General features: G+C 38.7%; 45 protein-coding genes, 1 tRNA gene and 14 pseudogenes (2 of these 60 cut by a window edge). 33 read left to right on the top strand and 27 right to left on the bottom strand.

From position 1 onward, the window contains the following. Positions 1-16: transfer RNA gene (locus tag JCM17102_RS02485), tRNA-Thr, on the bottom strand; it reaches 58 nt to the left of the window's first position. 316 nt (positions 17-332) lie between these two features. Here JCM17102_RS02485 and JCM17102_RS21665 point away from each other — a divergent pair. From JCM17102_RS21665 to JCM17102_RS25880, 6 genes and pseudogenes are all read left to right on the top strand, one after another. Continuing rightward, entirely contained in the window at positions 333-848 is a 516-nt protein-coding gene (locus tag JCM17102_RS21665) for a DUF4199 domain-containing protein (protein WP_033886465.1), read from the top strand. A gap of 56 nt (positions 849-904) precedes the next feature. After that, positions 905-1855 carry a glycosyltransferase family 2 protein gene (locus JCM17102_RS02475; RefSeq protein WP_025073842.1) on the top strand — a complete coding sequence of 317 codons (951 nt, stop codon included), beginning with the start codon at positions 905-907 and terminating at the stop codon, positions 1853-1855. A gap of 20 nt (positions 1856-1875) precedes the next feature. Then, a complete protein-coding gene (locus tag JCM17102_RS02470; RefSeq protein ID WP_025073841.1) occupies positions 1876-2424 on the top strand; it encodes a DUF6452 family protein in 549 nt (182 codons plus the stop codon). Then, positions 2363-3166, top strand: a complete 804-nt coding sequence (locus tag JCM17102_RS02465) for a DUF6048 family protein (protein ID WP_033886464.1) — start codon at positions 2363-2365, stop codon at positions 3164-3166. Before JCM17102_RS02470 ends, JCM17102_RS02465 begins: the two co-directional genes overlap by 62 nt. A gap of 6 nt (positions 3167-3172) precedes the next feature. Further along, positions 3173-3754: a manganese efflux pump MntP gene (locus tag JCM17102_RS02460; RefSeq protein WP_025073839.1), complete on the top strand. Its 582-nt coding sequence runs from the start codon at positions 3173-3175 to the stop codon at positions 3752-3754. 24 nt (positions 3755-3778) lie between these two features. Further along, positions 3779-4794: pseudogene (locus JCM17102_RS25880) on the top strand (FAD:protein FMN transferase). A gap of 118 nt (positions 4795-4912) precedes the next feature. Here the strand turns inward: JCM17102_RS25880 and JCM17102_RS02450 are convergent. Then, a complete protein-coding gene (locus JCM17102_RS02450; RefSeq protein ID WP_025073838.1) occupies positions 4913-5281 on the bottom strand; it encodes a DMT family protein in 369 nt (122 codons plus the stop codon). Positions 5282-5296: 15 nt separating this feature from the next. Continuing rightward, positions 5297-6043 (bottom strand): PP-loop family protein, encoded by a 747-nt coding sequence (locus JCM17102_RS02445; RefSeq protein WP_025073837.1) that lies wholly within the window; start codon positions 6041-6043, stop codon positions 5297-5299. 182 nt (positions 6044-6225) lie between these two features. Between JCM17102_RS02445 and JCM17102_RS25875 the strand changes: the two are divergent. From JCM17102_RS25875 to JCM17102_RS25870, 4 genes and pseudogenes are all read left to right on the top strand, one after another. Then, positions 6226-7652, top strand: a pseudogene (locus tag JCM17102_RS25875) (tetratricopeptide repeat protein). Between the two features lie 9 nt (positions 7653-7661). Next, positions 7662-8132: an NfeD family protein gene (locus tag JCM17102_RS02435; RefSeq protein WP_025073836.1), complete on the top strand. Its 471-nt coding sequence runs from the start codon at positions 7662-7664 to the stop codon at positions 8130-8132. Positions 8133-8157: 25 nt separating this feature from the next. Beyond that, a complete protein-coding gene (gene floA, locus JCM17102_RS02430; RefSeq protein WP_025073835.1) occupies positions 8158-9159 on the top strand; it encodes a flotillin-like protein FloA in 1002 nt (333 codons plus the stop codon). A gap of 251 nt (positions 9160-9410) precedes the next feature. Next, positions 9411-10288 (top strand): annotated as a pseudogene (locus JCM17102_RS25870) (nucleoside phosphorylase). Between the two features lie 358 nt (positions 10289-10646). Here JCM17102_RS25870 and JCM17102_RS02420 read toward each other — a convergent pair. Next, on the bottom strand, positions 10647-11306 hold the full coding sequence (locus JCM17102_RS02420; protein WP_136498434.1) for an NAD(P)-dependent oxidoreductase: 660 nt from the start codon (positions 11304-11306) through the stop codon (positions 10647-10649). Positions 11307-11388: 82 nt separating this feature from the next. After that, positions 11389-13297, bottom strand: a pseudogene (locus JCM17102_RS29430) (PAS domain-containing hybrid sensor histidine kinase/response regulator). 135 nt (positions 13298-13432) lie between these two features. Between JCM17102_RS29430 and mnmE the strand changes: the two are divergent. From mnmE to JCM17102_RS02390, 5 genes are all read left to right on the top strand, one after another. After that, positions 13433-14833: a tRNA uridine-5-carboxymethylaminomethyl(34) synthesis GTPase MnmE gene (gene mnmE / locus JCM17102_RS02410; protein WP_025073833.1), complete on the top strand. Its 1401-nt coding sequence runs from the start codon at positions 13433-13435 to the stop codon at positions 14831-14833. A gap of 247 nt (positions 14834-15080) precedes the next feature. Then, positions 15081-15980 carry a helix-turn-helix domain-containing protein gene (locus JCM17102_RS02405; protein WP_025073832.1) on the top strand — a complete coding sequence of 300 codons (900 nt, stop codon included), beginning with the start codon at positions 15081-15083 and terminating at the stop codon, positions 15978-15980. Positions 15981-16064: 84 nt separating this feature from the next. Next, positions 16065-17171, top strand: a complete 1107-nt coding sequence (locus JCM17102_RS02400; protein ID WP_025073831.1) for a site-specific integrase — start codon at positions 16065-16067, stop codon at positions 17169-17171. 9 nt (positions 17172-17180) lie between these two features. Next, a complete protein-coding gene (locus JCM17102_RS02395) occupies positions 17181-17546 on the top strand; it encodes a virulence RhuM family protein (protein ID WP_025073830.1) in 366 nt (121 codons plus the stop codon). A 276-nt stretch (positions 17547-17822) separates the two neighbouring features. Continuing rightward, positions 17823-18704 carry a hypothetical protein gene (locus JCM17102_RS02390; protein WP_025073829.1) on the top strand — a complete coding sequence of 294 codons (882 nt, stop codon included), beginning with the start codon at positions 17823-17825 and terminating at the stop codon, positions 18702-18704. A 2-nt stretch (positions 18705-18706) separates the two neighbouring features. Here JCM17102_RS02390 and JCM17102_RS02385 read toward each other — a convergent pair whose 3' ends face one another. Continuing rightward, a complete protein-coding gene (locus tag JCM17102_RS02385) occupies positions 18707-19441 on the bottom strand; it encodes an HNH endonuclease (protein ID WP_025073828.1) in 735 nt (244 codons plus the stop codon). A 156-nt stretch (positions 19442-19597) separates the two neighbouring features. On the opposite strand from JCM17102_RS02385, the pseudogene JCM17102_RS25865 reads away from it, so the two are divergent. The 6 genes and pseudogenes from JCM17102_RS25865 (at position 19598) to JCM17102_RS02355 (ending at position 24331) form a co-directional block, all read left to right on the top strand. Next, positions 19598-19962 (top strand): annotated as a pseudogene (locus JCM17102_RS25865) (helix-turn-helix domain-containing protein). 11 nt (positions 19963-19973) lie between these two features. Further along, positions 19974-21349: pseudogene (locus JCM17102_RS25860) on the top strand (DUF3987 domain-containing protein). Positions 21350-21436: 87 nt separating this feature from the next. Further along, positions 21437-22514: pseudogene (locus JCM17102_RS25855) on the top strand (DUF6371 domain-containing protein). A 138-nt stretch (positions 22515-22652) separates the two neighbouring features. Next, positions 22653-22961, top strand: a complete 309-nt coding sequence (locus JCM17102_RS02365; RefSeq protein ID WP_025073827.1) for a MobC family plasmid mobilization relaxosome protein — start codon at positions 22653-22655, stop codon at positions 22959-22961. Continuing rightward, positions 22951-23891, top strand: a pseudogene (locus JCM17102_RS25850) (relaxase/mobilization nuclease domain-containing protein). Before JCM17102_RS02365 ends, JCM17102_RS25850 begins: the two are co-directional and overlap by 11 nt. Positions 23892-23926: 35 nt before the next feature. Beyond that, positions 23927-24331, top strand: a complete 405-nt coding sequence (locus JCM17102_RS02355; RefSeq protein WP_025073826.1) for a hypothetical protein — start codon at positions 23927-23929, stop codon at positions 24329-24331. A 91-nt stretch (positions 24332-24422) separates the two neighbouring features. Here JCM17102_RS02355 and JCM17102_RS02350 read toward each other — a convergent pair whose 3' ends face one another. Then, positions 24423-25349, bottom strand: coding sequence for a tyrosine-type recombinase/integrase (locus tag JCM17102_RS02350; protein WP_008622569.1), 927 nt, complete (start codon positions 25347-25349; stop codon positions 24423-24425). Positions 25350-25459: 110 nt separating this feature from the next. Here JCM17102_RS02350 and JCM17102_RS29425 point away from each other — a divergent pair, with 110 nt between their 5' ends. Then, positions 25460-26575, top strand: a complete 1116-nt coding sequence (locus tag JCM17102_RS29425; protein WP_159106302.1) for a restriction endonuclease subunit S — start codon at positions 25460-25462, stop codon at positions 26573-26575. Here JCM17102_RS29425 and JCM17102_RS21610 read toward each other — a convergent pair. Then, positions 26568-27248, bottom strand: a complete 681-nt coding sequence (locus JCM17102_RS21610; RefSeq protein ID WP_025073824.1) for a restriction endonuclease subunit S — start codon at positions 27246-27248, stop codon at positions 26568-26570. The two genes, JCM17102_RS29425 and JCM17102_RS21610, sit on opposite strands and share 8 nt — an antisense overlap. Positions 27249-27258: 10 nt before the next feature. Between JCM17102_RS21610 and JCM17102_RS02335 the strand changes: the two genes are divergently transcribed. Next, entirely contained in the window at positions 27259-27819 is a 561-nt protein-coding gene (locus JCM17102_RS02335) for a restriction endonuclease subunit S (RefSeq protein ID WP_245798462.1), read from the top strand. Here the strand turns inward: JCM17102_RS02335 and JCM17102_RS02330 are convergent. The 5 genes from JCM17102_RS02330 to JCM17102_RS21605 form a co-directional block, all read right to left on the bottom strand. Continuing rightward, positions 27812-29035, bottom strand: a complete 1224-nt coding sequence (locus JCM17102_RS02330) for a restriction endonuclease subunit S (protein WP_025073822.1) — start codon at positions 29033-29035, stop codon at positions 27812-27814. The two genes, JCM17102_RS02335 and JCM17102_RS02330, sit on opposite strands and share 8 nt — an antisense overlap. 5 nt (positions 29036-29040) lie before the next feature. Continuing rightward, positions 29041-30087 (bottom strand): virulence RhuM family protein, encoded by a 1047-nt coding sequence (locus tag JCM17102_RS02325; RefSeq protein WP_008622575.1) that lies wholly within the window; start codon positions 30085-30087, stop codon positions 29041-29043. An 11-nt stretch (positions 30088-30098) separates the two neighbouring features. Beyond that, positions 30099-31652, bottom strand: coding sequence for a type I restriction-modification system subunit M (locus JCM17102_RS02320; protein WP_025073821.1), 1554 nt, complete (start codon positions 31650-31652; stop codon positions 30099-30101). A 15-nt stretch (positions 31653-31667) separates the two neighbouring features. Then, entirely contained in the window at positions 31668-34502 is a 2835-nt protein-coding gene (locus JCM17102_RS02315; RefSeq protein WP_025073820.1) for a type I restriction endonuclease subunit R, read from the bottom strand. 67 nt (positions 34503-34569) lie between these two features. Next, complete coding sequence (locus JCM17102_RS21605) at positions 34570-34821, bottom strand: helix-turn-helix domain-containing protein (RefSeq protein ID WP_025073819.1); 252 nt, start codon at positions 34819-34821, stop codon at positions 34570-34572. A gap of 123 nt (positions 34822-34944) precedes the next feature. On the opposite strand from JCM17102_RS21605, the gene JCM17102_RS02305 reads away from it, so the two are divergent. Both JCM17102_RS02305 and JCM17102_RS02300 read left to right on the top strand, forming a co-directional pair. Beyond that, on the top strand, positions 34945-35403 hold the full coding sequence (locus JCM17102_RS02305; protein WP_025073818.1) for a hypothetical protein: 459 nt from the start codon (positions 34945-34947) through the stop codon (positions 35401-35403). 7 nt (positions 35404-35410) lie between these two features. Further along, positions 35411-35998, top strand: a complete 588-nt coding sequence (locus tag JCM17102_RS02300; protein WP_025073817.1) for a hypothetical protein — start codon at positions 35411-35413, stop codon at positions 35996-35998. A 248-nt stretch (positions 35999-36246) separates the two neighbouring features. Here the strand turns inward: JCM17102_RS02300 and JCM17102_RS02295 are convergent, their stop codons facing one another. The 5 genes and pseudogenes from JCM17102_RS02295 to JCM17102_RS25845 all read right to left on the bottom strand — a co-directional run bounded on the left by JCM17102_RS02295 (position 36247) and on the right by JCM17102_RS25845 (position 39774). Next, the gene (locus JCM17102_RS02295; protein ID WP_025073816.1) at positions 36247-36528 is read right to left on the bottom strand and encodes a hypothetical protein; all 282 of its coding nucleotides are present in this window, start codon (positions 36526-36528) and stop codon (positions 36247-36249) included. 76 nt (positions 36529-36604) lie between these two features. Next, complete coding sequence (locus tag JCM17102_RS02290) at positions 36605-37555, bottom strand: HipA domain-containing protein (protein ID WP_025073815.1); 951 nt, start codon at positions 37553-37555, stop codon at positions 36605-36607. Further along, positions 37548-37886 carry a HipA N-terminal domain-containing protein gene (locus JCM17102_RS02285; protein WP_025073814.1) on the bottom strand — a complete coding sequence of 113 codons (339 nt, stop codon included), beginning with the start codon at positions 37884-37886 and terminating at the stop codon, positions 37548-37550. The genes JCM17102_RS02290 and JCM17102_RS02285 overlap by 8 nt, the downstream gene beginning before the upstream one ends. After that, entirely contained in the window at positions 37883-38089 is a 207-nt protein-coding gene (locus JCM17102_RS02280; protein ID WP_025073813.1) for a helix-turn-helix transcriptional regulator, read from the bottom strand. The genes JCM17102_RS02285 and JCM17102_RS02280 overlap by 4 nt, the downstream gene beginning before the upstream one ends. A 650-nt stretch (positions 38090-38739) precedes the next feature. Continuing rightward, positions 38740-39774 (bottom strand): annotated as a pseudogene (locus tag JCM17102_RS25845) (alcohol dehydrogenase). 431 nt (positions 39775-40205) lie between these two features. On the opposite strand from JCM17102_RS25845, the gene JCM17102_RS02265 reads away from it, so the two are divergent. Beyond that, complete coding sequence (locus JCM17102_RS02265) at positions 40206-41216, top strand: beta-ketoacyl-ACP synthase III (RefSeq protein WP_025073812.1); 1011 nt, start codon at positions 40206-40208, stop codon at positions 41214-41216. A gap of 31 nt (positions 41217-41247) precedes the next feature. On the opposite strand, the gene JCM17102_RS02260 is transcribed toward JCM17102_RS02265, so the two are convergent. The 4 genes from JCM17102_RS02260 to JCM17102_RS02240 all read right to left on the bottom strand — a co-directional run bounded on the left by JCM17102_RS02260 (position 41248) and on the right by JCM17102_RS02240 (position 45129). Beyond that, positions 41248-41532: a DUF202 domain-containing protein gene (locus JCM17102_RS02260; RefSeq protein WP_025073811.1), complete on the bottom strand. Its 285-nt coding sequence runs from the start codon at positions 41530-41532 to the stop codon at positions 41248-41250. A gap of 695 nt (positions 41533-42227) precedes the next feature. Continuing rightward, entirely contained in the window at positions 42228-43121 is an 894-nt protein-coding gene (locus JCM17102_RS02250; protein ID WP_025073809.1) for a fimbrillin family protein, read from the bottom strand. A 76-nt stretch (positions 43122-43197) separates the two neighbouring features. Continuing rightward, positions 43198-44154 carry a fimbrillin family protein gene (locus JCM17102_RS02245; protein ID WP_025073808.1) on the bottom strand — a complete coding sequence of 319 codons (957 nt, stop codon included), beginning with the start codon at positions 44152-44154 and terminating at the stop codon, positions 43198-43200. 39 nt (positions 44155-44193) lie between these two features. Then, the gene (locus JCM17102_RS02240) at positions 44194-45129 is read right to left on the bottom strand and encodes a DUF5119 domain-containing protein (protein WP_025073807.1); all 936 of its coding nucleotides are present in this window, start codon (positions 45127-45129) and stop codon (positions 44194-44196) included. Positions 45130-45376: 247 nt separating this feature from the next. Here JCM17102_RS02240 and JCM17102_RS02235 point away from each other — a divergent pair, with 247 nt between their 5' ends. Then, complete coding sequence (locus JCM17102_RS02235; protein ID WP_025073806.1) at positions 45377-45808, top strand: DUF6078 family protein; 432 nt, start codon at positions 45377-45379, stop codon at positions 45806-45808. A gap of 116 nt (positions 45809-45924) precedes the next feature. Here the strand turns inward: JCM17102_RS02235 and JCM17102_RS25835 are convergent. Continuing rightward, positions 45925-48012: pseudogene (locus JCM17102_RS25835) on the bottom strand (BT4734/BF3469 family protein). A gap of 1313 nt (positions 48013-49325) precedes the next feature. Between JCM17102_RS25835 and JCM17102_RS02225 the strand changes: the two are divergent. Next, on the top strand, positions 49326-50414 hold the full coding sequence (locus tag JCM17102_RS02225; RefSeq protein ID WP_025073805.1) for an acyltransferase: 1089 nt from the start codon (positions 49326-49328) through the stop codon (positions 50412-50414). 83 nt (positions 50415-50497) lie between these two features. Next, a pseudogene (locus JCM17102_RS02220) lies at positions 50498-51016 on the top strand (GNAT family N-acetyltransferase); the annotation flags it as partial. On the opposite strand, the gene JCM17102_RS02215 reads toward JCM17102_RS02220, so the two are convergent. After that, positions 51014-52279 (bottom strand): metal-dependent hydrolase family protein, encoded by a 1266-nt coding sequence (locus JCM17102_RS02215; protein ID WP_025073803.1) that lies wholly within the window; start codon positions 52277-52279, stop codon positions 51014-51016. The pseudogene JCM17102_RS02220 and the gene JCM17102_RS02215 overlap by 3 nt on opposite strands. A gap of 148 nt (positions 52280-52427) precedes the next feature. Here JCM17102_RS02215 and JCM17102_RS31180 point away from each other — a divergent pair. Further along, positions 52428-52793, top strand: a pseudogene (locus tag JCM17102_RS31180) (GNAT family N-acetyltransferase); the annotation flags it as partial. A gap of 51 nt (positions 52794-52844) precedes the next feature. Then, a complete protein-coding gene (locus JCM17102_RS31175; RefSeq protein ID WP_245798464.1) occupies positions 52845-53378 on the top strand; it encodes a HEAT-like fold family protein in 534 nt (177 codons plus the stop codon). A gap of 158 nt (positions 53379-53536) precedes the next feature. On the opposite strand, the gene JCM17102_RS02205 is transcribed toward JCM17102_RS31175, so the two are convergent. Together JCM17102_RS02205 and JCM17102_RS02200 are read right to left on the bottom strand one after the other, a co-directional pair. Beyond that, entirely contained in the window at positions 53537-54001 is a 465-nt protein-coding gene (locus tag JCM17102_RS02205; RefSeq protein ID WP_025073801.1) for a MaoC family dehydratase, read from the bottom strand. A gap of 96 nt (positions 54002-54097) precedes the next feature. Beyond that, entirely contained in the window at positions 54098-54634 is a 537-nt protein-coding gene (locus JCM17102_RS02200) for an SGNH/GDSL hydrolase family protein (RefSeq protein ID WP_025073800.1), read from the bottom strand. 99 nt (positions 54635-54733) lie between these two features. Between JCM17102_RS02200 and JCM17102_RS25830 the strand changes: the two are divergent. Together JCM17102_RS25830 and JCM17102_RS02190 are read left to right on the top strand one after the other, a co-directional pair. Further along, a pseudogene (locus tag JCM17102_RS25830) lies at positions 54734-56373 on the top strand (RluA family pseudouridine synthase). A 79-nt stretch (positions 56374-56452) separates the two neighbouring features. Continuing rightward, positions 56453-57442, top strand: coding sequence for a fimbrillin family protein (locus JCM17102_RS02190; RefSeq protein ID WP_025073799.1), 990 nt, complete (start codon positions 56453-56455; stop codon positions 57440-57442). A 198-nt stretch (positions 57443-57640) separates the two neighbouring features. On the opposite strand, the pseudogene JCM17102_RS25825 reads toward JCM17102_RS02190, so the two are convergent. Beyond that, positions 57641-57671: pseudogene (locus JCM17102_RS25825) on the bottom strand (MATE family efflux transporter); it runs 1366 nt beyond the window's last position.

The raw sequence follows: 57671 nt of genomic DNA, 5'->3' as shown, positions 1-57671 counted from the left end.
ACTGAGCTAAAGAGGCGGGGTGGGTAAGCTTACTATATCGCGCCGCTACAACCAACTACCTTTGCTGCGATCAAGCCCTGGAGGATTCGAAGGGAGCTGGCCGTATAGGACTTACCCGTTTTGCGGTTGCAAAGGTAGATATTTTTATGGATTCTGCAATAGATATCTAGAACTTTTTTCTTTCAAAATCATTAACCAACTACTTTTCAAGCAATTAAATTTGCAAAAAAAATATTCAATATATGGTTTTTATCGCTTTATTAACTTTAACAACCATATTTCCTCCATCAACCGATATTATTTGTACCTTTGTGCACTATTTATAAAGAAAGATGACAGAGAACAGGAACTATCTACAAAAATACGCCATGCACTTTGGTACATATATGGGAGTCTATTGGATACTAAAATTCATTTTATTCCCATTGGCAATGCATATCCCATTCCTCTCAATTTTATTCATAATCTTAACATTGGCAGTGCCTTTCATTGGTTATTATTATGCGAAAATGTATCGCAATAAAATATGTGGGGGAAGTATTGAGTTTTCACATGCAGTTCTTTTCACTATGTTTATGTATATGTTTGCCTCACTTTTATTAGCTGTGGCATACTACATTTATTTCCAGTTTATCGATCATGGCGCCACAATAAACGCTATCATAGAAGAATTGAGAAAGTTCATAAAGCCAAATGAAAACGAAGAAGTTATAAATGGAATGATAGATTCGCTTAAATCATGGAGTCCTATCAATATCACAATGCAACAATTGTCGCTAAATGTGATATGGGGAAGTATTCTGGCTATTCCTACCGGACTTCTGGTAATGAAGAAAGCCAAACCATAGAAACAACGAATCGACTCAATCATGACTTGTAATTAATAATTAGTTATTAATATAAAATGGATATATCAGTAGTAATACCATTGTTTAACGAAGAAGAATCATTGCCTGAACTTTACGCATGGATTGAACGTGTAATGAAGGCTAATGGATTCTCTTTCGAAGTGATTTTCGTTAACGATGGAAGCACTGACCATTCGTGGGAAGTGATAGAACAGCTCAAAGCACAGTCGGACTACGTAAAAGGGATCAAGTTCCGCCGTAATTACGGTAAATCTCCGGCGCTTTTTTGCGGATTTGAAGAAGCACAGGGCGATGTAGTCATTACAATGGATGCCGACCTGCAAGATAGTCCGGACGAGATTCCTGAACTTTACCAGATGATTACGAAAGAAGGTTACGATCTGGTATCCGGTTGGAAGCAAAAAAGATATGATCCATTATCAAAAACATTACCAACCAAACTTTTCAACGCCACAGCACGCAAAGTATCTGGAATTAAAAATCTACATGACTTTAACTGTGGGCTAAAAGCCTATCGCAAAGAGGTAGTGAAAAATATCGAAGTATATGGTGAAATGCACCGTTATATCCCTTATCTGGCTAAAAATGCCGGGTTCAAGAAAATAGGTGAGAAAGCGGTACATCACCAAGCCCGTAAATATGGTACTACCAAATTCGGACTAAACCGTTTCGTTAATGGATACCTGGACTTGATTTCTCTCTGGTTCCTTTCTAAATTCGGAATAAAGCCCATGCACTTTTTCGGATTACTAGGTTCACTGATGTTTTTGGTCGGAATGATTTCTGTTATCATTGTAGGCATTAGCAAACTTTATGCCATGTACAACGGTTTACCTTACCGATTAGTAACTGACTCTCCTTATTTCTATCTGTCACTAACAGCGATGATTATTGGAACTCAATTATTCCTTGCAGGATTTTTGGGCGAATTAATCTCACGCAATGCACCAGAACGAAATAACTACCAAATAGAAAAGAAAGTTTGATTCACACTCAATAACCGATTATGAAGAATTTAATTCGTATCTTTCTATTATTAATCATCACTGGTGGTGCTATAAGTATCTACAGTTCGTGCTCGGATGAAAATGATTGCTCGCTAGCAGGACGTCCCATGATGTATTGTACACTATACACAATCGATCCGGACACAAGGGCAATGTTGAATGACACACTCGATTCTTTGACCATTACAGCTGCCGGAACCGATTCTATCATTCTCAACAACGAGAAGAAAGTACATACCCTGATGCTTCCGTTGCGCTACACAAATGATTCTACCATATTCATCTTCCATTATGACCCTAAACGTCAGCCCAAAAATGTAGATACATTGTACATAGTGCAACAAAATACTCCGTATTTCCAGTCTATGGAATGTGGCTACATGATGAAGCAGAATATTTTGAGTGCAAAATTCGGCAAACCGGGAAGACCATCCCAGCCAGATCGGATAGATTCTCTCTATTTACGAAATAAAGAAGCCAATACAAATGAAATTGAGAATTTGCAGATATTCTATAAGTACCGTGACCGTATCCCTGAGATTGATTAGTCTACTTCTGCTCTTTTGTATCGGACTTCCGGCAGCAGGACAACAACCCAGTCAGAAGCCGACGCCTCAGAAAAGTCAGAAGCAAAAGAAAAAAGAGGAAGCCGCCAAGGTCGATACCATTCCATTATACAACGGAACGTATGTTGGTGTGGACTTATACGGTATTGGCAGTAAAGTTTTAGGAGGTGACTTCTTGAGTTCCGAAATCAGTGTCGGAGTCAATCTTAAAAACAGATTCATCCCAACCATCGAATTCGGTATGGGCGGAACAGATACTTGGAACGAAACAGGAATACATTATAAAAGTAAAATGGCTCCCTTCTTCCGAATCGGTATAGACTATAACACAATGACAAAAAAGAAGGAAAAGAATAGCTATTTGTATGCTGGTCTGCGCTATGCATTCAGTTCCTTTAAATATGATGTATCCACTCTTCCTGTTCACGATCCGATCTGGGGAGACAATATCAATAATCCAAGTTTGGAAGATGACTATTGGGGCGGTAGTGTTCCTTTTGACCATCTGGGCATGAAAGCTTCTGTCCAGTGGATCGAGATTGTATTAGGTGTAAAAGTACGTATTTACAAGAATTTCAATATGGGCTGGTCGGTACGCATGAAGTATAAGACAAGCGCATCTACAGGAGAATTCGGCAATCCTTGGTATGTGCCGGGCTACGGAAAGTTCAAATCAAATAATATGGGAATCACTTATTCCCTCATTTACAAACTACCTCTTTAAAAAGCAATGACAGGACTAGAGATTTGGCTGCTTGCTATAGGTTTGGCAATGGATTGTTTCGCTGTTTCGATTGCAAGCGGCATCATTTTAAAACGTATTCAATGGCGACCAATGTTAGTGATGGCATTTGCTTTCGGTTTCTTTCAGGCTATCATGCCTTTTATTGGCTGGATGTGTGCCAATACTTTCAGTTATTTGATAGAAAGTGTAGATCATTGGATAGCTTTTGCCATTTTGGCTTTTCTTGGAGGACGAATGTTTTACGAATCTTTTAAAGAAGAAGGATGCAAACAAGAACTTAATCCGGCAAGCCCGAAAGTAGTGCTTACGATGGCTATAGCAACAAGCATTGATGCACTGGCAATCGGCGTTTCTTTTGCTTTTTTGGGAATACAAGATTATAGAGATATCCTTTCTCCTATTCTCATTATCGGATTGGTATCACTCATCATGTCTCTTGTCGGACTTATTTTCGGTATCCGATGCGGGTGCGGTTGTGCACGAGAATTGAAAGCCGAACGATGGGGTGGAATTATTCTTATTATTATCGGAATTAAAATATTGATCGAACATCTGTTCTTTCAATAAAATCTACATTAAATAGAAAGACGTATGAAAACAAAGAAGAGTTTCATTTGGCTGGCTTTCCTGATTTTAGCCACAATCTGGATCTTGGTCAGACGTAATCAACAAAATGACTATAATAGCATTACTGGTTTAGTATTTGGAACAGTATATAACATTACCTATCAATATAAAGGTGATTTAAAACCAGAAATCGAAGCGGAGTTAAAACGTTTCGACTTTTCTTTATCGCCATTCAATGATAGTTCAGTAATTAGCCGAGTCAATCGCAATGAAGAATTGGTAACAGATACTTTCTTCCAGAAATGTTTCAACCGTTCCATGGAGATTTCCCGCGAGACAAAAGGTACTTTTGATATTACGATAGCTCCGCTTGCAAATGCCTGGGGATTTGGTTTCAAGAAGGGAACATTTCCCGATTCATTAATGATAGACAGTTTATTACAAATAACTGGATATGATAAGGTGAAATTGGTAGATGGTAAAGTAATCAAAGACGATCCTCGCATGATGCTGAGTTGTAGTGCTGTAGCTAAAGGATATTCGGTAGATGTGGTAGCGCATTTTCTGGATAGTAAAGGTATCAAAAATTATATTGTCGATATAGGTGGCGAAGTGGTTGTAAAAGGAAAAAATTCTCAAGGTGGTTTATGGCGTGTTGGAATTAATAAACCTATTGACGACTCTCTATCCAGACAGAAAGACTTGCAAACCATACTTGAAATTACGAATGCCGGTCTGGCAACTTCAGGTAACTATCGTAATTATTATTACAAGGATGGTAAGAAGTATGCACATACGATTGATCCAGAACGGGATATCCTGTGCAACACAGTATTTTATCTTCTACGGTAATAGCTAAAGATTGTATGACTGCTGATGCACTCGCTACTGCTTTTATGGTAATGGGATTGGAAGAAGCGGAGAAATTTTGCAAAGCGGACCCCAACATTGACGCTTACTTCATTTATAGTGGAAAAGATGGAAAATTTGAAACTTACTTCACAGAAGGGATAAAGAAGTACATAAAAGAAATCAAATAAAAAAGAGAAAATAAGGAATAAAAAAAGGCTCTGTTTCATGTACACAGAGCCTTTGTCTTGTCCAAACGGATACTCAGTATCGATCAAAAAGAATGTCTATTTAAAAGGTATCAAAAAACTATTTCATGAATACGAAATACACAGCTGCAATCAGGCAGACGAATGCGGCAAAATGATTCCAATGCAACGCTTCGCCTTTAAAAAGGACAGTAGTAAATATAGTAAAAATAACAAGAGTTATCACTTCTTGAATTACTTTCAGCTGCATTAAAGTAAACGGACCTCCATTACCAATAAAACCAATTCGATTCGCCGGAATCTGGCAGGAGTACTCTGCAAGTGCAATAAACCATGAGAACAGTATGACTGTATAAAGAGGCCAGTTCGAAATAATTTTCATTTCCTGCAACTTCAAATGTCCGTACCAAGCAAAAGTCATAAAGACATTAGAGACAATCAGTAATAAAATGGTGTATGTCGCTTTCATAATGTAAAAGTTATATTAATCTATTTTATCCGGTAATAATTCTTCCTGAACATTCGTCATGCTTCCCCATAGACTGAATCGTGCCTCCGGGTTCATTTTTTCCAACTGTCGTAGAATTTCTTTCATGTCGTTCCGGCTGGATTTTGATTCATATGGACAATGCTTTACTTGCTTTCGATAATCATGTAAAACAGCCAACTCTATTAAATCTGATTCGTGCACCAAACACATCGGACGAATAATCGTCATATCAAATTTCTTCATCTCCAGTCGAGGTGGCATAGTACTGAAAGCTCCCTGATATGTGATATTCATCAAAAGAGTTTCAAGAATATCATCCATGTGATGTCCTAAAGCAATCTTATTGCAACCTTGTTCTTTAGCAATCGTAAACAAAACTTTCCTACGATTCCAGGAACAGAGGAAACAAGGAGACTTACGTGTATCTGTAGCAGGATCAAAAGAAGTTTCATACTGTACAAAAGGTACTCCAAATATCTCACAATGTGCTTTCAAATATTCTGTATCACTCTGATAAGGTATATTTGTCATCACTACATGAGCTGCTACTACCGAGAAATGTGGTTTATAGATACGGGCACGTTTACCCAACAATTCGACAAGTGCCAAAGAATCTTTTCCACCCGACAGTCCAATGAGGATTTTATCCCCTTCTTCTATCAGGCCATATTGCACCACTCCTTTATTAAAACGCCGTTCAATACGGCGAATCATCTTCTCTTCTTCGGTAAACTGTGTCATAACTTCAAAAATCGGCTGCAAAAGTAAACGAAAAGAATGATTTAAAGAAGAATTAACATAATAGAATCTCTAAAAAAGAGTTTATTTCTAATAAATTTGTATTTTTGAACAGTTGATAGATTAATGAATAACTGACATACGATTGTCTTCTATAAATCTATCATTCATAAACGCTAAAAACGATGAAAAGAAAATATATTCTACTTTTAATTTGCAGCTTTTTCCTGAGTGGAATCTCTGCTCAAACAATTGAACAGGCTCGCGCTTTATATGCTAAAGGTAATTATGAAGAAGCCAAACCGATCTTTAAGAAATATGTTAAATCCCAACCGTCAAATGGTAACTATAACTTTTGGTATGGAGTATGTTGTTTGAAGACCGGAGAGCCTGAAGAAGCAATTCCATATTTGGAGGTTGCTGTCAAGAAACGTGTTACTACCGGGCAACTCTATCTGGGACAAGCATACAATGATAGCTATCAATCGAAGATGCAATAGAATGCTACGAAGAGTACATTGAAGAACTGAATAAACGCAAAAAACCGACAGAAGACGTTGAAGCTCTTTTGGAAAAAAGTAAATCGGACTTGCGTATGCTAAAAGGTGTCGAAGAAGTTTGTATTATTGATAGTTTTGTGGTAGATAAGGCCAACTTTCTGGCAACCTACAAAATCAGTGAAGAATCCGGCAAGTTATTTACTTTCAACGAATTCTTTCAAACAGAAGGAAATCATCCGGGAACAGTATACGAAACTGAAATAGGAAACAAAATATATTACAGTGAGCAAGGAGAAAGAGGAAACTTGGATATATTTTCAAAAAACAAACTTGCGAATGAATGGAGTAATGGACGTCCATTGCCCGGTAGTATCAACGAATCCGGAAATGCCAATTATCCTTTTGTATTATCAGACGGACTGACTATTTATTATGCGACAGATGGTGAAGGACTAGGCGGCTATGATATTTTCGTCACCCGCTACAATACCAATACGGACAGTTATCTAACTCCGGAAAATGTAGGTATGCCATTCAATTCTCCGTACAATGATTATATGTATGTGATCGACGAATACAATAACTTAGGATGGTTTGCTTCGGACCGTTTCCAACCGGAAGGTAAAGTCTGTATTTATGTGTTCATCCCTAACTCATCTAAGAAAACATACAACTATGAAGCGATGGATACGCAGCAAATCATCCGACTATCCCAGATTCATTCACTAAAAGAAACTTGGAAAGATGAGAATGAAGTCAATGAAGCTTTGCAACGTTTGCAGGAGGCGATTAATCATAAACCTCAGGAACGTCATACCATAGATTTTGAATTTGTTATTGATGATAACACTACTTATTATCTGTTGAACGACTTTAAATCTTCTAAAGCCAAACAGCTTTTCCAACGTTATCAACAGCTTGAAAAAGATTATTTGCAACAGGTAGATAAATTGGAGAACCAACGCCAACAATATGCTCAAGCAAACAAACAAGGTAAAGATAAAATGGCTCCGGCTATCCTTGATTTGGAGAAAAGAGTCTTGCAAATGTCCGGAGAACTGGATACTCTTGCTGTAAGTATCCGTAATACAGAAAAAACAAACTCTAAATAAAACAGAACTATGGATATACTAATTATCGCCGTTCTCATTATTGCCGCAGTGATACTATTTTTAGTTGAACTGTTTGTGATCCCAGGTATTAGCCTAGCAGGCATTTCAGCACTTGTCTGTATTGTCTATGCCAACTTTTATGCGTTTGCTAATCTGGGCATGGCAGCCGGATTTATCACTTTAGGAATATCGACAGTAGCTTGTATCGGCTCTTTGGTCTGGTTTATGCGATCAAAGATGTTGGACAAACTAGCTCTAAAAAAAGACATCGACTCTACTATAGACCGTAGTGCAGAAAAGAAAATAAAAGTGGGTGATACTGGAATCAGTACAACTCGTCTGGCACAAATCGGCTATGCCAACATTAACGGTAATATTGTAGAAGTAAAATCAATGGATGGTTTACTTAATGAGAAAACTCCGATCATTGTCAGCCGGATTACCGACGGTACAATCATGGTCGAGAAGCTGAAAAACTAAATATTCACTTTAATACAAACTATCAATGGACACATCTTTTTATTTGCCTATCTTTCTGATTGTCGGAGGTATTATCTTCGTGATAATATTTTTCCATTATGTGCCGTTCTTCCTTTGGTTGTCGGCCAAAGTATCCGGAGTTAATATCTCGCTGATACAGTTATTTTTAATGCGTATTCGTAACGTTCCTCCTTATATTCTCGTTCCGGGAATGATTGAGGCTCATAAAGCGGGACTGAAAAATATTACGCGAGATGAATTGGAAGCTCACTATCTGGCGGGCGGCCATGTAGAAAAGGTTGTACATGCCCTGGTATCTGCATCGAAAGCTAACATTGAATTGCCTTTCCAAATGGCTACTGCCATTGACTTGGCCGGACGTGACGTATTCGAAGCAGTACAAATGTCTGTAAACCCGAAAGTTATTGATACTCCTCCTGTAACAGCTGTTGCAAAAGATGGTATCCAGTTGATTGCCAAAGCACGTGTAACAGTACGTGCCAACATCCGCCAGTTAGTCGGTGGTGCCGGTGAAGATACAATTCTTGCCCGCGTAGGTGAAGGGATCGTTTCTTCTATCGGTTCTTCTGAAAGCCACAAGTCAGTGCTCGAAAATCCGGATTCTATTTCCAAACTTGTACTTCGTAAAGGTTTGGATGCAGGTACTGCTTTCGAAATTCTATCCATTGATATTGCAGATATTGATATAGGTAAAAATATCGGTGCCGCTTTACAAATCGACCAAGCTAATGCTGACAAGAATATTGCTCAGGCTAAAGCGGAAGAACGTCGTGCCATGGCCGTTGCTTCCGAACAAGAAATGAAAGCTAAGGCCCAGGAAGCTCGTGCTAAAGTTATCGAGGCAGAAGCAGAAGTTCCGAAAGCAATGGCAGAAGCTTTCCGTAGCGGTAATCTAGGAATTATGGATTACTATCGGATGAAAAATATCGAAGCTGATACTTTAATGCGCGAAAATATTGCAAAACCAGCTTCTAGTGGCAATACGAACCAACCTTTGAGTAAATAAGAGACTTACTCTGGCAAAAGAGATAAGGGAGGTGGAAATTTACTACTAATGTTTTAATAAAACTTTTCCTAGTCAGGATTGTTCTTATTTTATAAAACACAAGTAAAAGTTCCACTAAAATATAAACTATAGCTTTGGGAACTGATTAAAAAAAGAATCTTTTATACCCTCTCTTGCGAATAGCAGTAAAGGGAGTAAGATGAAGTTTCTAACTTTTTAGCCAGTTCCCAAATGTTTTAAATCATAGCATTATGAAAAAATACTTTCCATCCTCAGAACTGATTATCAACGAAGACGGTTCAGTATTCCATCTTCATGTTAAGCCCGAATGGTTGGCTGACAAAGTAATCCTGGTAGGTGATCCTGGTCGCGTAGCACTCGTAGCTTCTCATTTCGAAAACAAAGAATGCGAAGTGGAAAGCCGCGAGTTTAAAACTGTTACCGGAACTTATAAGGGAAAACGAATAACAGTGGTATCTACAGGTATCGGTTGCGATAACATAGATATTGTGATGAATGAACTGGACGCTCTCGCCAATATCAATTTTGAAACCCGAGAAGAAAAGGATGAATTCCGCCAGCTAGAATTAGTACGCATCGGTACTTGTGGCGGTTTACAGCCTAATACTCCGGTAGGAACGTTCATCTGTTCACAGAAATCTATTGGATTTGATGGCCTTTTAAATTTCTATGCCGGACGTAATGCAGTATGCGACCTGCCTTTTGAATGTGCTTTTATCAACCATATGGGATGGTCAGGCAATATGTGGCTCCGGCTCCCTATGTTATTGACGCCAGCGAAGAATTAATCGAAAGAATTGCCAAAGATGATATGGTACGTGGTGTCACAATTGCTGCTGGAGGATTCTTCGGTCCACAAGGACGTGAGTTACGCATCCCTTTAGCAGATCCCAAGCAAAATGATAAGATTGAAGCATTCGAATACAAAGGTTTTAAGATTACCAATTTCGAAATGGAAAGTTCAGCACTGGCAGGACTTAGTCGCTTAATGGGACATAAAGCGATGACTGTTTGTATGGTAATAGCCAACCGACTGATAAAAGAAGCGAATACTGGTTATAAGAATACAATCGACATATTGGTAAGAACAGTTTTGGATAGAATCTAGAATTAAGAATGACTCTTAAAGTTGCTAAGAATATCTTTGTCTTTCTATAAATGTGTATAAATGAAAATATACATACTCTTTCAAAATTAGATTACTATATATGGATGATCTTCGATAATATCTTTTCATTCAGAGCGTAGTGAAGAATCTCTTCTTCATATACAAAGAAGAGATTCTTCACTACAGTCATCTGACTATACCTTATATGTTAAAATCAAAAGATGTTATGAGCGAAGCTAATGACAGATACTATAATTGACTATAATATTAATTATGATGTACTACTTGGTTTAATAACTTGACTTTTGGCAGACTTCTACCAAATTTATTAAAATAAGGTGAGTCTATTTCAAAAGAATCAATAGCCAATCGTAAACCGTTCCCGATGATGTTGAGGATATTCTAATTCGTCAATCATTGCAGCTGCATAGTCTTCTACAGAAATATGACTATTGCCTACAATATCCACAATCATATCATCTTTTCCTAAACGATAACGTCCAGTACGTACTCCCGGTTTCATATCAGCTGCCGGAGAGAAAAACACCCAATCCACTTCCTTCTCCTTTTTCAAGAAATTCAAATAGAATTCGCCTAAAGCTTTTACTCCTGGTAAAATATTCTCCGGTACCTCTCCCGAATCCATCAATCGCAATCCCGGAGCAATAAACAATGAACCGGCTCCGCCTACCATCAGAAAACGATCCACTCCTGCTTTCTTAACTCCATCAATAATAGTCAGATAAACTTTTATGGTTTCCTCATATATATTGGGATTATTCCATCCCGGATTAAATGCACTGATTACAGCATCAGCTCCTTTGCAAACTTCGTACACCTGCTTCAACGAAGACATATCAGCTTTCACCACTTTCAGTTTTTCATTCTCAATTTTTATCTTTTCCGGATGACGAACTACGGCTGTAACCTCAAAATCACGATTCAAAGCCTCATTCAAAAGGGCAAATCCGACAAAACCACTAGCACCTATGAGGACAATCTTTTTCACTTTCTTCATATCCCATCAAAAATTAGATTGTTATTACTATTTCTAATAACACTATGATCGTTAAAATGTTGGTCTCTCAAAGAAAGATAAGTTAGCCAATATAAGACTCTATAGTTTCCTTCAATCGTTCCAAGGAATACGGTTTGGATATTACAGCATTACATCCTGCTTGAATAGCCTGTTGTTGTTCTGTATAGAATGCATATGCCGTAACCGCTATAATAGGCACTGAAAGAGAAATAGTACGTATCTTCTCCGTCGCTTGAATACCATCCATTACAGGCATACGAATATCCATCAATATCAGATCCGGTTTCTCATGAATAAAGCTATTCACAGCTTCCTGTCCGTTACGTACCCACAAAATTGTATATTCTTTCTTCAACAAAATATTCAATTGAGCAAAGTTGGACTCTATATCTTCAACAATTAATATCTTCTTATGCTGTTCAGACTGCGAATCCTTCTTAGAAGTAAGTATTCTCTCAGCCACTTCTTTCGGCATCTCCAAATAGGCAGATAAAGTGAAAACGTACTTCCTTTTCCTAGCTCAGAACTTACTTCAATCTTACCTCCTAAACGTTCTACAATACTTTTACAAATAGAAAGTCCTAATCCAGTACCTTGTACGAAGTCATTCAACTTTTCAAATCGGGTGAAAATACGCGGAAGCTTATCTTCCGGTATTCCACAACCAGTATCACTCACGAAAAGCTTTAACCAGTCTCCTTCATGCTTCAACCCCAATGTGATAACTCCACTCTCAGTATTTTTGATAGCATTCGATAGGAAATTGAAAAGCACCTGCATCACTCGGTTACGATCAGTAGATGTCCAGAATTCTTCTTCCGGTCTAATAACTCCAATTCAACATTGGACTTCATTTTAAGTTGATGCACTTTTTCCACTTCATCAATCAAACCGGAAATCTCAACTTGCTGAAAATGCATTTCAGACTTCCCTGATTCAATACGTGACAAATCGAGAATATCATTTATCAACTGCAACAATAAATTACTATTTTTCTGTATAATCTCTAGGTATTCATGTTTTTCTTCTTCATCTTCTGTCACCGCCATAATCTCTGAAAAGCCAACAATGGCATTTAGAGGAGTACGAATTTCGTGACTCATATTCGCCAGAAAAACCGATTTCATACGGTCTGCATCTTCTGCCCGACGCTTAGCCTCAATCAATTCTTGAGAACGACGAATCCGATCACCAATGTCATGTATCAGTGCGAGTACCTTATTCGATTCAAATGGAGCAATCCGCGCTTGGAAGTAATATTTTCTGCCTTCAACTTCTAATGGATATTCAATCTCCTTGAGTTTTCCATCTGCCAAACACTCCTTAATATTACAGATAAACAATTCACTCACTTCCTTGGAATAGATATTCCGAGCATCTGCTCCTCTCAACACTTCTACCGGATGAAGCAAAATTGTTTCCGGTGCCATCAGTACATCAGTTATAAAGAAATTATCATCAAAAATAAATATGAATTCAGGCAGTGCTTCTATTATTTTACGATTATAAATTTCGAGATGTTTTATCTGTTGTTCTTTCTCACACTGTAAAGTAACATTAACAGTATAAGCTAATAATTTACCTGGATGTCCTCCGTCATTATCTTCTCTATGAGACAAAAAATGATCCTCCAGCCAAATTATTTCTCCATGTTCACCTATACAGCGAACCCTCATCTGCGACATTTTCGACTCCGATGCAAGCATTTCCGCAAACGCTTCCTTATAAGTATCAATATCATCGGGATGCGCAAACTGATAGAAATCATCAATATCTTTAAAAATAACGCCTGCTTCTTTCAAACCCAGCACATGAAAATAATCATCCGTAAAACTACACTTTCCTGTGCGTATGTCATATTCCCATAAAGCTATTTGATGAGCTGAAAGCACAGATCGTATTTTCTGCGAATTTTCACGTATAATTTCACTATTTTCGTTTAGTGAATATAAATTTGTATCTGGCTCCATAGACGATTACTACGTTTTGTATTGTTGTGTGTTTTTGAGTTGCAGCAAATATAAACAAATAAAGCACAACTTGTCCCTATTCTTCTTTTTTTTACTAAGAAAAAACTATCTTTGTCCATCCATAAAGAAAAAACAATGAATCAAGATACAATCTGTGCCATCGCTACTGCCCAAGGAGGAGCTATCGGAAGTATTCGTGTTTCCGGACCAGAAGCTATTTCCATTACTAGCCGCATTTTTAAACCGGGAAAATCTAACAAAAAATTCAATGAACAAAAGCCTTATACATTAACTTTCGGACGTATTTACAACGAGGAAGAAATCATTGACGAAGTACTTGTAAGCTTATTCCGTTCTCCTCATTCCTACACAGGAGAAGATTGTACGGAAATCACATGTCATGGTTCATCGTACATTCTCCAACAGGTAATGCAATTGCTCATCAAAAATGGTTGCCGTATGGCACAACCAGGTGAATATACACAACGTGCTTTTCTTAACGGAAAAATGGATTTAAGTCAAGCGGAAGCTGTAGCGGATTTGATAGCCTCATCATCCGCTGCCACTCACCGATTAGCCATGAGCCAGATGCGAGGTGGTTTCAGTAAAGAACTAACGGACCTACGTGGTAAGTTATTAGATTTCACTTCAATGGTAGAACTGGAGCTTGACTTTAGTGAAGAAGATGTGGAATTTGCCGATCGACAAGCTTTACGTCAATTAGCAGATGAAATAGAAGAAGTCATATCCCGTTTGGTCAATTCTTTCAATGTAGGTAATGCTATTAAAAATGGTATTCCTGTTGCTATTATTGGTGAAACGAATGCTGGAAAATCCACGCTTCTGAATGTATTATTGAATGAGGATAAAGCGATCGTTAGTAATATACATGGTACTACCCGTGATGTGATTGAAGATACTGTCAATATGAGTGGCATCACTTTCCGCTTTATAGATACAGCAGGAATTCGTGAAACAAACGATACAATTGAAAGCTTGGGTATCGAACGTACTTTTCAAAAGTTAGATCAAGCAGAAATTGTACTTTGGATGATAGATGCCACAGATGCTAATTCTCAAATTATTCAACTATCTGAAAAGATTCTGCCTCGTTGTGAAGGTAAACACTTAATAGTGATATTCAACAAAGCCGAGATCATACACGAGATCCAAAAGGATTCTCTAAGAACTCTTTTCCAACAAAACTTCTCGCAAGAACATACGGATATGATCTTTATTTCTGCAAAACAAAAGTTACACACTGATGAATTGGAAAAGATGTTAGTCAATGTTGCTCACTTACCCAATATTACACAGAATGATATTATCGTCACGAATGTCCGGCATTATGAAGCTCTAACCAAGGCATTGGAAGCAATACACCGAGTACAAGAAGGATTAGATATGCAGATTTCCGGTGATTTCCTAAGTCAGGATATTCGGGAGGTAATCTTTCATATTTCGGATATCGCGGGAGAAGTTACGAATGATATGGTGTTGCAGAATATATTTATGAATTTCTGCGTCGGCAAATAAGTGGTGATTACCAACGATTAGCATATATCTTCAATGATTATTAAGGCGTTCATTTTGAACGCCTTTCTTTTTATCCCTATAAGCGATAGTTATCGTTTATAGGGCTTTTTCAGCTCATTTTTGTACCGTATTTGTTGCTCGCTTGTTGAAGCCTTGTTTCTCACCAACAAGGTTGTGGAGATTTGAAACACAGTGAGACGTGGTGAGACGCACTGAAACAAAATTGGAGAAATAAACGGAGAAAAGAATGAGCAGTAACATCGAAATCAAGAAAAAATGTAAGTGGTGTGGACAGATTTTCATAGCCCACAAAACGACTACAAACTATTGTTCTCATAGATGCAACAATGCAGCCTACAAGGAACGGATTCGTCAAGAGCGCATAGCGACTTATCAAAAAGAGTTTTTAATGAACTCAGAAGAACCGTCTATTGAAAACAAGGAGTTCTATACGCCACCCGAAGCCGCAAAACTCTTAGGGATTAGTCGAGCCAGCATTTACCGTTACATGGCAGACAACGTAATTAAAGCGGTTCAATTCAAAGGAAAAACATTAGTCAGAAGAAAGGATATAGAGCTTCTCTTTGAAAATGCTGCGGAGTATAAGAAGAGAGTACCCATAGAGAAAGCCCCTATCACCGACTTCTACACCACAGCCGAAGTCAAAGAGAAATACCATGTAAACGAATCATGGATATTCTTGGTAGCTAAGAAGAACAACATTCCTCGCACTTTCAATCGTGGTAAGACCTACTGGAGCAAGAAGCACATGGACGCTTACTTTGCCAAGAAAGCCCCGAATCCCGATATTACTGAATGGTATAGTACACAAGAAATGCAGGATAAATTCGGCATGACTTTATCCGCCATCTACACCTTCGTTTCCAAGAATGCTATCCCGAAGAAGAAGGAGGGCATCATGGTGTACTACTCCAAGAAGCACGTGGATATAGCCAAAGGTGTGGCAGCACCCGAAGAACCGCAATACTATACGGTAGCCGAAGCGATGGAGAAGTTCAATCTCACCCGTGACCAACTCTATCACTATGCAAAGTATCATAATATCCCGAAGGTCAAGAAAGGCAAATACACGCTTATCTCCAAACCTGAATTGGATAAACTACTTGCCGCCCCAAAGATTGAATAAGTTATTTTTCGGTGAATGTACCCACCATTGAATCACCTTATTCCTTTGCACCATACAAATGTAAAACTCTAAATATTAAACAGTATGTCCCACACATGTACAAAAGTAACAGTTCGTCAGAGAGCGATTCAGAATAATCGTATCTCCTTGTATCTGGATTATTATCCGGCAGTCCGTAACCCCGAAACGATGCAAATGAGTCGCAGGGAATACCTCGGTATCTACATCTATGCCCATCCTAAAAACGAGATGGAACGTGAGTTCAACAATGATATGTTGAACAAGGCTGAGGCTATCCGTTGTATCAGAGTTCAATCGCTCATCAACGAAGAGTTTGGTTTTTTGGATAAGACCAAGCAGAAAGCCGATTTTCTCGCCTACTTCAAGAAGATGTGCCGGAACAAAGATCAGAAATGGCAGTTTGTCTATCAACATTTCTACAACTTCGTCAAGGGACAATGTACCTTTGGCGATGTAAATGTGGATTTATGCAAGAAGTTCCGTGAATATCTATTGAACGCCAAGCAACTCAAACACAGCAACCGCCCCATATCCCTCAATTCGGCATCCGGTTACTACTCTACTTTCAGAGGATTGTTGAAGATTGCCTATCGAGACAAGTGGTTTCGTGAAAACATCAACGATTACCTTGATAAGATTGAGCCGCAAGATGTAAAGAAGGAATATCTGACATTGGACGAAGTGAAACAACTCGCTGCCACTCCTTGCGACATCCCCGTATTGAAAGCGGCTTCTCTATTCGCTTGTCTGACAGGGTTACGCATCAGCGACATTCTCAATCTGCAATGGGAGGACTTTACTATCGCTCCCGACCAAGGCTATTGCTTGCGTATCAGAACACAAAAAACTCAAACGGAAGCTACACTCCCCATCAGTTACGAAGCCTACGAACTATGCGGTATGCCCGGAACAGGCGAAGTATTCAAGGGATTGAAACGAAGCATGATTAATTATCCACTCAAAAACTGGCTTAAAAAAGCCGGAATAACGAAATCGATAAGCTTCCATTGCTTCAGACATTCCTACGCCGTCATCCAAATCTCTTTAGGTACAGACATCTACACGGTTTCAAAGATGCTGACGCATAAGAACGTGTCCACTACTCAAATATATGCTGACCTCGTAAATGCCAAGAAGCGAGAGACAGCCAATAAAATATCACTCAAATAAATTGTAGCTATGAAACGAGGAATCATAACAAACAACGGACAAGGCATCCATATTTCCGATGGTGAAATATGGATGACCACTTGGGAACTTGCAGACTTGTTTTATACAACGGCTGGAGCTATCCATGCAGCAATCAAAAGAATTCTGAAAGCCAATATTTTGAAAATCCACGAAGCTTATAAGTACATCAAATTGGAGAATGGAAACAGTGCCGATGCGTATAACCTCGATATGGTTATAGCCCTATCCTATCAGATAGACACCGGGCATTCCGCTACATTTAGGAAATGGCTAATAAACAAAGTCGTTCGTAATCAAGCTTACAACCTCCTGTTATATCTCAACAAGGATACAAACCATACATTGTATTGCTAATAAGCTATATCTCTATACCCTATTGATTATCTGCATTATTTATCTGCATTGTTTACCCAAAATGATGCAGATAATTTTGTTTTTAAGATACACAAGACTATTTACCCAACTATTTTCATCCAAAAGCAAGATATTTGCAATACGCTTATTATTAGGAATGTAACATGGTGAAAAGTGATGAAATATATCGTCAAAAGCCCATCAACAAGCAAAACTATGGATTTTCTCAAAAATTAATCCTATATATTTGCACACAAACGATTAATACAACTCACTATGGAGCAGAAAAAGATAGAACAGATAACATTGCATCTGATTGTTTTTGGTACAATCATTATCATTGGTGTTTTAGCCCGCCAGACCGTACTTCACTATGGTTGGGACGAGTTCAGCAGCTACCTTATTCTTGTAGTATGCTCTATTGTCATTGGAGCAATCTATCTCAATCTGCAAATGGCATTCAGGCAACTCCTTTCCCCAACAATAGAAAGATGCTTTACGAGATTTGAGTGCTACCGCAATAAGGCAGTGGCAGTTGAACCCTCAATAGTGCATCAGGAACTTATTGAAAGCACCATAGATACAGAACCTATCGTTTCTGTACCTGAACCAGAAATCGAAACTACATCTGACACCACAGAAGAAATTTCTATTCCCTCGCTTTCAGAATCCAATGAAAACATGGTAGAACTTCCAAAGGAGGAAGTGCCTCCAGCCTCTATTAGCAATATCCCTATTGAGGTGCTTAATCAACCATCAGAATATGAGATTTCCCGTGCAAACGCTATGGCTGAGAAAGAACGAGCATCACAAGAAAAACTTGATAAGGTCATTGCTTACACGAAACAAACCTTAGTTCTCTATCTTGATGAAACAGCACTTAACCGCTTGTGCGGATATGTGACAGAATATTACCTATCAGATTCTCTGTTCAAAGTTGAACCAATAAAGGTAGATTCTCAGTTAAAGACCATTGACATCATGCACTTTGGATGGAATATCGGCAAGGCTTTCGGCAAACCTCGCTTACAGACCGCCACGTTTATAAAGAGAGTATTTGCACATACTCTCCGTGATTCGGAAATATCGACCATTGAGCGTAAAATGTCACACACCGAATCTGTATGTAAGATTAAGTTGGATAAGAAGATTGTCTAATTTTACTTTCCTAAAATTTCTCTTAATTCTTCTATGCTAAGTTTACCTTTATGTAACATAGCATGGCAATTAGGACATACAGGAACAAGACTATTCTCCGGGTCTATCTTATGATTCTTCCCTTTTTGAGTTGAAATAGGGACTATATGATGTACATGAATAAATCCTGTGCCCAACTCACCATACACTTTAGCAAAATCCATCCCACAAACTTGGCATATACATCCATGTTTCTCAATACATTTCTTACGAGCTATTGGATTACGCTCGTATTTATTGACTAATACTTGCTGCATAGTACCCTCATAATACTCATCAGAATATTTTGTATTCAAATCATCGTTCAATACCCAAAATTTCCTTTGTGTATTAACCATTCGCTTTGGAACTACCTGAAGTTCATGGCAAAATTCCAAATAGCCATTTTCCAAATCTTCATTATATTCACAATTACAACCCAATATTTTGTTAATGGTAGGGGTTGTTTTTGTTCCATTCTTACCATTTCTTTTGACAAGATGAACTATTAACCTATTACTCAGATAACCAACAAACCTACTTGGAGCAAAATGGATTTTGTCTGCTGATTTATAAACGACAAAGTCTGTTCCACGGCTAATTAGCCTTATCATTGCGTTATAATCATCTTCATTATCTCCACTTAAATAAGTATCAACTTGAAGCAAATTATCCATCAATTCCGATGTGTTTTCAATTAACCTACCTAATTTTTCCATATAAGCACTTATTATAGTGATTACAAAAGTAGCTAAATTCCTTGTAATCACCACTAACTACCATCAAAAGTTATCCATCAGTTATATTTTGGTGAATGATTCCACCATTGAAACACCTGTTTCCTTTGCTGTCGAACAATTAAAAACGATTGGCGTATGCAAAAAGAAACAGTAACATTTGATAAGCTACCCGAAGCGTAGGTTATCTGACCGAACAGGTCATCGAGTTGAAAAAGATGGTAGCGGAACTCCAGCCACAGCCATCTGACAAACATGTATTGGTGGAAATAGAGGATGCTTGCCGTATCATCCGAAAAGCAAAGCCTACCATCTATACATTGGTACGCAAAGGGCTGCTTCCGGCTTACAAGAAAGGCAAGAAACTCTATTTCTATGAGGACGAGCTTCTTGCTTGGATTGAGAACGGACGGAGAAAGACTGCCGAGCAGACATACGAGGAGATGCTTGCCAATATGCAGAGCGGTGTGCGTCATAAGCCCAAATCATCAGTGCAATTTTAATGGATTGGGCTATGGATACATATTCAATTAATCCGGCATCCATCATTGATGAAGCGATTGATTTAAGCACAAGATTATCTGGTACGGCATTCCCCATCAGCATATTCCCGGCAAAAATCCAACGCATCATCCGTGAGGTACACGAATGCCATAACTACCCTACCGATTACATTGCCGCAGCCATCCTGACGGCAATAGCAGTCGGCATAGGCAACACGCACCTTGCCCAAATCAAGCAAGGCTGGTTGGAAAGCCCCATCCTGTATATGGCATTGATTGGAAGACCGGGAGCAAACAAAAGCCATCCGCTCAGTTTTGCGATGAAGCCATTCCTTGATTATGACTACCGACAGAATCAGGAATTTGAAAAGGCTCTTGCCAAGTACGATGAACTGATGAGCATGAACCGCAAGGAACGTGCGGAAAGCGGTGGAGAGCAATTTCCGCAAGAACCTATCCGCAAACGCTTCTTGGTTTCGGATGTAACGCCCGAAGGGTTGAGCCTCATTCATGCGCAGAACAAACGTGGGCTATGCTTGTGGCTGATGAATTATCCGCTTGGTTCAAGAACTTCAACCGATACAACAACGGTTCGGAAGAACAGTTTTGGCTCTCAGTGTTCAGTGCAAAGACCACCATGTCCGACCGCAAAAATGCCAAGAGTTCCATCTTCATCAAGCGTCCGTATATATCGGTCATTGGTACTATCCAAAAGAAAATCCTGAACGAGCTGGCTAAAGGTGAACGCTCCAGCAACGGATTTATTGACCGCATCCTGTTTGTAATGCCCAACCTGCAACAGAAAGCACGGTGGAATGACAAGGAACTGTCGGAAGATATAGAGCAAGAATGGAATGCCGTCATTGATAGGCTAATACAATCGGAGTATAAACTCAATGAACATGGAGAAATTGAGCCGCAAATTCTCTTCTTCTCAGATGATGCAAAGAAACGGCTTTACGAGTGGCAGCACCATTTCTCAGAGCTGTGCGACCGAGAAACGAGCGACACCATTGTGAGTATCTATTGCAAGCTGGAGATATACATCATCCGTTTCTGTCTGATTATCCAACTGGCACGATGGACTTGCGGTGAGTGCGACAAGACGTGTATCGACCTGCTGACGGTGGAGAGAGCCATTAAACTGACGGAGTATTTCAAGGAGTCAGCATTGAGCGTACAAAATATTCTGAATGAGAATGCCCTCAACAGTCAGCAACAGACGATAGTCAATCTGCTGCCTCCTTCCTTTACCACTGCCCAAGCTATACAGGTAGCCGAGCAAAACGGAATGAAGGAACGGACATTTCAACGCTTTCTCAATGACAATATCGGAACATTGTTCCGCAAAGAGAAGCATGGAGAATATTCAAAGATTAACCCGTGACATTTTTGTCGGTTTTGACACTTTCCAAACGAAAACGACAATAACGACAATAACGACAAAAGTGACACACCTAAAAAGAAACATACAATGAGTACACATAGATTCATATTAGAACCCTACAAAGGTGTCAGCACACGGCATACTTGCCCGAACTGCCACCGCAAAAGATGTTTTTCCAAGTACATTGATACGGATAGACGAATCCAGTTTCCTGATTACGTGGGGCGTTGCGACCACGAGCAAAAATGTGGTTATCACTTCACGCCCCGTGATTACTTCGAACGGAATCCGTCTGAGAAGGAAAAGTTGTCCGAAGATAACCTCCGGAGCTATACGACTATTAAAGAAATTGAGCAGAAAGCCACTTCCTACATTGATTTGGATATAGTCAATCAGTCGTTGCAACGCTATCCTGACAACAAACTGTTTCAATTCTTATCGGCTCAATTCGGAGAAGCGGAAACATTGAAGCTGATGAAGAAATACAAAGTCGGTACTTCCAAGTATTGGGACGGTGCAACCGTATTTTGGCAAGTGGATTATCAGAACAGAGTACGTACAGGTAAGATAATGCTTTACAATCCAACAACAGGAAAACGGATAAAAGAGCCGTACAATCATGTCACGTGGGTACACTCCGTACTACATAAAGAGGACTACAATCTGAAGCAATGTTTCTTCGGTGAACATCTGATTTCAGAAGACAAAAGCCGTCCTGTTGCATTGGTCGAAAGCGAGAAAACGGCAATCATTGCATCCTACTACCTACCCAATTCCTATGGATTGCATCGGGTGGAAAGAATGGTTGTTTCAACGCCAACAGCCTGTCTGCTCTTGCCGAAAGAAGCGTTGTGCTATTCCCTGATTTGGGAGCGGCCGATTATTGGCAAAGCAAAATCGGTTGATGAAAAGCTATGGGATTGATGTGCAACTGTTCGATTATCTGGAAGCCAAAGCATCCGAAAATGAACGGAAAGAAGGATACGACATTGCCGATTATCTGTTGAAAGTGCGCCCCGATGAAGCCATTCTCCAGCAGATGATTAAGAGGAATCCGAACTTGAAAACACTGATAGAGACATTCGATTTGAAGCTCGTCAGCGTACAACGAAGCATCCTTCAACCTAAGGTTTTACCGCCTAAGAAACGAGGATTCAGACTTTGAACAAAGGGAGAGAAATCGAGACTTTTTTACTGTAGCAAGTTAATGTCGGTGTATTACATTTCCCGACCACTTGCTCCTCAAAAAGTCTGAGGAGGCGGCTCCCGATGGTCACAAATTATTCACTAAAATCAATTCAAAATGGAAAAGAAACATACGATAACTCTCCGTTTGTCATACGACCAATTAGCATGGCTCGGTGCGCTTTGCAGACGGAGCAGGCAGACACAAAGCGCAGTCATCCGTTCACTCATTGAGAATGGAACGGTGCGTGAGCGAATCACGAAAGAGCATATCCACATCATCCGTCAGTTGATAGGTGAAAGTACCAATCTCAACCAGTTGGCGAAACAGGCAAACACCTACGGCTTCTTTGCCGTTGCCAAAAGATGCGAGGAGATGGCGCAGCGTATTAACCAACTTATAAAGCAACTGAAAGATGATAGGTAAGCAAACCAAAGGAACATTGTTCGGTGGCTGTGTCCGCTATGTCCTCAAAGAGGAAAAATCCAAATTGCTGGAAGCTGTCGGAGTGGATGGTTCACCCGAACAGATGGCAGAGCAATTTGAATTACAGGCGTTGCTCAACGACAAGGTAAAGAATATTGTCGGACACACTTCGCTCAACTTCTCTCCTGAAGATAGCGAACGCATGAAGTCTGATGATGCGTTGATGTTGCAAATCGCCCACGACTACATGAAACTGATGGGTATCGAAAACACACAGTACATCATCGCCCGGCATATCGACCGTGAGCATCCGCATTGCCACATCGTTTTCAATCGAGTGGATAATGACGGTAAGACGATTAGCGACAAGAACGACTTCCGCAGAAATGAAAAGGCGTGCAAGATGCTGACGGCAAAATACCGATTGCACTTTGCCAACGGCAAAGACCATATCAAGGAGGAACGCTTGCGCCCATACGACCGGGCAAAGCATGAGATATACAAGGCGTTGAAAGAGGAATTGCCCAAAGTTCAAAGTTGGATGAACTGAAAGAAGCCCTTGCTGACCGCGACATTGATATGAAATTCAAAGTCAGTCGGACTACACGGGAAATACAGGGAGTCAAGTTTGAGTATGACGGCTTTTCTTTCTCCGGTTCAAAGGTCAGCCGTGAGTTCAGCTATTTGAATATAGACAACCGATTGGAGCAGAATGCTTGTGCATCTTCATTTGAATACCATAAACAAAGATTCACGCATAAAGATGAAGAGGCGCAGCAAAGCGTTTCCCATTCCGACAATGGCTCAAGCATCGGTTTTGGCCTGTTGAATGGCTGTTCATCATACGATGCTACTGCCGCAGAAGAAGCAGAGTTCAATTGCCTGATGAAAAAGAAAAAGGCTAAGCGCAAGCGAGGCTTTCGTTTATAATCCACTATTTATTAACTTTTTAAATTCAAACAATTATGGAACAAAAAGATTTGATTCTTGATTTCAATCTCTATCTGTGTGAGAAGTTTGGCTACAGAAACAGTTGTAGCGTGATGCAAAATGCCAATGGCTTTTGTGTGGACATCCGTGAGCGTGATTTGGACTGCTACATCCGCTTCTGGGAGTACAGCAACGGAAGAGGCAACTTCCCCGACTGGAGCATCATCATTGTGCGCAGTAACTTCAAGAAGAACCAAGCCGAAAGCCTGAAAGACTTGGCTCGCTTCTTCAAGGAGTACATGCCTCGCTACGGTTACAAATACCTCTGCACCGAAGGTGATGACTACAAGTATTATCAGACACTCGGTTTGAAACTTATCCATCAAGACCTGTTCGGACAGGAAAACTATGGATTGGCGATGAAGGATTTGAATGTCTGATACTTGATTTAGGGTTAAGGAGGGGGATTTTCCCTCTCCTTAATTTTTATCGATATGCTCCATTATGAAAATAAGTCATTCGGATATGACTTTACTTTCCCAACGCTTTAAAGACTTTCGCTATGCAACGTTTTTTCTGTTCCATATTGGGATGCACATAAAGATTTAGGGTGGTACTGATGTTGGAATGCCCCAATAGTACACTTACTGTTTTGTAATCGCAGTTGCTTTCTATGCAACGAGTGGCAAAGCTGTGCCGGAGACCGTGGTATTTCAACTTGGGAATGCCAAGTTGCTCCATCAAGCGTTTGTAGTAGTTGCGGTAGGTTCTTGGTTCAGTGGGAGAAGGCTCATTGGTCAGCACATAGTAATCAGAATTGACTATCTTCTTCAGTGGCTTGACCATTGAAATCAGTTCCTTACTCATAGGAATCTCTCGACAAGAGTTTTTGGTTTTGGGAGTATTGATGACAAGCTCGGTGTGCTTTTTATCACCCTCAATCACATAAATGCGTTCAATGGTTCGCTGTACACTGATGGTTCCGGCTTCTATGTCTATGTCGCTCCATCGTAGCGCACAGACTTCTCCGATGCGCAGCCCGGTACTAAGGCTGATATAAATGCCCAAGTTTCGGAACGTAAAGTTTTGCCGGATATAATCCAGTATTTTCTTGTGGTTTGCTACAGTAAGCACTTCCAACTCCTTGTTTGTTTCAGTAGGCGGGTATTTGATTTCCCATTCGCAATAGCTCATCCATTCGTTTTTTACTCCGAACTTCATCACCATTTTAAGCACGATAAGAATATCCTTTACGGATTTAGCACTCATACCTGCATTGAGCTTTTGTAGTACAAATGTTTGTACGGATTTCTCACTGAGAGTATCTTCATTGCCAAAATATGGCAAGATGTGATTCTCTAAAATCAACATATAGGCTGCTAATGTCGATTGCTTTACATACGGTCGCTTGTCTTCTCGCCAGGCTTCCGCAATTTCTCTAATTTTCTTTTGGGTCATAATCATTTTTATTAGATGTTTATAATTAGAGAAATATAGTCCTCAATGTTCCCCATTTGAGATTCCCAGGTTTTACCGATGAGTGGAACATGCACAAGCTCAACCAACTAGTGGAACGTGTAACAAGAAAGAATAAAGGTGAAGAAAGTAAGATTGCACTCACAATTTCTGCTCAATATGGATTGGTTGATCAAGAAACTTTCTTCAATAATAAAGTGGCGAGTTCGGATTTATCGCATTATTACCTTCTTGTCAAGGGAGATTATGCTTACAATAAAAGTTATTCATCCGGCTATCCATGGGGAGCTGTGAAACGACTAAACTTGTACGAAAAGGGAGCTGTTTCTACGTTGTACATTTGCTTTAGACCCTTTAATACTGTGGATTCTGACTATATCGGTCATTATTTTGAAAGTAAAAAATGGCATAAGGAAGTTTCAGAAATTGCTGTTGAAGGGGCACGTAATCATGGCTTGTTGAATATAAGTGTTAAGGATTTTTTTGAGACTCTCCATTTCGTCCCATCAATTACAGAACAGAAGAAAATCGCAGCATTATTGACCCTCATAGATGAACGCATCGCAACCCAAAACAAAATCATTGACAAACTGAAATCCTTAATTAAAGGACTTAGTCAGCAATTGCTGTCTCCAGAGAATGATTGGATTTTATATAGGCTCGATGACTTAGCGCAAATAAAAAGTGGTTATTCAGGAACACAGGTGGGTTATCAAACACCTTATAAGGTTTCTCGCATAGAAACTATTAGCAAACATTGTGTTGATACACAGCGAATTGGTTATGTTGAGTGCATTTCTGAATGTTATAAGTTAAACGTAGGTGATATTCTGTTTAGCAATATTAATAGCGTTCAGTATATAGGAAATACAGCCTATATTGACAAAGATTATGGACTTTATCATGGCATGAACTTATTGCGAATTATACCAAATACAACCATAGTTAGACCTCGTTTTTTGCATTTACTTCTTTGTACTGATTGGGCAATAAACCATTTTCAAACTATTTGTAACAAAGCGGTTTCACAAGCAAGTATCAATCAAACTGCGTTAGGTAAAAGCAGATTCCAAATACCACCAATGTCTATTCAAAAACAAATCTGTAGTATGTTTGAACTCACTGAGAGAAAATTGGATAATGAGCAAAAATGCATAAGTCATCTTCAACAGCAGAAATGGTATTTGCTTCAGGAAATGTTTATATAAACATTTGACTTAATAGATACTGCTTCAATACAAGGCATTGCTCCACTAACGACATTTCATTTGCCAAACGACAATGCAAAGCGTCAAACGTTTTAGCTATGCGTTCTTGTTCTTCTGTCGTAGGTAACACAAACCTCATCTTCATAAAGTCATTCCTTTGAAGATTAAAACGTGTACTTCCTTGTGCTAATGGATATATGGCTTTACGGAATGAGGTGCTTGAAATGAAGTGAGCAAGGTATCGAGGCAACACACGTTCATCATAAATATGAATGCCAAAGCAGAAACTGTTCAAATATAGTTTCTGTGTGTTGCCCAAATATACCGCTCCCATACCAACTTCTTCCGGAGTTTCTGATGAGAGCGTGAATAAGGCATCACCGTATTGCACACAATTTTGTCTTTCATTGGGAGCTATTTGTACAAATTCATAATCTATTTCAGAAATGTAAGTATTTTGATACACATTCATATAAGTAATGAATGGCTCACCTGTTCCAAAATCATCGCCACTTTTTCCGCTTAATCCTGCATAGGCTTCACCTAAATCTGCAAAGCAAACAATCTCCCCTTTAATATCTTTGTGAATCTTGTCATTTAGTCCTTTAATTAAGGATTCTGAATCGGTAATGTCCGCAATTATTAAAAAAACATTTAATGAAAACCATTCCAATAAAATACGTTTGGGTGATGTTGGCTCATATATTCGTGGTTTGACTTACAGCAGCGATGATGTTGTTGAGCACAATGGGATTTTCGTTATGCGGTCTAACAATATTGTCAACGGAAACTCACTTGATTATCATAATAATATTGTGTCTGTAAACAAGCAAATACTAACAGAGCAACAGTTACAAGCTGGTGACATTGTTATTTGTATGGCAAACGGAAGTTCCTCATTAGTTGGAAAATCCTCATTTTACGACGGTGATTGCCCAACTCCTATAACTGTTGGTGCTTTTTGTGGTATATATCGCTCAAAGGAAGCTGTTGTAAAATGGCTATTTCAGACTAACAAATACCGTAGGTATATATGGAACTCATTGCAAGGTGGTAATGGGGCTATTGCCAACTTGAACGGTGATGATATACTTCGTATGTCTTTTTCGATTCCTGCCACACCTATTAAGGAAAATAGAATAAAGCTACTTACATCTGTTGACACTCTATTGGAAAATAATATATCACTCTGTAGTTTATACATTTCACAAAAGTTGTATTTGCTCCGTCAAATGTTTATATAAACAATTGACGGAGCAAATACTGCTTCTGTTTTGATAAACAGGACGCATAGAGTTCTTCGTTTTCGATTTTGTTCTCAATATTTCTAATCGTTTCTACTATATGACATTGTTGTTCTTTTGGCGGAATTACCGTTTTCATATCAAGCCACTCTTCAACATTTATAGAACGACCATCTCGAATACCATAAGTAACAATAATCAGCGATTTGATAAATTTTTGCGAAGTAAAATAATATGACAGATACCTAAACTCCAACAAATCATTCGGGCGCAATATTGTGTATGCAGGACTGCATACGCCAGTCTTTTCAGAAAACGCGTAACCTCCTTGAAATGAACGTAAATGAATTATATAATCGCCTTTCCTCACTACTTTATAAGTATTGATATTGCTTCGCTCGAATTGAATATCCAAATTCAAATCTTCCCTGTTTACCATTCCCTTTTCTTGGCTTGCTGAAAGAATGTTTGAATATTCTAGTTGCTTGTTTCGTTCATTTACAATTTCAAAGATTTGTCTATATGAATATTCGTTACCTTTTATTGCAGAATAGAGTTGGTCAATAATTGCGGACTTTAGTTTTTTCAAATCCTCAATGATTTTGTTTTGGGTAGCGATACGTAGGTCTATTGCTCGCAATAACTTCGCAATCTTTATTTGTTCGTCTTTGGATGGTATTCCTACACGAACTTCATCGAAGTTGCGAACATTTATAGAGAATACCTTTGTACCCTGAGCAATCCGTCTAATCTGCTTATGGAACGAATCTGAGGCAAAAGCATATCCTTTATAACCTATCACGGTCAAATCAGACTTGTCACGTCCATGAATAGTATGCAAACCGGAAACGATTTGTTGCTCATCACAATTTACAATCTCAACTGCTTTAGCAACATCATTCGTATCTTCTGAAGCATCGGCAAAGGCAACATCACCATTTAGAAATAATGTATATGACTTTGGCATTGATTCACTCTTGATATAAGGGAGTAAATCAGAAGAAATATCTACCATAGTCGGCAAACCTTTATGTATTAGCCCATAGTGTAGATTTTTGATTATTCCATTACCATAATCTAATTGTTCCCATGATAAAGAGTTGGTTGAATAAAACTCCAAGAGTTCTGAAACCTTTACTATTTTCCACTCCCCACTAAACTCCGGGAATCTCAAATGGGGAACATTGAGGATTTTATTTTCGTTATTATTTGCCATAATCATTATTCTTTATCAGGGTTAATATCAAATGGCAATAAGTTATCGCCATTATTGAATCGGTCAAAATCAGAGCTAAACAAGCGATCCTGAATGATTCGATACTTCTCAAATTCGCTCTCGGCAAACTCCTTGGCGAACTCTGCCGTTACCTTTCCAGCATCTGGAAGAATTACATCACCACCTGCTTCAAGGATAATATCAATGCGCTTTGCCCAATCTTCCATTGTCATCGGAATATGACGCTTTGCCATACGCTCTGCCATATCCAGTACAGAGTTGACCAAACGCCCCATATCTTCCAATTCGATACCTTTCAGATAGTTTTTTGCTATACTTACATCGGTCTTGACAATTTTTCCGTTGGGAGCTTTCTCCCATGTGGTCAATCCCATGTGTTCTTTTTCGGCATCGGCTCTGCTAACGATTAGTTCTGCCGCAGTCTGACCATGTACGGCATAGTGCATTTTGTTTTGAACTTTCTTAAAAAACAATCGTGTGGTAGGTGCATCACGGTTGTAGTCAATAGCTGTGGCATAAATATCTGTGAGCTTCTGGTAGAAACGGCGTTCACTCAGCCGAATCTCACGAATTTCAGCCAACAAATGTTCGAAATAGTCCTCACCAATGAATGAGCCATTTTCCATACGCTTCTTGTCTATCACATAGCCACGGATAGAGAACTGGCGGATGATAGAAGTACACCACTGACGGAATTGGGTAGCGCGGATGCTGTTTACACGATACCCAACAGAAATAATGACATCAAGATTGTAAAACAAAGTTTTACGATTCACTTGCCGTTTGCCTTCTGTTTGAACTACCGAGAAAAACTCGGTAGTTGATTCCTTTTGTAGCTCACCACTGGCGTAGATATTTTTTAGATGCAATCCAATATTGTCAGTTGAGCAGTCAAACAGAGTGGCCATTGCTTTTTGAGTACACCAAATGGTCTCATTCTGATACATCACTTGTATGCCCTCTTCTTTACCTTCAATAGCGAAGATAAGGAACTCAGCCGTACTGTTCCGTATTTCAAATCGCTTTGCCATTGCCTCTAATTTTAGTCAACTAACCCTAATTCTTTCAGATAGCCTTCGATTTCTTTATCAAGATTGGCTCGTTTGGCTTCGAGTTCTTTAATCTCCGCCATTACAGCTTTGATGTCGATAGGTTCTTCTTCCTCAAAGGTATCGACATAACGAGGGATATTCAGATTATAGTCATTGTCTGCTATCTCTTGCAGTGTAGCAAGGTGGCTGTACTTCTCGATTTCCTTACGGTCACGATAGGTGTCAACTATCTTTTTGATGTGTTCGGGTCGAAGTTTATTTTGAGTTTTTACCTTTTCAAACTCCTTGCTGGCATCAATAAAGAGGATATTGTCATCTTCCTTACGGCATTTTTTGAGTACCAAAACACAGGTCGGTATAGACGTTCCATAGAAGATGTTAGCAGGCAGACCAATGATTGCGTCCACATAATTTTTCTTCTCAATGAGGAAGCGGCGGATTACACCTTCGGCATTACCACGGAATAAAACACCGTGAGGAGCTACACAAGCCATCGTGCCACCATCGGAAAGGTGGTATATCATGTGAAGGATGAAAGCGTAATCGGCTGTCTTGCGTGGGGCTAAACGCCCGGCTTTGCTGAAACGGTCATCAGTATTGAATTTGTCAGCTGCACTCCATTCGGCAGAGAAAGGAGGATTGGCAACTACTGCATCAAATTGGGTATCGCCAAAGGCATCTGCCTCCAGTGTATCACCATTTTCAATTTTGAAATCACTGAATTTGATGCCATGCAGCAACATATTCATGCGAGCCAAGTTATAAGTAGTCGGATTCTTTTCCTGACCGTAAATTTCTACAGCGTTACCGATGTGTGCTGCACGGAGTAGTAGAGAGCCTGAGCCACAAGTCGGGTCATAGACATTGCGCAGACGCTCATGGCCGATAGTTACAATCTCAGCCAATATACGGCTTACCTCTTGCGGAGTATAAAATTCTCCGGCTTTTTTACCTGCTCCGGCTGCAAATTGACTAATCATATACTCGTAGGCATCGCCTAAGATGTCGATTTCCTTTGAGGCTTCCACGCCAAACTTGATTTCGTCAAGAGCCAACAATACGTTGCTTATCAGTGTATTTTTGTCGTCTGCTGTTTTTCCTAATTTGGGTGAAGCAAGGTCTATATCGGAGAATAATCCGCCAAAATCCTCTTCACTGTCACGTCCGAGGGTGCTATCCTCAATACGTTTAAGTGAACGCTCCAACATCGGGAGGATGTTCTCTTTCTTCTTGATACTTTCGATGACAGACGAAAACAGGTATTGAGGTTCGATGAAGTAGCCGATTTCTGAAAGGCAAAGGTCTTTTACCTCTTCTTGCAATTCTGCGGTATCTTCGTCATCCATGTTCCATAGCTCATTGAAACTAACTTCGTCATCTTCCAATTCACCATTTACAAAATTTTCTATCTTTTCAGACAGATACTTATAGAATATAAAGCCCAGTGTGAAGTACATGAAATCGCTTGCCGACATATTGCCACGCAAACGGTTAGCCACTTCCCAAAGCTGGTCACGGAGTTTTTGTTGTAATTCTTCGCTCATATTATTTTTATTTTTTTAGTCCCAACTAAATGTGCGGATAATCGAACGCAATCGGTCAACAATCCTTTTTAATGTCTTGTTTCTTTTTATCAATCCCAGATGTTTCTCTTTCAGCGCATCCTTTATGATGTCTGTTTGCTCTTTCTGTACATAATCGTATTCTGACAAATAATGATTCAGCACTTCGGGAGCAATATCTTCCTCTTGCGCTAATGTATGAATAGCTTCGGTACGCTTCTTGGTAATGTAGTTGTTCAGCCGCTCTTCCAATTCGGAAGTACCATCAGCCTTTTGTTTCCCGGCCATGAAATTATCGCGGTCATCATCCACATTTTCTTGAATAAATCCGTCTATCAGTTTGGCTTTGCTTCGCAGTTCGGCATCCTTAATCATCGTGTCAATAATGGACTGACGGCGTTCGGCATAATCTGTACTATATGGGTCAAGATTTGCTATGAGTTCAAGGATATATGCCACATTGATAATGTCGCTATGCAGAAGCTCCAAACAAAAATCGATGTCTTCCAAACTTCCATCCGCATCCTCCCCACCTTGTTCGTCATTTGATGCAGGCGTGGCAGATGACTGTGGTTTTGGAATCACATTGTCATATATATCAAGGTATTTGCTTCGGAAATCCATATATTGCTGTTCCGTCATACCCAAATCATCCGCACTTTCATCGTAATCTTCGTAAATTTGAATTTCTGCGTGTTTGCGAATAATATCACGGAACGCCAACACGAAATCCTTTTTATCCGTTTCACATTGCAAAAGGTCGATGCTTGAAGTGGTGGGATATTTTTGTAAGAAATCCTTAGTAAGCTGTTGATATTCTGTCTTTACTTCCTCAAATGGCGGACGAACAATTTCCTCTGGGTTGTTGCTGTTGCTGAATAGACGAATGGCTGTATCAACATTGCTTTTCAAATCACGGAAGCAGATTATTTTACCAAAGCGTTTCTTTTCATTAAGCACACGGTTGGTACGACTGAACGCCTGTATCAAGCCATGATACTCCATATTTTTATCCACATACAACGTGTTTAGCTTCTTGGAGTCAAACCCGGTAAGGAACATACCCACCACCAGACAGAGGTCAAGTGGCTTCATGTCGGCACGCTTCTTCTTCATACGGAGATTGATGTCATCATAGTAGGCACGAAAATTTTCAGTAGAGAACGAAGTACCGAACATCTCGTTATAATCGTCCATGATAGCTTGCAACTCGTCAGCTTCACCAACACTTTCACTTACATAGTTCCCTGAGTTCATTCCGGTAAGCTCATCATCCTGACTGCTGTTGGCTGCATATGTGAACACAGCCCCAATGCGGATTTTCGGATTGAGTTCTTTGAATATTTTGTAATAGTGTATCAGCATAGGAACTGACTGGACGGCAAACAAAGCATCAAACTCCCCGTCGAATGTGGACTTATTGAAGTTATTGAGGATAAACTTGGCTATTTCCGTCATGCGGTTTTCACTTCCGTTTCCAACCTGTTCGTTACCATGATAGTATTCCACAAGGAAACCCAATACATTTTCATCGGCAATGGCATCCTTTATCAGATAACGGTGAAGACAATTACCAAATATTTCTTTGGTTGTATGCCCATCTACCGCATTTTCCGTAAATATGGGTGTGCCGGTAAAACCGAATACCTGCGCATTCACAAAGAACTTCATGATGTTCTTATGGCTGTCACCAAAGTGACTGCGGTGGCATTCGTCAAAAATCATCACGATACGAGAGCTGCGGATTTCGTCAATCTTCGTGCTGTACCATGTTTTGCTGACGGCTGTATTGAGTTTCTGTATCGTGGTGATGATAATTTTGGAATTGCTTTGGAGACGTTTAACCAACTCATCGGTATTGTCTGTGCTATCCACAGCACCGGGTTCAAACGCTTCATATTCCGATTGCGTTTGCGTGTCAAGGTCATGCCTGTCTACCACAAACATCACCTTATCCACATCGTCCAATTCTGAAACCAGTTGGGCTGCCTTGAATGAAGTTAACGTTTTTCCGGCTCCTGTAGTATGCCATATATAACCGTTGTCATTGGAGTTCACCACACGGTCGAGGATTTTTTCCACGGCATAGAACTGGTAGGGGCGAAGCACCATCAGGCATTTGTCTCCTTCATGAAGCACGATGTATTTGCTAATCATCTTGCCCAACGTGCATTTATCAAAGAAGAATGCGGCAAATTTGTCAAGTTCGTTAAACGGCACATTTCCTGCATCCGTCCAGTTGAACGTGAACTTATAACCGCTATTAGGATTATTGGCAAAATAACGGGTGTTCACACCATTGGATATGACAAATAGTTGAATATAGTCAAACAAACCATGAAATGAAGTCTTATGGTAACGCTGTATCTGATTGTAAGCCTGTTTAAGCTCGATACCACGTCTTTTGAGTTCTATCTGCACCAAGGGCAAACCATTGACAAGAATTGTTACATCATAACGACATTTTTTGCGACCTTCCACCGTGATTTGATTGGAAACCTGAAACTCATTCTGACACCAATGCTGGCGGTTGAGAAATTCTACCCAAATACGTTGTCCGTTTTCTGTTTCCAAAGGAAAAAGGTCACGAAGTTTTTTGGCTTTCTCAAATCGTGTTCCTCCTTCAAGATATATCTGTATCTTTTCAAATTCAGCTTCGGTAAACTCAGTACGACCTAATTCCGCCAACTGCTTTTTATTATGGATTTCCAGTTGACGTTTGAAATTAGACATAAGATTTCCCTCTTCCACAATTTGAACATACTCGTAGTTCATTTTGCGGAGAGTGGCGATAAGTCCATTCTCTAAAGCAGCTTCGCTTTGTATTGCCATATCCTTGCCTTATTAAATTGTTTTTCTTAAGTAGTTAGCATATTGGCATCCAATGTTTTTCTAATTTTCATAGATTACAACTGAAACCAAAACCATCAGACCTATTAATTCTATTGCTGTCTCTCTTTTTATCAGTTATCAAATCTTTCAAATCAACCTGTAGAATCTCAGCAATCCGCTGAAGCGTTTCCAAATTCGGTTGAATCCTGTTACACGCATAAGCATTTACCATACTGAAACTCTTGTCAAGTTTCTTAGCCAACCATGTTTGAGATATACCTTTTTCAGATAATACAGCCTTTATTCTATTCAGTTTCATTCTTTGATTCGATTTTATAGTGCAAATATAGCGAATTATATTCGATAATTCGATTTATCTCACTATCTTTGTACAAATTAAAATGCGATTTGCATTAATCCTTTTATTGCGTTAAAAACAATTATGATACATCCTATATTAGAGAGATCGTGTGCATACTATTGCGGTGAACTTCGCAACACACATAAGAAACAACGGCGTTATTTGAATCATGACGGAAAAGCCAAACCTTTTTGGGATCTTCCGAAGTGCGCCGTTGCATGTTGTGGACTACAAAATAAAATATATAAAGACTTTTCGAAACCAGTTAGAACCGACACGTATGACAGAGTTCCTATTCTTAAGTCTGAACTTTTAAAGTATGTCCCACCAAAAGGTAAGATAGGGGATATTACTATTTTGCCAAAATGCGGTAATCAAGTCGGTCGATGTGCAGAACCTCATGCTGCAAAACGCTGTATGATAGACGAACCTCATACGACTATACAGGATTTGTGTTTTAGTGCTGCACGAGATATTACAACTGGAGAGCCAATGGCTCCTTGTGCTATTTGCATTGCAGTTTTTCCTACGATTAAATAAGTAAGTAATGCCTTATAATAAAAATTATCTTTTTACACATAATATTGATTGGTATGCATGTATTGACGGCACATGGATATATGCCGCTTCAAGAGGGGGACTACTTCCCGGGGTAGTAAACAACGAATCAATGTTGCCTAAACTTCAAGGCATATGCGCAAACTTACCAGATGTTGTAAACGAAGAAAATATTGTCATTAACCAAGAACTGATCCGTATAAGATACCAGCGAGCTGTTGATTTTTACGAACAGAGATTCAGAGATAATTTGGAAGATAACCACAGTTTTCAGCAGTTTTTACAAGAATATAATATCGAGGTATTCAGTCAACAATTCTCAGAACTATTTGTTGAAATGGCACGCAAAGGATTCTATTCTTTTGTGAGAGTAGATATTGACAACCCATTTTCAAACAAATATAGACTTGTCGCATCCCCCAAGAATGGCACTCCCACACATCTATCTGAAATTATTCGTAAACCATTCAATGCGGCATTTGTAGACGATGAATATAAAGATTATATAAAAAACATTACAATCAAAGGTGAGAATGAGGTTATTTCATTTACATCTAATTTGGATATGCTTTTCTAAAATATTTTTTGCCAGTAAAAACTAACTTACAACTGAATTCTGTTTCCTATTTACACAAAAAAAATATAAACAGTGACTTATCTTTCCCAACGGATTGTTAGCCAATTATTACGAACGGATTGAAAAGCTTATTGATTGTGAATGGGGATTTTATGATACATTGCAAGATATTTATTCTGAATATATCCTACACGAAAAATAAGGGACTAAACCTATGCACATAATGCACAGATTTAGTTCCTATTCCTTTAAACTAACTCCATTGATTCCCTAATAATCCGTAGAGTTTCTTTTTTGTACCCCTTACGGTCATATTCCATGCCTCTGCACATCCAACAACTACACGGAGTTCCGGTAGTCTTGTAAACTTGCGCCCATTTCTCTTTAGCCAACTCAAACCAATGAGGATGTTCATAATGACTTCCATCCTCACGGATGATACAATGCCCATAAGCAGCATAAAGAATCATGCGAGCCTTAAATACACGTGCCATTTGTTGGCGTCTCCAAAATTTGTTTCTTTTGTCCATCGTCTCTTTCTATTAAAGTTAGGATGAACAATGATGTTACTTTTGAAAAACCTAATGTATCCATAATATTGTATATTTATCGTTTTGTAGCATTTGTGGAAAGCCTCTCAACTCGTTCCTTCAACAATTCGCCATACTTTTCCTTTAATTCAGCACTAAGAAAAGAACTTTGAATGACTGCCTCAAACTTAGGCAATAGCTTGATATACTTATTTATCAGTCGTTCTACAATCACATTCTCTATATCCAAAGTGACTGCTGATTTGATAAAATCTTCCCTTTGAAGCTTTTTCTTACGCCCGTTCAAGGTCAATGCCAGTTCTTCATCATCCTTTGGATTGATAATAGCTGCATTCAGCAAATCGTAAGCAGGAGTCAAACGTATCTTATCCGCTGCTTCATACAAAGAGAAATTTTTCAAGTGCATATCGTTATTTCCTGTCAGCCAAGAAAAAAGTACCAGCTCAAAGAAATTGGTAACATCCATTTTAGGCAAAGACGAATACTTCAAAACAGCCTTGCCGATACGCTCATAGCTGCTCTTGTATTTATGCTCCGTTTGCCTTTCCGTCAATTGGCACATATCTTCCATCGCAATCTTCTCTCCGGCAGGAGTCCTGTCAATTCGGCGAGTAAGATAGCACAGCGAATCATCTGCCATTCTCATCAACGTGTGAGGAACCACCTCTATACGTGCAACCTCCGCAAGGTGCATGGTCAAATCCTCTACCTCCGGCATCATTTCATATTGCGAGGTCTGTGGTTTACAGATATAACCTCCCCACAGTCCAACAATGGTCAATCGTTTGCTGCCCTCATGTTCATTCAGATGCAAGGACAATTTAGGCTGGACACCAGTCAAAGAGGTTTGGTCTTGAATAATCTGCAGTGCAAGCTGATCTAATTGCTCTGTCGTATAATCAAGGACAGGCAATGTTGTTGTCCCAAAGAACTTCTTTATACAAGCCGTGTGCATATCCTTTTCCCCCTTTAGGAGAGGACGATAACAATACAGACAATTACACATGGCTCACCTCCTTTTCATCCACAGGAACAACACTTACCGCTCCGATACAATCTTTACAACAGGTCATGAGCAACGACATTCGGTCAAGAATACTGATGTCTGTATTCCGCAATGCAACATCCAACAGCCATCCTTCAGGAATCAAACCATCGAAAAACGGGAATAGTACAGAACTTGTATAAATCGCTTCCTGTAAAGGCAATGTCAGACTGACAGCCTTTGCCGTTTCCGAAGAGAGATATTCCGGCAAATAACGGAACTCATATCCTGCATCGTTTTCAGTCAGAATCCCCGCCAATTGGTCTTTGTAAAATATATGAGCTTGCCTCATTGATTATCTGTTTTAGAAGTTGCAACCATTTCATAATTGAAGAAGTCAAGAAGCTGATTCACCTTATCAAGACGCAGCGTTTCCTTTCCCTGTTCGAGGTCTCGCACAAAGCGCAATCCTACCCCCGACTTCAACGAAAGTTCTTCTTGCGTCAGGTTATACTGCTTTCGCAACATCTTGACCGTAGTAGAGAGATTATTCATAAGCATCCTACTTTATACCTTTTCGGGTACAAAGTTAATATAAATATCTCACATTATACCACAAAGGGTATAATTTATTTTATTATCAGCATTATTATATCAGATAAGGTATAATATAGTAAGATTCAAAACCACAAATTAAAGTACACAAGCACTGCTCTACACTTTTTCAAGCGAATAATCCAGTTTCACTACACTTTTTCCAACGAATCAAATATTTCATTGCACCAGACTAATAAAAATCCCACCGCAAACCGCAGAAATTCCAAGAAAAACACTACTTTTGTATTCAACAAGCGTTCTGTAACATCCATGCGGAAATTCCCTATCGTTCAATACGTTGTATCTGATAACGGATATTCCTCAAAAGGGCTGAAAGAAAGTGGTACAACACGTATATGCAAAACCATGAAATACAACGGTTTGTATTTGTCCCTACATTCTGTGTACTTGTAAAAACAGAGGTTGTACCGATTAAAATGAATAGTCACTGATAATCAGTGATGTAAATATGCTGCATCGGGAAATAAAAAAAAGAGTCATCTCTCATCCCCGTTTTAGACTAGCTTTATCACAGCCTACCAATATCACAGACCAACAATAAATATATCCAAACAATGTTATACTTTTTAAAATCCATTATTTATTTCTTATTTATCTATTATAGCCACTTTCATAACACCATCCAACTTATTTTCAAACATATGGTAAGCTGCCTCAATTTCGCTCAATGGAAACCTATGTGTAATAAGAGGAGTCGTATTTATATTGCCTTTCTCTATTAGAGTAAGAATTTCGGCACAATCACAACCATCCACCCCACCTGTTTTAAATATCAAGTTTTTACCATACATCAGGTAAAGGGAGAAGTTGGGATTTATCATAAAGAGCCACAATTGTGACAACAGCATTAAGACGAGCACATTCCCATGCTAAGCGAAAAGTTTCCTCACTACCAGCTACCTCCAATACAACATCCGCTCCCCCATGATTACTATTATTCAATACAACATCTTTGCATTTTTCCGGTTCTACGACCAATACATCAGGATAATGTTCACGAACAAATCGAATTCTTTCAGGTGTCTTTTCACAAATGATAATACAAGATGGTTTCTTCAACATCACACACAACAAAGTACAAATCCCTGTAGGACCAGCACCGATAATAAGAACCGTATCATTCTCTGAAATCTCCGAAATACGAGTTGCCCAAAATCCTGTTGCAAGCACATCGCCTACAAATAAAGCCTGTTCATCACTAACTATATTAGGAATACGATTTAATCCCTGATCTACATATGGGACTCTGACATATTCCGCCTGACCACCATCAATACGGCATCCTAATGCCCAACCACCATTTGGATCTGTACAATTATTAACGTAACCTCTTTTACAAAAAAACATTCTCCACAAAAAGTTTCGACATTTACTGTCACCCTATCTCCAGGTCTTACTAAAGTGACATCTGATCCTACTTCTTCTACAACACCTACCATCTCATGTCCAACCGTTATTCCCGGAACCGCACGTGGTACACTGCCATGCTTAATATGAAGGTCGCTAGTACAGATACTACTAAGCGTTACACGTACAATTGCATCCCGCGAGTTCTGTATCTCTGGTTTTATTTTTTCCTGTAATTCAAATTTTCCATGTTCAACGTATGTATATGCAAGCATAATATCTTCCTTGTTTATTAAACCAATATGTTATACAATTACAAACGTACACAAAAATTTCCATTCCTACGTATATTTATACGTAGATACAATGATCTTTCATATCACTCTCCAGATATCACAACCAGACACTCTGTGAAAAATCATCCCATTGCATATACAGAAAGAAATTATTCCGCAATAACAAAGCTATCATACTATAAATTAACAGTAAGAACATACCTATTATTCTATATATCAACATAGAACCTATCCAAATACCGCAACCAACTATATAGCTAAAAATTGGTCAAAGTTTCCTTTTCATTGATAAAAGAGTAACAGGTTTATCAGCCTACTATTGTATATTCTCCTCTTTTCCGTATATTAGCGCCCGCATTTTCTTCTATACGATAAGCTTTGTTCAAAAAATCAATAAACCGATAAAACCGATGCAGACAATCAATGCCGTAATCACAGGAATCGGAGGATATGTACCCGATTACATCTTAACCAATGATGAAATCTCTAAAATGGTAGATACCACTGACGAATGGATCATGGGACGCATTGGTATAAAAGAAAGACATATTCTGAAAGACAAAGGAGTTGGCACTTCATACATAGCACGTAAAGCAGTAAAACAATTACTTCAACGTACACAAACTCGTCCGGATGATATTGATTTAGTCATTGTAGCTACAACCACTCCCGACTATCGTTTACCTTCAACAGCCTCTATTTTGTGCGACAAATTAGAATTGAGACATGCTTTTGCCTTTGATATGCAAGCTGTTTGTAGCGGATTCCTTTACGCTTTAGAAACTGGAGCAAATTTCATACGCTCAGGAAAATATAAGAAAGTGATCGTAGTAGGAGCTGATAAAATGTCGTCAATTATAGACTATACAGATCGAGCAACTTGTCCAATTTTCGCTGACGGAGGTGCTGCTTTTATGCTTGAACCTACTACTGAAAATTTAGGTATCATGGATTCTGTACTGAGGACAGATGGAAAAGGTTTACCTTTTTTACATATAAAAGCGGGAGGATCCGTATGTGAGTCGTCGCATTATACACTGGATAACCGTATGCACTATATCTATCAGGAAGGACGTACAGTTTTCAAGTATGCCGTTGCTAATATGTCTGATGCTTGTGAAGCAATCATTGAAAGAAATCATTTGAGTAAATACGACATTGACTGGATTATTCCTCATCAAGCAAACCAACGGATTATCAGTGCTGTGACCCAGCGTTTGGAAGTTCCATCTGAAAAAATCATGGTTAATATCGAACGTTACGGCAACACAAGCGCCGGAACACTTCCCCTCTGTATCTGGGATTTTGAGAACAAGCTCAAAAAAGGGGATAATCTGATTTTCACTGCCTTCGGAGCAGGCTTTGCTTGGGGAGCTATTTATGTAAAATGGGGATATGATGGACAGGAGAACGAAAAGTAGTTCCTGAAAAGACGTGTACAACCAACAATAATCACTCCTCTCTGTACCCTTTTAAATGTTTTCTCATCTGCCAAAAGCGAACAAATCCAAAGAAAAATAATATAATACCTGATACAACACATACCCACGCAAGACCATCCAAACGTGAAATACTTTGAATTTGAAGTATTCCAATTCCTGCGGTAAGGAGATAAAGAGAAGTACGGATATATGCAAACAAAGTCCTTTCATTGGCAAGCCTAGTCCTCTCGAGTGCTAAATGATCACGAAGTATCAGCTCCTTGTCATTCATAAATTTATCAGTTGTTTTTGACATAGTGTTATATTAGTATACATGTTCTTCTATTATTAGAAACAACTAAATTATGCAGAATGTTTTCTAATTTAACTACATTCAAAAATCTCCCTACTCTTCTTAAATAATGAAACTAAATTTTCTTATTTCGACTCTAAACAAGAAATCGGCCAATGTCAACTTATCATACCCTATATGGTCTTCCATTATAAGTTTTACATTTGGCCGAAATAATAATATTTTTAATCTCTTCTTATACACTCTCTCTGTTCATAGCCGCGTTTATAACAATAAATTATTTCAACAATAAATTCTAAACATTTGTCAGCAACAGTCCTATTTTTATAGCGGTCATATTGGATATTATAAAGCAACCGATTGCTATTCTCTATTCTTTTTTCTACATTCACAGGAATAAAAAACTCAGCACGATCACTTAGATATGAATAATATTCCGTCAGGAAGATAGGCACACCAGCTAAATCAAAATCTCCAAATGAATATAACAATTAGGTATCACCTGTAACCATGAACGCAAATCATTCGATTGAGCATAACGGAATACAAGATCTATATATTATTATGGAGTTATAACAAAAAGAAGCCTTATGGTTAAGTAAATAGAAATATTCAAAACACTTTCTTCAGATGAAAAACAATTACCATTGAACAGTCTCAGCATTCCAGTTTGTTACGTTCGGAGTATATGTAACAAATTAAAGTAACTGTGTAATAGTGATGGCATATTTAATGCGTTGATTAGGCTGCCAGGCATTTCCACTTAAAGTAACGTTTTTAGTTGCACCCAGAGTTACTAAACCGAGTAACGTCGTATAATCATAAGTAATACGGATGACTATACCTGATACACTTTGGGGAATTAGCAAAAGTCGATTTGAAAACTCATATGCAGGATCTGAAGGAGCAAGTAAGGTTCCCGTCGCGTTATCATAAACATTAAAAGTAGAGTTGCTATCTTCTGTTTTAGTCCAGGTAGGCGTTGGTAAAGCCTTAAAACTTCCTCCATTACAAACATTCAGCACATCTATTTTCTTGATTTTACATGAAGCAAGACCTAATACGGCTTGTATCTTAATAGTAAAATATAACTGAGTTAGTGCATGTTTAAATGTTAGTCCAACAGAACCACTTGTTAAGTCATTAGCAGATTCGGCATACATCAAATCTATAGGAGTTGCGCTCTGCCGGAAGCTAGGAAACTGAATGCCATTGGTTGAATCATAGCTCGGAGTTACCGCACCATATGGACTGGTAGCTATAAATTTCAATGCTCCTTGAGGCGGCCAATAATAAGTCCCACCCGTACTTTTCCAGAAACTACCAGTAGTAACATAACTTATTTGCATATTATCAAAGTATTTTCCCGCATTTGCAAAATTATATAAGCCTCCTGATGGTTTGTAATAGGCAGTGACGTTAAAACTCTCTGTAGTAGGATAAGTCGTACCACTAATGATAGTCCGTGTATTTTGTTCTATCAAGGGTGTAAAAATGATAGGAGTCTGCCGCTGTTCTTCCTCAAAATCAGACTTGGAACAACTTATGATAAGGGTTGCTGTTATGGCAACCCCTAATAGCTTCTTTTTCATAATCGTCTAAATTATCCATTCGATTACACATCTTTTTTCAATCACCCACTTAATGCAAAATACCCATTATTTTCATTTAGTTCGCGGTCACAGGTGTATTGGTATCAGCTGCCCAATCAGTAACTGTAGGTGTATAAGTAATTTCGGTCAAACCGTTACGTGAAATAGTTATTGCATATTTTACACGTTGATTAGGAGCCCAAGTTCCGGTTAATGCCACATCTTTTACTTGATCTGCTTCTACCACTGCATTACCTATCTTCAAATCGAACTTAAGGTGAATCTTAACTCCAGCGGCGCTCTGTGGTATAACAGCCAATCGTTTTGTAAACTCATAAGGAGTACTTGTAGCAGCATTAACAGCAATACCAGTTGCATCAGAATAAACTGGGAAAACTGGATCTGTAGTACCCGATGTTGTCCATGTAGGTGTGCTCAACGTTTTAAAACTACCTGTATTATATAAGGTAGTAAGAGACAACTCTTTTATCTGGAAAGTAAATCCTTTCTGCGCTGTTGCTATAGTAAAATAAAGTTGTGTCAGTGCATGTTTAAAAGTCAATGCAACGGAACCACTAGTCAAGTCTACAGCCGACTCAGCATACATTAAATCTATTGGAGTTGAAAGATTCTGACTAAAACCTGTAAACTGTGATCCATTTGTTGCATCATAGGCATATGTCGCCGAGCCGTAAGGGCTGTAAGCGGCAAATCTAAGGCTACCTGTAGGAGGCCAATAATATGGATCTGATGAATTTTTCCAAGTACCGCTTACATTACTAATCTGTAAGTTATCAAAATACTTTCCATTAGCGGTATAATCATACGAACCTGTAGTTGTCTTATAAAAAGCGGTGACACCGAAAATCTCCGTAGTAGGATATACAGTTCCATTAATAATAGCACGGTTAGATTTACCAACCGAAGTATCAAATGAGATTGGATTCTTACTTAACTCATCAAGAGAATCCGTTTCCGTGCAACTGATGGTTGCGAAAGCTGCAATAGCAGTCCAAAATAAAATCTTTTTCATAATTTCTGGAGTTTAGTTTTCTTTATATTAATTCATACATCAAGCAGGAACAGGAATTTCAATATCCTCCCAATCAACTACCCCAGGATTAAAATCACTCCCTTGTTCACTGCCCCCATTGTCTTTGATAACAATCTTTTGTTTAATAACAAACTCCCCACCACGCGTTAAACTCTTAATAGGAGTGGTAAGATCATCTAGTTCCACAACTTTGGTTTCATCATTAGTTAAGGCTATTGATATGTGATGTTTTACATCTTTCCGCTGATGAGGACCAAATGAGCGAAACTCTCCATATAAATACCCTTCATTCTTTTCTGGATTCACTTCTGTTTTCTTTAATACCACATTCATGGCCCCTTCTTCATCTTCCCGATGGTGCCCATCCATCAAAAAAGCAGATGTGTACATCCCTGTTACCGTTGCCGTTGCCGACTGCAAATATTGTATCCCTTCCACTGCAATTTTAAACCGATAGGTGAATACTCGCGGACGAAGAGTGACAGACAGTTTTTCGAAAGACTCTTCTGGATTATAATTTTCAACGTACGAACTAAACAAGGGGTCCGGTTCATCCACATAGATTATCCCATTTTCAGTCTGCTGACGTACATAAGATTCCGCAGTTTCAGGATACTCCATACCCCGGTAATAATTGGCATCTAATTCAAAGAAATCCGATGTATAGATTAACAGAGAGTAAAAGTCGCAAGGCAAACTAATCTTCCCATTTTCACCGGGCAAAGTCTCTGAGAACGAAGACTTTCCGAAGGAAGGATAAAAAAACAGACTTACTGTACGCATATTCAGATCCTCAAATGTAGCCAGGGAGTCAGGGAGTAAGCCAGTGATTACAACATCAACAGTTTCTTTCTTCTCACATTCATCACAAAGCTCATTATCTCGGATGCAACTTACAACACAAAGCTGGAAGATGACAGCCAATATTATTGTTATCTTATTTTTCCATCCCATATTGCAACTATATCTGTCGTGAGAACAAAAGGACTCAAGAATAGTTTTATAATTTATCCATTTTCTTTTGAAACAACGAAATCAGATATTTATTTATAATAACGTATTAAATACCGCAATTACATATATAGGCCAAGATTTCTCACTATTACCATCTTACTCAAACTTCTTTCAACAAAGATACCCCATTATATTTCTCTTTTTAATTAAAAATCCTACCTTTGTAAAAAATAATATTTCACATAAAATGAAACAAGAAACTAACCAATCAGCTCCTTATAGCTTTGCCCGTTGTTTCAACGCCCAATGTTTACAAGCTTCCAAATGTCTGCGTTATTTAATTACAGAAAATGATACGCCTAACATTCCTTTCATCACTGCTGTAAGTCCAGTCTGTTATCCGGAAGACACCAACAAATGCCCATACTTTCACACTGCCGAAAGAGTTCAAGTAGCTTGGGGAATCAAGCGATTATTGAAAAGACTGCCTTACGAAGATGCAGTCAGTATCCGTAAACATCTAATCTGGCACTTTGGCAAAACATGCTACTACCGGTTCTACAGGGAAGAACGGTATCTGTCGCCTAATGATCAAAAGTACATCCAACAAGTATTCCATAACAAAGGAATTGCTGATAAGCCAACTTTTGATCGCTACACAGAAGAATACATTTGGTAAATTTCCATCACCCGTCACATGAAAGAAGATAACTAATTAAGAATAAGCCAGTAAGCCGGTGACGAATAAGTGTGATGGCACTGTGACGGTAACTTTTTCGTCACAGTGCCATCACATCAGTCAAGAAACTTAACTACATGATATACAACGCCTTTTCGTGTATGTTTAGCAGGAATCTCTTGTTTTCTCAATATCCTTCCAAACACATTCACTCTCTTAAATGATATCGAGATTCCACTATTTCTCTGAATATGCTCCATTATTTCTGCCGGAGCCAGCCACTCTCCTTCTTCTTTCGGTTCTGCTGCACGAAAATAACGGAAGAAAAGTTGTTCTTCGGGAGGAACCTGCTCAAACTCGCGGTTATTTTCAATCATAATCTTCTCATCTGCCTGATCAAACCAATAACGCTCTCCATGCTCCAACTCGTACATAGCCTGAGCATATAGTTGCTCATAATCAATCGGACGATTGGTATCAATCACTCCCGTCACTTCCACACAAATAAATCTGCGGCTCCCCGAAGGATCGGTCAAGAGATCTTTCTGATTACTGGTAGCAATAAATGAAGCATAACGGCGCATTTCATGAACTGCGGTTGCATAAGGCTTACGCACATTCACCACTGGCTTTTGCAAAATATGCTTCAAAAAACCTTGTTGAGTAGTACTTACCTGATCAAACTCGTCAATGTTAATCAACGCAAAGCGATTCAGGTAAAGTTCAGCGTCCTTCTTTCGTGAAAAATCGATACTATCTGTATAATAAGAACGTTCCGAAGGCGGCATGATACTACGGCAAAAGGTAGATTTACGTGTTCCCTATACACCTACCAGTAAAGGTGAAACACTATTAGCATATTTCTTATCCATTCCACGCCAATGTGCTACCATATTTAAAAACCACCGATGAAACAAGTCCGCCCAATGTGGATTTGCACAAGGAACAGTATTAGCTAACACACGAATACGATTTACTCCATCCCATTTTGGAAGCCTATATAAAAATTCCTCCAACGGATTAAATACTGGTATGCGATTGGAATAAATATAGCGACTAATATCTCTGTCCCACAATGGAATCCCCTCCATCTGTGCATCCAAAGCAATGCTATTCAAGGCACTTTTACTAACAGGATTAAAGCGGAAATGAAAAGAATGTCTCTCACGATATTCCACCTCCCCGATTTGTGTGTTAAAGCGAAACTCATAACGGCGCTTCATAAATTCTTCAGTCTGCAATGCCAGCCTTTGTTCTTTAGTCAAACTGACTTTCTTGCCGAAACCTCTGGATTCCGTATATATATTATTTATCATCTTCCGGATAAGCACTTCCTCCCTGCGTTTATAAAAATGAAAAACAGTACGTTTCACCACTTCTTCCAGAATCCCCGAAGAGAAACAGTTCCTTGCCAGTTGAACAGTCAATGGTTGCCAATCGTCAGCATTCAGTTCACAGTCCGCTTCCTCCAGATCAGCATATGCTTTTCCCAATGCAGCTTCAAATAGCATCGAAAATGCATCTTCCGAATCAAAACCAGGTATGGCCCGAGCCAATGGAGATTTTTCGGATTGTACAGCTTCACGATAAGTAAGTTCGTCTGGCATTGCCATCGGTTGAGATAAATAGAATTGTACGGAGTTGGGACGAACCATCATATCCGGATCATAAGACAAACGTGAATACTGTTCCAAAGTAGGTTCTTTAGGCAAAATATCAAATGGTAACTGAGGTTGATAGCATTTCACAGCCAACCAATAGGCATGAGCATGGAATATTTCCGCGTCTTCCCGCGTCTTTGGCAGTGAATTGTCCGGACGAGTGAAGGTAGTCCATATTTTAACCGTTTTTCCACTTGATCCCATAAAAGCACAACGAGTCTGAGGTTGCTCACTTGCCTTTTGTTTCACTAATGCTACTTCGGCTTTGTTGGATAACGGTCCGACAGTCAGTTCTACAATACCGTTGTAAGCTTTCATTTGTCTCACGCCACCCACTTTCCTGAACTCAGCAGCAGGAATGATCTTAGGAAGTTTGTCAGCACAATCACAGCGATCACCGGGCAATGCATATCTTAGATATTCTCGAAAAGTAGAAACAGGACGGGATTTTATTTCAGTCTTTACTTTATTTATCAGCGTTTCGAAGTCCACCGCGCTAAGTGTTATAATGTCTCCGTTGTTACGAAGTTGAGTTATTTTCATTGATTCAAAATAAATTAGTTGTTTTTTGTAGCGTCTTTGGACGTTGAACCAGCTAATGTAGATATAACTTTTCAACTTGGCAATATAATCATAGAAATAATGTACGAATTTATCCAACTTATATTCATAAGAAAAAAACAACCTACTATTCAATCAGTTTCATAACAGTGAAACCATTGGTTTCATAGGGTGAAACTATTAGTTTTACTATGTGAAACTAAAGGTATCATCTACTTGAAACTATTGGTTTCAGTATATGGAACTAAAAGTTTCACCGTATATAAAACCCATTTCAACTACATAATATAATGATTTGAACTGTATAGGAAGACATTACGTATATAGTAGAGAAAGTTTTTCTTCTATTACCTTACAATAAACTGTAGATAATAGTTGTAAGCTCCAGGACTACTTTAGTTCATATCCATATAATTTCATTAACAGTAAACAAGCAAACCCTACACGTATGGATATCTATGACTTAAATACATACTTAAAAACAAATTCATTTACCCAAAACGTAGAAATTTATATAGAAAAATAAGAAAAAAGAGAATATTATTTGTTTAACAAAAATATAGTATTATTTTTGTAGTTGAAAGTTAAAATGAATTGAGGTTTGGAAATGATGCGGCAACCCTAATAGACTATGTATGCAGATTTTTAAGAAATTCTCATCTTTCTATTACGTCAATCCTATTATATATAAATCAATAGATGACTTATCATATAATAAATTTGATACTGCCTATAAACTATATATAATCTAGTAGATTATTTCAATAGTGCGCCTTATCCTCTTACCAATGATATCCTAAAAGAACGTATTTGATACGCCTTTGGAAAGTTTTATGATGATAGTGATACCTGAGTGTATGAATGAATCAAATAAATTGAAGTCATTTTAAATAAGTAGATAATAGCAAAAAGTCTTCTTCAATCAATTGTATTGGAGAGTATAACTATAAATAAGACTTAGAATACTTTCCCGTTTCTCTCCCCAGAGAGGGTGCCTTCCCCCCGGGCATCCTCTTTTTTTATAAATTACACTGATATACAATATATCACATTAAATTTTGTGACGCGTGACGGATATTTTCCACTTTTCAACATCCAAGAGAAACAGATTTTTATATCTGATGCCCTGATTATTTTCATATATTGTTATGTATATCAAGTTTTTTTATATCTTTGCCCTCCGGTAAGCTGCATCCGGAAAATCAACAAAGTATCTCTGTCATGAATGCATGCTTCGTATAAAAAGACAAAACTGAAATCATCTTACTATTACTAACAAGAATACTCAAACAAAAATGAAACGCATTGTTTTTTTGGATTATGTACGCGTATTTGCATGCTTTCTCGTCATGCTTGTCCACGCTAGTGAAAACTTTTATGGTGCTCCTGGTTCCACAGACATGGCAGGTCCGCAATCTTTTTTAGCCAATGAGGCAGATCGGTTGTGGGTATCTTTGTATGACGGTTTTTCCCGCATGTCAGTACCATTGTTTATAATTGTCTCCGCCTTTCTTCTTGCTCCCATGAAGGAGGGACAGACCACATGGCAATTCTATGGTAAGCGTTGCCTCCGTATTCTGCCACCATTTTTCATATTCATGATATTATACAGTACCCTACCATTATTGTGGGGACAAATAGATGGAGCAACATCAATACAGGATTTATCACGATTATTACTGAACTTCCCGTCACAAGCCGGACATTTCTGGTTCATGTATCCGTTGATCAGTATTTATCTGTTCATACCTATTATATCACCATGGCTGAAAAAAGCTACGGCAAAAGAAGAGCGTTTCTTCATAGGGTTATTCCTGTTATCAACATGTATGCCGTATCTCAACCGTTGGTGCGGTGAATTGTGGGGACAATGTTTTTGGAATGAATATCACATGTTGTGGTACTTCTCTGGTTACTTGGGGTACCTTGTACTTGCACATTACATACATGTACACCTTACATGGAACCGTTCCAAACGTCTCACTATAGGAGCCATTTTAATGATTGTCGGTGCTGCATGGACCATCTACTCATTCTATGTTCAGGCTATACCTGGAATAACTCATTCCACCCCTATAATAGAGATTGGGTGGGCTTTCTGCACAATCAACTGTGTGCTTCTCACTGCAGGAACATTCCTTATGTTTACATGTATAAACAGTCCGAAGTCTCCACGAATCATAACAGAATTATCAAAACTCAGCTATGGTATGTACCTTATGCACATATTCTGGCTCGGATTTTGGGTAACAGTATTCAAAGGCACACTGGCATTACCAACCGTTGCTGCCATTCCATGTATTGCAGTAAGTACATTCATTAGCTGTTATGTAACTGCAAAGATTATCTCATTCATACCAGGCAGTAAATGGATAATAGGATAATTATCTAAATTAATAAAAATCATAGCTGTGTCAAGCAATCTGCGTTTTGCGTTGCTTGACACAGTTTAATTTACATCCTCGAAATGATAGCATCACCAACTCTCCATACAGAACGTTTGTTATTACGCCCCTTCTCCGAAAGTGATGCAGAGCAATTTTTTATCTCTTGCCATAATCCCAATTTAGGAAACAATGCAGGATGGAAGCCGCACGAAACTTTTGAAGAGTCTCTTATTATTCTTCAAACTGTTTTCATCGGACAAGAAAATGTTTGGGCAATCACGCTCAAAGACACACAGCATTTGATCGGTTCCATCGGGCTTGTTCCCGATCCGAAACGGGAAAATCCACAAACCCGAATGTTGGGTTATTGGATTGACGAATCGCATTGGGAACATGGATATGCAACTGAGGCTACACAAGCAGTACTTCAATATGGTTTTGAAGAACTGAAACTCCAACTCATATCTGCCAATTGCTATCCACACAATGAACGTTCACAAAAAGTTCTTAAAAAGAACGGATTCATCTATGAAGGAATACTTCATCAAGCAGAACAGATTTATAACGGACAGATATATGACCATCTGTGTTATTATTTACTCGCTTGATAAAAGGGTATTTTTATAAATCTGTCCGCCTTTCATAATCAAAAGTATATTCTTTTCCGGATTCTCCAGAAGGGTGACGTTTTCCAAAGCGTTGCCTTCTACCAGAATCAGATCAGCCAGAGCCCCTTCTTCAATGACTCCCAACTTACCCGGATAAGGATTTCGTGAACCGGAGAGAGCAAGTAACTCCGCATTATCATGAGTAACCATTTTCAAGATTTCAAAGTTGCTGAACCATTTTTGTAATTTGCCAATTCCTTTATTCTCATTGACTGTATTAGCCGGATTAAACAATAAATCGGTTCCCCATGCCAAATTTACCTTGTATTTCTTTGCCAACTGATAAGTACTATCCGTACCATGAACCACCATTTCATGCTTAGCTTGTTGTTCTTTTGTCGGATATTGATTATCTTCCAAAGTAAATGGTTGCATACTTAGCCATACGTCTTTTTCTGCAATCAGTGCCATCGTTGGTTCATCAATCAAATGACCATGTTCAATACTTTTCACTCCTGCATGAATAGCTCGGGAAATTGCTCTCGGCACATATACATGAACCATCACGTAAGTACCGACATCTTCCGCAGCTTTTACTGCTGCATTAATCTCTTCTTCAAAATATTGGGTATCTTCCAAACGGTCATAAAGTGAAGCAACTCCCCCACCCGTCATCAACTTTATCTGACTGGCCCCCAAACGAAGATTGTTACGGGCAGCCACAGTAACAGCATCTACCCCATCCGCAATGATCGCAGCTCCGATTTCTTCGGTATGTGTCAGTCCACAACAATCAAACGGACGAGGTTCTTCATAAACTGCCCGAAAGTCACCATGCCCACCAGTCTGCGAGATGATGGAACCACTCGGATAAATCCTTGGTCCGGATAATATCCCTTCATCAATCGCACGCTTTAATCCGAAAACCGGACCGCCTGCATCTCGAATGGTAGTAAATCCCCGTAATAATGTCTTTCCGGCTTCATGTCCCGCTTTAAACTGAGTATAAGCATCGTCCGCTGTCAGCAAATCCATCATAGTATTGCATGACATATACGAATGCCAATGAGCGTCAATCAATCCCGGCATGAGAAACTTACCTTTTCCATCTATCACTGTTACTCCTTCAGCAGAAATCGGCAACTCAGAGATCTTCTGAATACGTCCTTCTTCCACTAGAACATTCCCTTTGATAACCTTCTCATTAATTCCGTCGAAGATTAATACTCCATTAATTAATACAGACTGATTCATAACTACTTTAATTTGATTTCAAGCAATTACAACCTATCTATCCGCATTTTGTTCGTCCCTTTAAGGATGATTGACTGATTCCGGCATTGAATATCTCCATAAAAAACTATCTTTGCATGAATAAATAATAAAGACTTGATACAATCACATGATTTCTCAACCCACTCTGCAAGATTATAAGGAGCTGACTCTGTTATGGGAAGCTTCAGTTCGTAATACGCATCATTTCTTGACGGAAGAGAACATTCAGTATTACAAACCATTGGTACGGGAACAATATCTACCGGCTGTAGATTTGTACATCATACGTCGTGAAGATAACCGAATCGTTGCTTTCATGGGATTAAGCGATGAATTAATTGAAATGCTGTTTGTTCATCCTGATGCACAAGGGAAAGGATATGGCAAACAATTGATTGACTTTGCCGTAAACAAAAAACAGATAATTAAAGTAGATGTAAATGAACAGAACGAAAAAGCTTTGCAGTTTTATTTAAACAGAGGATTTGATGTAATCGGACGCGACGCAACGGACTCTTCCGGCAAACCTTTTCCTATTTTACACATGGAAATAACGGCTCCTTTCGTCAATCAGTTATCCAAACGTTTCCATATCGAGGATATTCACTCTCTCATATATCAAATAAAATACAACAGTTCACGTAAAGAAGAGCTTTACCAACTGATTTTTGACAAAGACAATTATATCTCCTATCAGGCTCTTTGGACATGCAGTCATTTTCCTTCTTCGGAAAGAAAATGGCTGGAAAGCAAACAGGAAGGGCTTATTGATGAAGTTCTCCATTGTCCCCATTCCGGAAAAAGACGGATTCTTTTGCAATTATTGGAAAAACAGTCTTTTAAAGATACCACCAGAGTAGATTTTCTAGACTTCTGCCTGAACCACATGCTTTCTAAACAAGAACCACCAGGCATACAAAGCCTTTGTATCAAACTGGCTTATAAGCTTTGCCAACCGATTCCGGAATTATTGCAAGAGTTTTGGATGATGATAGAAATAGCTAAAGAAGAACAAGGATCAGCAGCTGTGAAATCGGTAATACGAAATCTATCGAAAAAGAAGAAACAAAAAGAATGAATGGGATAAATGAAGAAAATAAGGCAAAGGCATATTTTTAATAACATTACATCAGTTATCTATTACGCAAATGATGCGATTTTGAAATATCAGAATCGCATCATCTATTTATTCCGCAAGAGAAAAATTAGTATCAATAAAAGGTAAAGACCTACTTATCAATTGAAATAATACAAGAATACTGCTATTCCTTCTAATGCTTTCTTAGGTTGGTCTTTTATCTCAATAGCAAACTTGATCTCTGCTTTTGCCACACCACGTAAGTTCGTCAATGAATGCAACGTAGTTACCAAACGTATACTCTGACCTGACAACACAGCCTGACCAAATTTCATTTTGTCCATACCGTAATTGATCATCATTTTCAAATTATTCACCTGAATGATCTGGTTCCACAAATAAGGAAGCATAGACAAGGTCAAATAACCATGAGCGATGGTGCTTTTATAAGGACTTTCTACTTTAGCACGCTCTGTGTCCACATGAATCCATTGATGATCCAGAGTTGCATCAGCAAAAAGGTTAATACGTTCCTGAGAAAGTTCTACATAATCGGAAACGCCGATTTGTTGTCCAACCAGTTTTTCAAATTCTTCATACGAGTTAATAATTACTTGAGCCATAGTTTTATTGTTTTATGGAGATTATACATTAATTATTGGCTGCAAAAATAGGAAAAATAAATGATATGGCTCTCAATAAAGAATAAAAGCTATTTTTTACAAAGAGGACTCGTTGGATCTGAGCACAGCTTGTTTCAAAGTATCTGATAATATACTGTATCCTCTTCCATTCAGATGCAAATCATCGATAGTCATTTCCGGATTCAATCGTCCATCCGACAATAGCCGATTGAATACATCCAGATAAACAATATTCGTTCCTGCCAGTTTACGTTGTATTTTCTGATTAAGAATACGTATAAAGCGATTCACTGTTGTACTATAATCATCATAATCATTACGAGGAAAAATACAGAACAGAAATGTTTTCAAGGAAGGAATAGCAAGTACAGCTTTCACATATCGTTCCACATAATCATCCACATTTTCCTCATTCAACTGATAAATATCATTCGTACTAAACTGAATAACGACCTGACAATCAGAAGTATCTTTATCAAATGATTCCACATAGGACAATCCTCCACCGGGAGCACCATAATTGAAACTCTCCCACTGCGGGAAATAGACATTCAAAGCCCAGAATGCCATATGACTGTTGCCTACAAAGGCAAATTTCGGTTTATTCTCCATACGATTCTTCGATACCTTTTAAACTCTAAAACAAATATAGAACAAATTTCGCAGATTTAGTTTACTTTTGTATCCGTAAAGATAGCTATATACGAACTGATGAAACATTTTTTCAGCCAATCGATTTCTCACATTCCGTTACCGGAGAAATTCACATATCCTTTTCATTATACGCCTCATCCATTATGCGTGTTAGCCACAGAAGAGGTAAAAGCATTTATTGAGACGCAAGTGAAATGGCAAGAAGAATTATCTTTGGGTAAAATGTTCGGTGTTCTAATTGTACAGGACAATAAAGAAGTGATAAGTTATCTGGCAGCTTTCTCCGGCAATCTGGCAGGAAAAAATCTACATCCTTTTTTTGTCCCTCCTGTCTATGATCTATTGCAACCACAAGGTTTCTTCAAGATAGAAGAAGAACAAATCTCTACTATTAATTCACGAATAAAAGAATTGGAAGCCGACACCACCTATCTGACTTTAAAACAAAAACTAAAAACAGAAACTGAACAGGCAACCGTTGCATTAACCAAAGCCAAAGCCGAACTGAAAGCAAACAAAGAAGCAAGGGAGCTCCGACGTCGATCCGTAGCTTCTCTTTCTGAGGAAGAACAAACAGCTCTTATCAAAGAAAGCCAATTTCAGAAAGCCAATTTTAAGAGATTGGAACGGGAATGGAAAAAATTATTAGAAAAACGAAAGGCAGAAGTTGTAGCATTCGAGACAGCCATAGAAGATTTAAAGATGGAGAGGAAAGAACGTTCCGCTGCCTTACAACAGAAACTTTTCCAACAGTTCCGAATGCTAAATGCCAAAGGAGAAGTAAAAGACCTATGTACTATTTTTAAAGAAACGGTACATAAGACTCCTCCCGGAGGAGCTGGTGAATGTGCATTACCTAAATTATTACAATATGCTTATCTCCACCAATTGAAACCTTTAGCAATGGCTGAATTTTGGTGGGGAAACTCACCTAAAACAGAAGTACGACATCATGGTTATTATTATCCTTCCTGTAAAGGCAAATGTGAGCCCATCTTGAAACATATGCTACAAGGATTGGAAGTAGACGAAAATCCTCTCACCGCTAACATACGTCCACACATGGAGCTAGAAATTGTTTATGAGGATGAATGGTTACTAGTAGTCAATAAGCCTCCGGAATGCTATCTGTACCGGGTAAAATTGAAACAGTAGATTCTGTTTTTCAACGTGTGCGAGAAAAATATCCAAATGCAACTGGACCAATGATTGTCCATCGCCTGGATATGGCAACTTCCGGATTATTACTCATTGCTAAAACTAAAGAAGTGCATCAATATTTACAAGCACAATTTGAAAATCATACAATCAAGAAACGATATATTGCTCTACTCGATGGAAGCAAACTTGAAAAACCAATAAAGAAAAACGGAAGGATCGAACTTCCTCTTTGCTTGAATCCATTAGACCGCCCCCGGCAAATGGTCAGCGAAGAATATGGTAAAACTGCAATCACTGAATATCAGGTATTGGAAAGTTCGGGAAAATATATCCGTATCCTCTTTTTTCCAAAAACCGGACGCACACACCAGTTACGCATACATGCTGCCCATCCGCAAGGTCTAGGTTGTCCCATCGTAGGAGATGAACTTTATGGAATGAAAGCCAACAGACTTTATTTGCATGCCGAATATATTGAGTTCTGCCATCCTGTTTATGGCGAAACAATCTGTCTGCAAAAAGAGGCGGAATTCTAAAAACGTTCTTTTGTAGTGAACTAAATTCTTTTTGAAATGTATATAAAGACAATTACTAATTTTCAAAAAGAACCTAACTATGAACATCCAGTTTCGACTTACAAAGCATTTTGCTGTATCAGCTTTAGTGATACTACTATTAGGATCATGTTCCAAAAACAATATCTACATTGACGTTACCGTCCCAAATGGAAGTGAAAATAACGGAGACAACGGCAGTGACAATAATAATGACAACGGAGATCCGACCAAAGATAAAACGTTGGTAACATTCAGTGCTTCTGTGGAAAGCAGAAACATGACACGAGCTATGTCTCCCATGGGTAAAGGTCTACAGAGCTGGTTGTCTGCATACAAATCCAATACCAGAGACACAATCAACGGTGCTCCTGTCGAAGAGGGAGATTACATTACTTCTTCTCCCGGAGTATTGTCTGGAATTCAAGGATATAAAATGTATTTGAGCAACGACATCTACAGTTTTTATGCTGTATCCTGTAACACTAAAAATCCTGCTCCTGTCTTTACGAAAGGAATATCCGAACCTTTATCTAACGGAGTAGATTACCTTTGGTGGAGTGCTTTACATCAGGATGTAACAAGCTCTCAAATAAATATTCCGATTTCTTTTCAACATGCAGCTACACAAGTAGTTATTACAATAGACGGAGGCGAAAATATTACGCTCAATAAAATAATCTCGGCCACTATCACTCCAACAAAACCCGGAGCTATTATGGATCTATCAACCGGAATTATTTCCTCCGAAACAACTTATGCTCAAGCAGCAACAATGGGTATCAATGACTTTACCATTCAGTATATTATGCTTCCTTTGAAAAGTTCCGATCCTATGACTTTAACTCTGGAACTACTGGTGAACGGAGAAAACACCATACGTACTTATATCGCTTCCGTCACCCCACCCGATAATAACCTAAAAGGAGGAAATTCTTATTTATTCAGAGCGATCATCAATGAAAACTCTGTTTCATTTGCTAATGTCAGCGTAAAAGAATGGACCGATGTAGACGAAAGTGGTAACCCCATTTATCCAATACAAAATTAAATGGAGGACCCAAAAAGTTTGAAAAATCTTTATTTACACGAAACCGCCTCCAAAAGATTAACAATCTAATTTTACACCTTTTCCAAAAAATGAAATGTCCTCCTAAAGTTTTGTGTTTTGCTTTAGGAGGACATTTCATTATCTATAGATAGGGATTCGTAAAAGCTCTTTCTTTTAAATCAATTCGGATATCTGTTATTAATTGGATGGAACAGAATATTCCAGTTCC

This window comes from Bacteroides faecichinchillae JCM 17102 (assembly GCF_000614145.1).
Lineage (GTDB): Bacteria > Bacteroidota > Bacteroidia > Bacteroidales > Bacteroidaceae > Bacteroides > Bacteroides faecichinchillae.
Note: the sequence above shows the minus strand (reverse complement) of the source record. Positions and strands in the feature narration are given on the sequence as shown.

Excerpts from the sequence above, each read along its gene's own strand:
- JCM17102_RS02465 (WP_033886464.1), top strand. The coding sequence starts at position 2,363 with ATGAAATTGAGAATTTGCAGATATTCTATAAGTACCGTGACCGTATCC.
- JCM17102_RS21605 (WP_025073819.1), bottom strand. The coding sequence starts at position 34,821 with ATGAAACTGAATAGAATAAAGGCTGTATTATCTGAAAAAGGTATATCT.
- JCM17102_RS02435 (WP_025073836.1), top strand. The coding sequence starts at position 7,662 with ATGGATATACTAATTATCGCCGTTCTCATTATTGCCGCAGTGATACTA.
- JCM17102_RS02290 (WP_025073815.1), bottom strand. The coding sequence starts at position 37,555 with ATGTGTAATTGTCTGTATTGTTATCGTCCTCTCCTAAAGGGGGAAAAG.
- JCM17102_RS02305 (WP_025073818.1), top strand. The coding sequence starts at position 34,945 with ATGATACATCCTATATTAGAGAGATCGTGTGCATACTATTGCGGTGAA.
- JCM17102_RS02475 (WP_025073842.1), top strand. The coding sequence starts at position 905 with ATGGATATATCAGTAGTAATACCATTGTTTAACGAAGAAGAATCATTG.
- JCM17102_RS02385 (WP_025073828.1), bottom strand. The coding sequence starts at position 19,441 with ATGGAAAAATTAGGTAGGTTAATTGAAAACACATCGGAATTGATGGAT.
- JCM17102_RS02245 (WP_025073808.1), bottom strand. The coding sequence starts at position 44,154 with ATGAAAAAGATTTTATTTTGGACTGCTATTGCAGCTTTCGCAACCATC.
- JCM17102_RS31175 (WP_245798464.1), top strand. The coding sequence starts at position 52,845 with ATGGAAATAACGGCTCCTTTCGTCAATCAGTTATCCAAACGTTTCCAT.
- JCM17102_RS02215 (WP_025073803.1), bottom strand. The coding sequence starts at position 52,279 with ATGAATCAGTCTGTATTAATTAATGGAGTATTAATCTTCGACGGAATT.
- JCM17102_RS02295 (WP_025073816.1), bottom strand. The coding sequence starts at position 36,528 with ATGGACAAAAGAAACAAATTTTGGAGACGCCAACAAATGGCACGTGTA.
- JCM17102_RS02225 (WP_025073805.1), top strand. The coding sequence starts at position 49,326 with ATGAAACGCATTGTTTTTTTGGATTATGTACGCGTATTTGCATGCTTT.
- JCM17102_RS02250 (WP_025073809.1), bottom strand. The coding sequence starts at position 43,121 with ATGAAAAAGAAGCTATTAGGGGTTGCCATAACAGCAACCCTTATCATA.
- JCM17102_RS02365 (WP_025073827.1), top strand. The coding sequence starts at position 22,653 with ATGGAAAAGAAACATACGATAACTCTCCGTTTGTCATACGACCAATTA.
- JCM17102_RS02325 (WP_008622575.1), bottom strand. The coding sequence starts at position 30,087 with ATGGCAAAGCGATTTGAAATACGGAACAGTACGGCTGAGTTCCTTATC.
- JCM17102_RS02280 (WP_025073813.1), bottom strand. The coding sequence starts at position 38,089 with ATGAATAATCTCTCTACTACGGTCAAGATGTTGCGAAAGCAGTATAAC.
- JCM17102_RS02205 (WP_025073801.1), bottom strand. The coding sequence starts at position 54,001 with ATGGCTCAAGTAATTATTAACTCGTATGAAGAATTTGAAAAACTGGTT.
- JCM17102_RS02460 (WP_025073839.1), top strand. The coding sequence starts at position 3,173 with ATGACAGGACTAGAGATTTGGCTGCTTGCTATAGGTTTGGCAATGGAT.
- JCM17102_RS02300 (WP_025073817.1), top strand. The coding sequence starts at position 35,411 with ATGCCTTATAATAAAAATTATCTTTTTACACATAATATTGATTGGTAT.
- JCM17102_RS02330 (WP_025073822.1), bottom strand. The coding sequence starts at position 29,035 with ATGGCAAATAATAACGAAAATAAAATCCTCAATGTTCCCCATTTGAGA.
- JCM17102_RS02200 (WP_025073800.1), bottom strand. The coding sequence starts at position 54,634 with ATGGAGAATAAACCGAAATTTGCCTTTGTAGGCAACAGTCATATGGCA.
- mnmE (WP_025073833.1), top strand. The coding sequence starts at position 13,433 with ATGAATCAAGATACAATCTGTGCCATCGCTACTGCCCAAGGAGGAGCT.
- JCM17102_RS02285 (WP_025073814.1), bottom strand. The coding sequence starts at position 37,886 with ATGAGGCAAGCTCATATATTTTACAAAGACCAATTGGCGGGGATTCTG.
- JCM17102_RS02470 (WP_025073841.1), top strand. The coding sequence starts at position 1,876 with ATGAAGAATTTAATTCGTATCTTTCTATTATTAATCATCACTGGTGGT.
- JCM17102_RS02390 (WP_025073829.1), top strand. The coding sequence starts at position 17,823 with ATGGAGCAGAAAAAGATAGAACAGATAACATTGCATCTGATTGTTTTT.
- JCM17102_RS02400 (WP_025073831.1), top strand. The coding sequence starts at position 16,065 with ATGTCCCACACATGTACAAAAGTAACAGTTCGTCAGAGAGCGATTCAG.
- JCM17102_RS02235 (WP_025073806.1), top strand. The coding sequence starts at position 45,377 with ATGAAACAAGAAACTAACCAATCAGCTCCTTATAGCTTTGCCCGTTGT.
- JCM17102_RS02190 (WP_025073799.1), top strand. The coding sequence starts at position 56,453 with ATGAACATCCAGTTTCGACTTACAAAGCATTTTGCTGTATCAGCTTTA.
- JCM17102_RS02350 (WP_008622569.1), bottom strand. The coding sequence starts at position 25,349 with ATGACCCAAAAGAAAATTAGAGAAATTGCGGAAGCCTGGCGAGAAGAC.
- JCM17102_RS02445 (WP_025073837.1), bottom strand. The coding sequence starts at position 6,043 with ATGACACAGTTTACCGAAGAAGAGAAGATGATTCGCCGTATTGAACGG.
- floA (WP_025073835.1), top strand. The coding sequence starts at position 8,158 with ATGGACACATCTTTTTATTTGCCTATCTTTCTGATTGTCGGAGGTATT.
- JCM17102_RS02420 (WP_136498434.1), bottom strand. The coding sequence starts at position 11,306 with ATGAAGAAAGTGAAAAAGATTGTCCTCATAGGTGCTAGTGGTTTTGTC.
- JCM17102_RS02450 (WP_025073838.1), bottom strand. The coding sequence starts at position 5,281 with ATGAAAGCGACATACACCATTTTATTACTGATTGTCTCTAATGTCTTT.
- JCM17102_RS02315 (WP_025073820.1), bottom strand. The coding sequence starts at position 34,502 with ATGGCAATACAAAGCGAAGCTGCTTTAGAGAATGGACTTATCGCCACT.
- JCM17102_RS21665 (WP_033886465.1), top strand. The coding sequence starts at position 333 with ATGACAGAGAACAGGAACTATCTACAAAAATACGCCATGCACTTTGGT.
- JCM17102_RS02320 (WP_025073821.1), bottom strand. The coding sequence starts at position 31,652 with ATGAGCGAAGAATTACAACAAAAACTCCGTGACCAGCTTTGGGAAGTG.
- JCM17102_RS02395 (WP_025073830.1), top strand. The coding sequence starts at position 17,181 with ATGAAACGAGGAATCATAACAAACAACGGACAAGGCATCCATATTTCC.
- JCM17102_RS02240 (WP_025073807.1), bottom strand. The coding sequence starts at position 45,129 with ATGGGATGGAAAAATAAGATAACAATAATATTGGCTGTCATCTTCCAG.
- JCM17102_RS02405 (WP_025073832.1), top strand. The coding sequence starts at position 15,081 with ATGAGCAGTAACATCGAAATCAAGAAAAAATGTAAGTGGTGTGGACAG.
- JCM17102_RS02265 (WP_025073812.1), top strand. The coding sequence starts at position 40,206 with ATGCAGACAATCAATGCCGTAATCACAGGAATCGGAGGATATGTACCC.
- JCM17102_RS02355 (WP_025073826.1), top strand. The coding sequence starts at position 23,927 with ATGGAACAAAAAGATTTGATTCTTGATTTCAATCTCTATCTGTGTGAG.
- JCM17102_RS02260 (WP_025073811.1), bottom strand. The coding sequence starts at position 41,532 with ATGTCAAAAACAACTGATAAATTTATGAATGACAAGGAGCTGATACTT.